Genomic DNA, 57347 nt, shown 5'->3' with positions numbered 1-57347 from the left:
GCATGCGGGGGAGGAAGAGCAGGCGCGGCGCTATCGTCTCGCCCCCATTCCAACCTTCCCCCGCAGGCGGGGGAAGGGGCGGGTCGGTTCCGGGGGTCAAGCCGGCAGCGCCAAGCTGCGGCGGTCTCTCTCCCGCAGGCGGGAGAGGGGACCGCTCGTCAAGCTAGTGCCATTCGCCCTAGTCCTGCCGACCTTCGACGACCGGCGGGAACGGTGTCTGCCCCGCCTCGATCATCTTCTGGTCCAGCAGGACTTGCAGCTTGGCCCAGAGCGCCTTGACCTCTTTGCTGGCCCGGTGAGGCTTGTGCAGTAAGTTGTGCTTCTGCTCGCGGTCGGTATCCAGATCGTACAGCTCGTACTGGTACTGGCCCGGCAGGTTCGGCGAAAAGTACACGGCATAGGTGAAGTGGCGATGCCGGACCGCGCGGATATGGCTGAGGTACTGAAGGTCGCTGATCATCGCCGACTCGTCGTCGTAGCAGAACAGCACCGTGTCCTGCACTTCGCGTTTCGGGTCGAGAATGGCGGGCGCCAGGCTCTTGCCTTTCATCAGTAGAGACTCGCTGCCACCCGCGAGATTCAGCAGCGTCGGCAGAAAGTCGACGTGGGCGTACAGCGCATCGGTCTTCTGCGGGTTCGGGAACAGCCTCGGATTCGAGATGACCAGCGGAATGTGGATGGTCTCCTCGTAGACGTTGTAGACCTTCTCGCGCATGCCATGCGACATCCCCATCTCGCCGTGGTCCGAGGTGCGGATGATCAGTGTGTCCCTGATGAAGCCGTGCAACTCGAGGTGGTTCAGAAATTCAACGACACGCTCGTTCACGTACTGCGTCATGAACGCATAGAACTTGACGTAGTTGAGTACGGTGTCGGCCTTGTCTGGCTGGACGGCCGGGCGAGTGGTACCCGCGGCCAGCTCGTCCTGCCCGAGGAGCGGCGTCCCCTGGTTCATGATGTTGCGGATATCGGACTGGATCGTGGGCTTGGTCAGCAGGCTGTCCACGGCGTTGGGTGGCAGATGGATCGGCAGATCGCAGAAATCACCCTCGGAGTAGCCGAGGCTCTGCCAGCCATCGGGAAAGAAGTTGATGTCGTGCGGGTTCACGAACGACATGAACATCAGGAACGGCTGCATGGCGGCGGCGTCACCTTGCTTGCGGCCACGAGCCCGCGCCTCCAGGAAATCAAGCGCACCCTCGCCGAAGCCGTGGGCGTCCACACCCTCGCCGTACTTGCGCAGGTAGCGCTTGTCGTTGGCTGGATTGGCGTGGCCCGGATTGCCGGAGCCGGCAGTGGCCCAGGACTCGTAGGTCGAAAAGCCGGTGACGGTGCCGGCATCCGGCGGATTCCAGTCGGAGAAGCCGTACTGCTGCTGCATGTTCTTGACGTCGTACGGCGACCATTGCATCACGTCGCAGGGTGTCGACAGATGCCATTTGCCTTTCCAGATCACGTCGTAGCCCTGAGCCTGCATCAAGGCCGCGAGCTGCGGGACGCGCGGATCGGCATACGACAGCTCACCCGGCGTCATCGCCAAGCCCGTCAGATTGGCGTAGTTGCTGGTAATCATCACGCCGCGCGACGGCGTGCACATGCAGGCCGAGGTGTAGGCACGCTCGAAACTCAGGCCGTGGGCCTTGAGCCGATTCCAGCCGGTCAGCGAGTTCACGAAATCGGCAGGCCAGTGAACCGGGTAGCGTTCCTGGTCGGTGAGAATGACGATGATGTCGGGCTTCGCCGGCAAACCCTTCAGTTCGTACAGCGCCTGCAGTTCGGTAACAGCATTCATGTTCCAATCCTCCATGAGCAGCAACGATGCATGCGGTGAAACGACTTACCACGGTGGTGCAGCGTCCGAGGACGCGGCATGAAATCCCGAGCAGTGTGGAAACAGAGAACGGCGGCCGTGGATGCGCGGCGGCTCCTGACCCCGGCGCAATCCATCTGTACCTGCCGTTCCGATGAGCACTGCTTTGCCTGCGGTCGATACTAGGCCTGCACACGGCGCAGGACAGCTGGAAATTAGTGCTAGTACTAACGATGGAATCGCTGGGCAAGCGATACAACCGTTACAGGAGAAGTCATGGCGCAGTATTGGGTTGCTATTCACCACCCCGACGACTACGACCCGTTGGTCGCTGAAGACGAAGCAATGTCGCGCGATATCGACGTGCTTAACGACGAGATGATTGCCGCTGGTGTCAGGATTTTCGTTGGCGGCCTGCACCCGGCAAGCAGCGCGATGTCGCTACGGGCACAGCCCGATGGTGGGGTGCACGTCACCGACGGGCCGTACCTGGAGACCAAGGAGCATGTGGGCGGTTTCTGGGTGCTGGAAGCCGCTGACCTGGACGAGGCGCTGGCCTGGGGGCGCAAGGCCGCCGTCGCCTGTCGGGCGCCGGTCGAGGTGCGGCCGTTTCACTGACTGACGCAGGACGCTTTCAAGCAGCGGGAAAGTTGGAGCGCGCCACGTCCGCTGCAAGGTCTGGTGATCTTGGTTCCTCAGCCGCGGCGCGCTGCCTCGATGGCCGCGACATCGATCTTTGTCATTTGCATCATCGCATCGAACGCGCGCTTGGCTGTGTTTGAACGCCGGTCCGCCGTTGAGCCCGAGGCATGGAATGCCCATCACTGAAAATTCCACGGTCAACACGTCGCCCTCCTTTCCGGATGGAAAGTCTCCCGGTGCGCGATGCACTGCGCCGATCGCCGAATCAGGAAAGGTTTCGGCGTAAAACCGCGCCGCTTCCTCGGCATCGCCGTTGAACCAAAGGCAAATTGTGTTCTTTGCTGGCTGTTCCATGTCACTACTCCGATGTGGCGTTCTTCGGCCGCTATCTACTGCGCGGCCACCTTGGGCGTGATCGTAACGCTTTCAGTGCTGCCGTCGAGATAGGGGCGGTGGTCGTAGGCGCTGGCGGTGGGCTGGGAGCCGGCACGTTGGACTGGATGAAGTTGAGCAACTCCGCCAGCGCCGCGGTGTAGAACGCCACCGAACGCGCGGTGTCCCGGACGGACAGGAAGACCTGATCCAGCATGGTCGTGCTCCGGGTTCGCCTGATCAGATGATGTAGCCGCCGGCTACTTCGATGGACTGTGCGTTGACCCAGGCCTGGTCTTCAGACAGTAGCCCGGCAATCACCCGACCCACGTCGTCGGGTTCGCCCACTCGTCCGAGTGCGGTTTGCGATGACAGCAGCGCCTCGAACTCGTCATTGAGCCCGCCGCCGAGTTCGGTGCGGATCGCGCCCGGCGCAACCGCATTGACCCGGATGCGGCGCGGGCCGAATTCCTTGGCCATGTAACGCGTCAGCACGCCGAGGCCGCCCTTGAACGCCGCATAGGGCGCCACGCCTGGCGTGGCCACACGCGTGGTGGCACTGGTGAGATTGACGATGCTGGCACCGTCGGCCAACAACGGCAGCAATGCCTGGGTCAGAAAAAACGGCCCCTTCAGGTGTACGTTGAACAGGCTGTCGAACTGGTCTTCGGTCACCGTCTCGATCGGATTGAACAGCCCGAAGCCCGCGTTGTTGACCAGGCCATCGAGAGTGGTGCCGTTCCAGGTGGACTGCAGTGCCTGGCGCACCTGTGCGGTGAACGCGGCGAAGCCGGCGCTGTTGCCCACGTCCAGTTGCAGGGCCACCGCGCTGCCGCCCGCAGCCTGGATGCGCTCGACCACAGCCTGCGCCGCGTCGGGCCGGGCGTTGTAGGTGAGGATGACGCCCATCCCGCGCTGGGCGCACTGAAGTGCAGCGCTGGCGCCGATGCCGCGGCTGCCGCCGGTGATCAGAACGTTCTTCATGATGGTGTTGCTCCTGTGCGGTTTTGATGTTGCACAGGCTAAGACGGCACCTGGGATGGCGCCTTCCCGATCCTCCCGGATTCCTGCCTATTCCTGCTTTCTCTCTTGTCAGACTCGCCCTGCGCGTGTCCTATAGCGGCTATGGAAACTGCACTCGAAGAACTACGTCGGCTGGCATCAAAAGCCGAAAATCGCCGCACCGACACCGGCATTCCGCGGGTCGCGATGGTGCAAGGAGAGATCCCGGAGCACGCGCTGGCCGCCGTTTACGAGCCCATGGTCAACATGATCCTTCGCGGCGGAAAGTCGATGACGGTGGGTGCGAAGACGCTGCACTACGACCCTGCCACTTACTTCGTGATGTCCGTGGACCTGCCAGCAGTCGGGTCGGTACACGCCGCCGCCACCGGCGAGCCGTACCTGGCGATCAGCCTGACATTGGACGTGACGGCCATCGCTGCATTGCTGGGCGATCTTTCCCTTGCGGTCCATGAACACGGTGACCCGTCTTCGCAGCCGGAAGCCTTCAATGTCGCGGCGGTGACTCCCGAACTCATGGATGCCTGGGTGCGAATGTTGCGACTGATGGAGCGGCCGAATGATGTTCCGGCGTTGGCGCCGGCCTACGAGCGCGAGATTCTCTACCGCGTGCTGCAAGGCCCGCAGGGCCACATGCTGCGGCAACTCGCAACGCCGGATTCGGCACTGGCGCGCATCAGCAGCGCCATTAAGCGAATCCGCCGCGACTTCCGCAGGCCATTGAGGATCGCCGAACTCGCCGAGCAGGTGGCCATGAGCGAGTCGGCATTCCATCGCCAGTTCAAATCCGCAACGGCGCTAAGCCCGCTTCAGTATCAAAAGCAGCTACGTCTGCTGCAAGCCCGACAGCTACTTACGGCGCAGGGCAAAAGCGTTACCGCCACTGCGCTTGATGTCGGTTATGAGAGCCCGACGCAGTTCAGCCGCGAATACGCGCGCGCATTTGGCTTGCCGCCGACTCAGGACGCGGCACGCATAATTTCCAGCTTTCGCATCGGAATGGCCAACTAGCACCCCCGTGCGCGGGTGGTGTCGGGCTTGCGCTGAGATTGTAAAAATTCCGTCTGAAACAGCGTTATACCCCCTCCACTACATCGCCAAAGCGTCCGCGATTTTGCGGTGACCACCCGTAAGCCGCTGGTAGTCCTCGACGCTCAGCAGGACATGCGCGGGCTTACCGCGATCGGTGATGAAGACCGGCCCTTTCGCAGCGGCCTTCTTGGCTTTGCCGGTGTCCTGGCTGAACTCCCGGCTGGAGAGCTTGGTGATGGACACGGGGACCTCCGATGCCTGGATACGTACAAATGTTGCTGCACGAACTGACGCAACGTCTATTTCCAGGGGCGGCGAAGGCCCCTCGATACGCTGCTTCGCAGCTACTCGGGACGAACGGGCTGCCTGTTTGCGGTAAACGGGCGACTCTCACGCAGAGCAGCGACGACCAGCCGCCGCTGCTCTGCGCTTGCTTGAACTACAGCGCCCGACCGTCGCCCTCCGATGCGTTGTACTGGGCATCCCCGGCGAAGCTGCCGTGGTAACCGCCGCCGAGCAGGATGCCGAGCACGGTCAGCGTGCCGCGGCAGCTCGCGTCGCCGTTGGCATCGGTTACACCGCTGCAGATGAAGCGGCCATTGCTGGTGCTGAAGCTCACTGTCTTGCCGGCCAGCGGCGCGACGGTCGGCGTGGTCTGCTCCAGCGTCGCCGAGGCGCCGAGGTACAGCTGTGGCGGTATCAGCGTGCCGAGCGCAGGATTCACCATCAGTTGCGTGTCGTGCTTCAGGCCGTTGCCGCTCAGGCTCACCGTGTCGGGGCTGGTGGCGACGTTGCTGCTCAGCGTCAGCGCGCCGCTGCGCGCGCCGGCAGCTTGCGGCGTGAAGCTCACATTGATGGTGCAAGCGGCGCCGGGAGCCAGTGTCGTGCCGCAATCGCTGGTCTTGGAGAAATCCCCCGAGATCGTGAGGCTGGCGATCTGCAGCACTCCATTGCCGGTGTTCGACAGCGTCACGCTCTGTGCTGCACTGCTGCTGCCAATGTAGATGCTGCCGAAGCTCAGCGCGCTCGCGCTCAGGTGCACGATCGGCGCCGTGCCGGTGCCGCTCAGGTTGATGATGCTGGGGCTGCTGGCAGCGTCGGACAGCACCGTGATCGTGCCGCTGCGCGCGCCGCTGACGGCGGGCGTGAACGTCACGCTGATGCTGCAGCTGTTGCCGGGCAGCAGCATCACGCCGCAGTCGTTGTGCTGCGCGAAATCGCCGGAGGCCATAACGCTGGCGATGTCGAGCGTGGCGCTGCCCGAATTGTTCAGCGTGAGCGTCTGCGCTGTGCTCGTCGTGCCCACCGGCTGTTCGCCGAAGCTGAGCGAGGCGGCGCTGAACTCCGCTACCGGCTCAATGCCGGTGCCGCTGAGGCCAACCGTCGCCGGGCTGCCCGCCGCATTGGTGGCGACCGTGAGCGTGCCGCTGCGGGCACCGGTGGCGGTGGGCCTGAACACCACGCTGATGCTGCACTGCGCTCCGGGTGCCAGGCTCGCCGGGCAGTCGTTGCTCTGACTGAAATCGCCGCTGGCGGCGATCGTGTCCAGGGCAAACGGAGCATCGCCGCTGTTGCTCAGCTGCACTGTCTTTGCCGCACTGCTGCTGGCGACGCGCTGACTGCCAAAGTCCAGCGAAGCGGGGCTCAGCGAGACGATAGCAACGGCGTAGTGGATCGTGCCGGCCGCTGACGAATTGACTATGCCGGCGTGGAATTTTTGATTGACCCAGACCGAGACACTGCCGCTGCCTGGCACCGCCAGATCGAACAGGCCGTCGCCGTCGAAATCGGCGGCAGCGGCTGCCGACTCATCGTTATTGCTGAGGCTCAGACGTTCCGCGAACACCGGCACTGTTGAACCGGGCGCAGTACGGTTCAGGAACACGCCGAAGATGCGGTTGAAAGTGTCGGCTATCAGCAGATCCGGCCTGCCGTCACGGTCCATGTCGGCGATCGTCAGGCTGAAGCGGTAACCCTCGTCCGAGCCGACCGCAAAGGCCGCCGAGCGCACGAAGCTCGGGCTTGCGGCGCCCGGCGCCGTGTTGTTGATGAACACCGTGGCCATGCCGCGGTTGGGTTCCACGATGACCAGATCCGGCCGGCCGTCTCCGTTGATGTCGGCCGCACGGATGTACTGGCCACCGCAGAGATATTGCTCCGTGCATAGGAGATTCTCCTGCCCAAAGGACAGCGAGCCGGAGCCCGCCACGCTCGTATTCATGAACACGGCGAGGTTTCCGGCGCTCGTTCCGGTGACGGTGGCGATGTCGGGCTTGCCGTCACCATTGAAATCGGCAGCGGCCATGGCCTGCGCCGAAAGCGTTGTCGCAATGCCCTGCCACTGCGAAAAGCTCACAGACGGGCTGCCCGCTGCAGTGAGATTCCGCGCCACCGCAAGCGGTAGCGAGCCGTTAGAGGACACCAGGTCCGGTTTGCCGTCGTTGTCGAAATCTGCAACGGCGACCACGTCTTCGTTGAGGCCCGGGACGGACGAGGCAGCGAACGACACCGCAGCAGCTCCGGTTGCGGTCGCGTTGATCATCACCGCGGAGGCCATGATGAAATCCGGCCGCCCGTCGAAGTTGAGGTCGGCAACGGCAACCTGCTCGGCACCTGCGGTCGTGGCGACGTTCTGAGGCGTCAGGAAGTGCGGCGTCGGGTCACCCGGTGAGCGCGCGTTGAGCAGCACGCTGATCGGCACTCCACAGCAATAGACACTGCCCAGCAGCAGATCGGGCAGTCCATCGCCGTTGAAATCTGCTGCGGTCGCGGTGACCTGGTTGTAGTCGGCCGACGGCAATACCAGCGGTGTACCGAAGCCCTCCACCGCTACGCTCGCCGGCGCGGTGTTGAGCAGCACCGAGACGAAGCCCGGGGCGGAGCCGCCGCCGACCGTGGGATTGGCCATCGCCAGATCCGGCAGGCCGTCGCCATTGAGGTCGCCGATCGCCACGGTGACCGAATTGCCGATCGGGTCGGGGCTGGCGGCGAGCGTAAAGCTGGCGCTGTCGGTGGCACCCGGCGCGGTGCCGTTGAGCAGGATCGACAGGTCGCCGCGGGTATTCACCGTCGCCAGGTCGGGCTTACCGTCGCCGTTGAGGTCGCCCGCCGTCACGTAATAGGGGTTGCTCGCGGCTGCACTGGCAGCGAGCGTGAAGCTGGCGCTGCTGCTCGCTCCTGGCACAGTGGTGTTGAACAGGATCGACACGGTGCTGCTGGCCTGGTTGGCGACTGCCAGGTCGGACTTGCCGTCGCCATTGAAGTCGCCCACCGCAAGCGAGGTCGGGTTGCTGCCGACCGCCAGGCTGGCGGCGAGCGCGAAGCTGGCGCTGCTGCTGGCGCCCGGCGCGGTGCCGTTGAACAGGATGGAAACGGTCCGGTCGTAGGCGTTGGCCACCGCCAGGTCCAGCTTGCCGTCGCCGTTGAAATCGCCCACCGCGACCGCGCTCGGGCTGGCGCCGACACTCAGGGTGGCCGCGAGCGTGAAGCTGGCGACGCTGGGCGCACCCGGCGCGGTGCCGTTGAGCAGGATGGAAACGGAGTTGCCACCGGCATTGGCCACCGCGACATCGACTCGGCTGTCGCCGTTGAAATCGCCGACCGCGACAGAACTCGGGCTGTTGCCGACGGCCACGCTGGCGGCGAGCGTGAAGCTGGCCGTGGTGGCGCCCGGCGCGGTGTTGTTGAACAGGATCGAGACGGTGTTGCTGTTGATGCTGGCGACCACGAGATCGGGCCTGCCGTCGCCGTTGAAATCACCCACGGCGACAGATGTCGCGCTGTCACCGGCGGCCGGGCTGGCGACCAGGGCGAAGCTGGGGCTGAGAGCCCCCGGCGCGGTGTTGTTGAACAGGATCGAGATGGTGCTCTGCCCGTTCGCCACCGCGAGGTCGAGTTTGCCGTCGCCGTTGAAGTCCGCGATCACTGCCTGCCGCGGCCGATAACCCGCGCTGATCTTGGTCGGGTCGCCGAAGCTTGGCGCGGGCCCGACGCCGAACGCACCCAGCACATCGAGCTTGAATGCGCGGTCGGTCTTGGGCGTGCTGCTGCCCAACACTGGCACCGACACTGTGGCGCTGCTGGCACCGGCCGGGATCAGCACCGTGCCGGAACTCGCCGTGTAGTCGCTGCCGGCAACGGCCGTATCGTCGGCAGTCTGATAGGCCAGGTAGGCGTCGTAGCTCAGATCACCGCTACGGGTGATGGCGAAGTCCATCGACTCCGCGCTGCTGCCGGTGACTGTGGCGCTGGTATCACCGGCCGTCAGCATAGTGCTGTCGGCAAGTGCGCTGAGCGTGCAGAACAGGCCGAGTGCGAAGGCACCACAGCGCACCACTCCGACGGATTTCAAGATTGATTTCAGCTGCGCCATGATCGTTTTCCCTTTCATCATCGTTCTAGTTTTTCAAACAGATCGCGCGCGCCCTACGGCGTCAGCGCCAGCAGCGGCGCGCTGCCGCTGGAAGCCTTGTAGTTCGCATCGCCGGCGAAGCTCGCCCGGTAGCTGCCGCCGCCGAGCAGCACGCTCAGCAGCCCCGTGCCGGGGCACGCGGCCTTGCCGCTGGCATCCGTGGTCGCGGTGCAGATGGGCTGTCCCGATGCAGTGGTGAAGACGATCGGCTTGCCGGCCAGCGGCGCGACAGCGGGCTGCAAGGCCTGGAGCAGCGCGGAGACATTCAGATTGAGCTGCAAGGGCAGCAGCGTGCCCAGCACCGGATAGGCGGTGAGCTGCGTGTCGTACTTGAGCACGCCGTTGCCACTCAGGCTCGCGACGGCCGGGCTGTCGGGCGCGTTTGTGGCCACGCTCAGAGTGCCGCTGCGCGCGCCGGTGGCAGTGGGACTGAACACGACACTGATCACGCACTGCGCAGCGGGCGCCAGGCTGGCCGGACAGTCGCTGGTCTGGACGAAGTCGCCGCTTGCGGCGATCGACGAGATCGTCAGCGGAGCGTTGCCGCTGTTGCCGAGCTGCAGATTCCGCGCCGTGCTGCTGGTGCCGACGACCTGGTTGCCGAAGTCCAGCGAAGACGCACTCAGCGTGGCCACCGGAATGCGGTAGTGAATGGTGCCGATCGCGCTGCCGCTGGCCTTGGCCTGGTACTGCGTACTGAGCAGGATCGACACGCCGCCGTAGCCTTCGCCGCGATCCACCGTCGCCAGATCCGGCCTGCCGTCGCCGTTGAAATCGGCGATCGCCACGGCGCTCGGATAGTCGCCGGTACGTGAACTGGTAGCGAGCGTGAAGCTCGCAGTGTTCGCGCCCGGCGCGGTACGGTTGAGCAGGATCGAAACCGTCGTGGAGTTGTTGGCGACCGCGAGGTCGAGCCGGCCGTCACCGTCGAAATCGCCTGCCGCCACCGCGCTGGAGTAGACCCCAACCGGCACACTGGCGCCCAGCGTGAAGCTGGCACTGCCCGCCCCCGGCGCAGTGGTGTTGAGCAGGACCGAAACGGCGCTGCTGCCGCTGTTGGCGACCGCGAGGTCGGGCCGGCCATCGCCGTTGAAATCGCCCAGCGTCATCGAGCGCGGCGTGTTGCCCACGGCCAGGTCGACCGGCGGCGCCAAGCTGGCGGTCGAGCTGCCCGGCGCAATCTGGTTGAGCAGAATCGAGACCGTGTTGGTGTCCATGTTGGCCACCGCGAGGTCGGGTTTGCCGTCGCCATTGAAATCGCCGACGAGCACACAGCACAGTTCGAGGCCGAAGGTGGACGGGCTGACGTCGAGCGTGAAGCTGGCACCGGGGGCGCCCGGCGCGGTGTCGTTGAACAGGATCGCGACCTCGCCGTCACGGTTGGCCACGGCAAGATCGAGCTTGCCGTCACCGTTGAAATCGCCGGTGGCCACGGCGCAGGGGTTGTTGCCGGCGTCCGGACTCGCCACGAGCGTGAAGCTGGCGCTGCTCGCACCGGGCGCGGTGTTGTTGAAGTAGATCGAGACGTTGCGGCTGTAGGTATTCGCCACGGCCAAGTCCAGCCTGCCGTCGCCGTTGAAATCGCCGACCGCCACGCTGGTCGGGTAGCTGCCGGGGTCCGTGGCGGCGGTGGGCGTGAAGCTGGCGCTGCTCGCGCCCGGCCTGGTGCTGTTGAGAAGGACCCAGAGGTCGTCGTTGCTGTAGCCGACCACCGCCAGGTCCGGCTTGCCATCGCCGTTGAAATCGCCGACCGCCGTCGTGATCGGATCGTACAGGCCAGACACGCCCGGGCTGGCGGCGAGCGCCAAGCCGGCTGTGGGCGCCGGCGTGGTGTTGAGCAGCACCGAGACGCGGTTGCCGGTGTCGATCGCCGCGGCCAGATCGGGCTTGCCGTCGCCGTTGAAGTCGCCCACGGCGACAGATGCGGGATTGCTGCCCACGCTGTAGCTGGCCAGCGTGAAACTGGCACTGGCGGACCCGGGCGCGGTGCTGTTGAGCAGGACCGAGACGGCGTTGCCGCCATAGTTCGCCGTCGCCAGGTCAGGCTTGCCGTCGCCGTTTACGTCGCTCACGGCCACGGACACCGGTTGGCTGCCCACGGCCGGGCTGGCGGCCAGGGTGAAGCTGGCGCTGCCCGCGCCCGGCGCGCTGCCGTTGAGCAGGATCGAGACGCTGTTGTCGCCGGCGTTCGCCACCGCGAGGTCGGGCATGCCGTCGCCGTTCAAGTCGGCCACCGCCACGGAGTACGGGTATTGGCCCACGGCCAGGCTCGAGTCCAGCGTGAAGCTGGCGCTGCTCGCGCCCGGTGCGGTGCTGTTGAGCAGGATCGAAACGCTGTTGCTGCTGGCGTTCGCTACTGCCAGGTCGGGCTTGCCGTCGCCGTTGAAGTCGCCCACCGTCACCGAGCGCGGCTGAGCGCCAACGCCGGGGCTGGCAGCGAGCGTGAAGCTGGCGCTGCTCGCGCCCGGCGCGGTGCTGTTGAGCAGGATCGAGACCTTGTTGCTATTGTAGTTCGCCACCGCCAGGTCGGGCTCGCCGTCGCCGTTGAAGTCGCCCACCGCCACCGAGTACGGCTGGGCGCCAACGCCGGGGCTGGCGGCGAGCGTGAAGCTGGCGCTGCTCGCGCCCGGCGCGGTGCTGTTGAGCAGGATCGAGACGTTGTTGCCGTTGTAGTTCGCCGTCACCAGATCGGGCTTGCCATCGCCGTTGAAGTCGCCAACGGCCACGAACACCGGCTGGCTGCCCACGGCCACGCTGGCGGCCAGGGTGAAGCTGGCACTGCTCGCGCCCGGCGCGGTGTTGTCGAACAAGATCGAGACGGTGCTGGCGGCGGTATTCGCCACCGCGAGGTCGGGCTTGCCGTCGCCGTTGAAGTCGCCGACGGCCACGGAGTTCGGTCGGCTGCCCACGGCTGAACTGACCGCCGCGGCGAATGCGGGCGTCGGCCCGACGCCCGCCGCAGCCAGCACGTCGAGCTGGAATGCGCGGTCGGTCTTGGGCGCGCTGCTGCCCAGCACGGGCACCGAAACCAGGGCGCTGCTGGCGCCGGCCGGGATCAGCACGCGGCCGCTACTGGCCGTGTAGTCGGTGCCCGCCACGGCGCTGTCGTCCGCGGTCTGGTAGGCCAGATAGGCGTCGTAGCTCAGATCGCCGCTGCGGGTGATCGGAAAGTCCATCGACACCGCGCCGGCGCCGGTGACCGTGGCGCTGCTGTCGCCAACGGTCAGCGAAGTGCTGTCGGCGAGCGCACTGAGCGTGACCATGCCGCTGAGCGCGACGGCGCGCGCAGCGCGTGCGAATCTTGCGCGTGAACTCCCTTGCATGACTGGCTCCCCCTGCCATATCCAAGTGTTGATTCAGCCTGATTCCCGGGTCAGCCCTCAATTGCTACTTGGGACTAGTACTTTGGTATGAGTGCCCGCGGTTCGTGTAGGTTGGGGTGAGCGCAGCGAACCCCAACGTGTGCCCTGCGCTCACCCCAACCTACCCTCAAGAAGCGCCGAATGCGGGATCGCTGACCGAGTGCCGGCCGGTTTCGATTCGCCCGGCGAAGCGGCGCATGAAAATCGTCGGAGACTCCGCTACGACGCTGAAGTCGTACCAGTAGCCGGAGTCCTTCAGCCCCCAACTCTTTTCGATCTGCTGTCCTGCCGGCACTTCGATAATCCACGGGGCGTGGCCGCGATAAGCGTTCGCGGTAATCGTCATCCGCTGCGTTTCATCGCCGGTGTTCTTCAATGTCAGCGACAAGCGGCCCGCTGTCGTGTCATAAGCCACGATCACGTCGCAGCTGGCGCCTTGAGCCGTCCCGACAAAGTGTCGATGGAAACCGTTGGGGCCCAGGACCCACAGATCGTAGCTTCCATCGGGCAGATTCCCGAACCCGTCATCCGCCAGAATTTTGCCCGCCTCTACCGTGTAACGCCTTGGTATTTGCCACAGTGCGGTGCGATCGTAGACATGAAACACGGCGCCAGCCGTGCCGGCGTTGCCAAAGACCAGTCGCACTCGCCGCGTCGCCGCGTCGACCGAACTGCTGACGTGAAGCTCGTAAGGCAGCGCGCGCGACGGCCGTGTTCCGGGAGCCTGCTGCGGCAGGCTCCCGGCGTCGCCGGTCGGTGCGACGATCTGGGCCAGCGCTTCCTGCGAGGCACGCAGCGCATCGGCTTCTTCCCGAGTCTGAGCCGGCAGTGTCGGCAAGGGCTCGTCGTTCGGATTCCTGAAATTGAATGCCGAGCTCAGGTCGCCGCAGACCGCGCGACGCCAGGCGCTGATGTTGGGCTCGGCAACGCCGAAGCGGCGCTCGAGGAACTGCACGATCGAGGTGTGATCGAAAGTCTGCGAGTTGACCCAGCCACCACGGCTCCAGGGCGAGATCACCAGCATCGGCACGCGCGGCCCCGGCCCGTAGACCAGGCCACCGCTATGCCGCTCAGTGCTGTCGTCGACGGTGCTGGCGCCGGCCTTGAAACCCAGCGCATTGAGTGAGGGCGCGCACGGTGGCGGCAGGTGATCGAAGAAGCCGTCGTTCTCGTCGAACATCACCAGCAGCACGGTTTTCGAGAACACTTCGGGATCGGAGGTCAGCGCCTCGAGTACCTGCTGCGTATACCAGGCGCCCTGCACCGGCGATGAGGGGCCGGTGTGCTCGGAATACGCGGCCGGCGCGACGACGTAGCTGACCTGCGGCAGCACGCCGGCGAGTACGTCGTTGCGCAGGCCCTGCAGATCGTTGTTGCTCAGCGTGCTGCTGAGGCCGCGCGTGACCAGCGGCGAGGTCGGCTCGCTTTCGAACGCAGCGCGGAAGGTCTTGAAGCCCTCCAGCGAGTTGTCGGTGAAGTTGTCGGCCATGTCCTGGTAGACCTTCCAGCTGATGCCCGCGGCCTGCAGGCGTTCGGCATAGGTGGTCCAGGTATAGCCGCTGGCCGAGGGGCCCAGATCGTCGTTGGTGTTGTCGATCGCCGGACCGCCGCCCCAGCCTCCCGGGCCATTGGTGCCGGTGAACATGAAGAGCCGGTTCGGATTGGTGCTGCTGTGAATCGCGCAGTGGTAGGCGTCGCAGATGGTGAAGGCATTGGCGAGCGCAAACTGGAACGGCAGTTCGGCTTCACGGTAATACCCCATCGACTGTCGCTCCTTCCATTGCGGCCAGTGCCCGGTGCGTCCCTGGTTCCAGGCGGCGTGCGCATCGAGCCAGCTATGCGGTGTGCCGGATACGCGCTGTGCATTGCCGATACTGCTGTCGAGGTGATACGGCAGCACCTCGACACCAAAGCTGTCCTGCTGTTGCCAGACCGTGCGCCCACCGGGCAGCGGGATCGTGAAGCGATCACCGAAGCCGCGTACTCCCGGAAACGTGCCGAAGTAATGATCGAACGAGCGGTTCTCCTGCATCAGGATCACCACATGCTCCACGTCCTCGATGGACTTTTTGGATGAACTGGCCGGAATTGCCAGTGCCTCACGGATCGAGGCAGGCAGCATCGCCGCCGCCATGCTGCTCCCCGCCATGCCGAGGAAGCCGCGACGATTGAAATGCAGCGTCATGAGCGTGTGCTCCGGCTGTAGTGCGCTTGCGGCTTGGATTTCATTTCGGCATCCCCTGGTTGATCCGCTCAGCTTAGTCAGGGCATTTGAAGGCCCGATGAAATAACGGGACAGGTCGAGGTCATTGAGTCCCGGACAGCAGTTTTTGCGCGAACACCGCGACCTGGGTGCGGCTGCGCAGGTCGAGCTTGTGCAGGATGGTGCTGATGTGGGACTTGACCGTGGATTCGCTGATACCGAGATCGCCGGCGATCTGCTTGTTGAGACGCCCGTCCTTGATCTGCAGCAGCACGCGCAGCTCCTGGCGCGACAGACGCTCCAGCTTCGCCGCCGCCGCGTCCTGCATCGGTGCCTCGGTCGCGGCCGGCTCGGGCCACCAGCTGCCGGCGTTGCCGAGCAGCTGGTGCAGCGCGCGCTGCATGATTTCCGGCGTCGCCGACTTGTGCACGAAGCCGACCGCGCCGAGCGCCCGGGCAGTTCGCATCAGGCCGCCCTGCTCCACGCCGGACACGATCGCGACGCGCAGCGCCGGAAAATGTGAACGCAGGAACTCCAGCGAGGACAGCGCCTCGGCCCCCGGCATCAGCAGGTCCAGCAGCACCAGCGCCGCGTCGGGATGCGCAGCCGCCGCGGTCTTGAGCGAATCGAAGGTGTCGACTTCAACCGTGCGCGCCAGAGGCGCCACTGAGCGCACGCCAAGGCGCAGCGCCACCCGGAACAAGGGGTGGTCGTCGGCGATGATCACCGCGAGTTCCGTCTCGGTTGCAACTGGATCCATGTTCCCGAGCCGGCCGGACGCATTGGCAGCGCGTCGTTGGTTCCGGCTTCCCCCTGAACTAAGTGTCAGCAGTTTGCAGATCGCCGCGGTGGCGGGTCAATTCCTCGGCCAGCTCGGAGTAGCGGATCGCGATCGACTCGACCGGCGCTTCGAAGCCTTCGCCGACGGCATCCTCGCGGATCGCGCGTTCAAGCTGCCCGCAACGGGCCGACAACTCCGCTGCACCGACCATCGCGCAGTTGGCCTTCATGCTGTGCAGCTCGCGCCGCAAGCGCCGCAGGTCCCTGCGCGCGACCGCCTCGCGCAACGCGGCGCAGGCCTGGGCGGCATTGCCGATCATGGTGTCGAGCACTTCGGCGGCACCTTCGGCACCGACTTCGTCGATCAGGCTCGCGAGCGCCTGCTGACGCGCGTCGGCGGATACGCTCGGCTCGGCCGCGCTCGGGGTCTCGGTTTGCGGCCCGGCCTTGCGCAGGCCCTCCGCCACTTCGCGCAACACCGTCTCCAGCTGCAGCTTGCGGATCGGTTTGGCGATGTGCTGCTCCATGCCCGCGGCGATGCATTCCTGGCGCTCGCTGTCGAGCACGCTGGCGGTCATCGCAAAAATGCGCGGCTGCCGCTCGGGTGGCATGCGGCGGATGCGGCGCGTGGCCTCGAAGCCGTCCATGACCGGCATCTGCACGTCCATCAGCACCAGGTCGTAGCGCTGGCGCTCGACCGCCTGCACCGCCGCCAGGCCGTTGTCGGCCAGATCGGCGGAGTAGCCGATCGCCTGCAGCATGCGCAGCGCCACGGTCTGGTTGATGGGGTTGTCTTCGACCAGCAGGATGCGCAGCGGCCTGGCGGCAACGGCGCCGGCGGCCGCCTTCGGGATCTCAGCTGCGCGGCGGCCGCCGCCGAGCAATTCCACGCAGGCATCGAGCAGCGCGCTGCGGCGCAGCGGCTTGAGCATCACCAGCTGAAAGTCCGGGAGGCTGCGAGCGGTGCGCCGTTCGCTGCTGAGCAGCAGCAGCGGCAGCTGAGCGGCGCTGCGATGCGCGCGAATGCGCTGAGCCAGCGCGATGCCGTCGAGGCCGGGCATCAGGTAGTCGAGCGCCGCGAGATCGAAAGCCTGGCCCTGCTCGATCCAGACCAGCGCCTCCTCGGGTGATCCGGTATCGCTCACCTGCATGCCCCAGGCCTGCGCGGTAGCGCGCAGGATGCGGCGGTTGGTTGTGTTGTCGTCGACCACCAGCAGACGCTTGTTCCGCAACAGCGACGCATCCGCACGCATGGGCGCAGGCCACTGCGGATCACTTTCGGCGATGAAGCTGAAGTGGAACACCGAGCCCAGGCCCGGATGGCTGTCGACCGCCACATCGCCGCCCATGCGCTCGGCCAGACGCTTGCTGATAGCCAGGCCCAGGCCGGTGCCGCCGTAGCGGCGCGTGGTCGAGGCGTCGACCTGGCTGAAAGTCTTGAACAGGCGGTCGAGGCGATCCGCCGGAATGCCGATACCGGAGTCGCGCACCGCGATCCGGATGCGGTAACGGCAGTCTTCGATGACGGCGGCCGAGACCGTCACCAGCACGTCGCCACGCTCGGTGAATTTCACCGCGTTGGAAAGATAGTTCACGACGATCTGGCGCACGCGGGCACGGTCGGCCTTGATCACTTCGGGCGTGTCGGGCGCGAACTCGCAAGCCAGATCGAGATGCTTTTCAGCGGCCTTTCCAGCGACCAGCTCCAGCGCCTCTTCGATGGTGCGGCGCAGCTCGAACACCTGCTCGTCCAGCTCCACCATGCCGGCCTCGACCTTGGTGAAGTCGAGGATGTCGTTGATCACCGACAGCAGATGTTCGCCGCTGCCGTGAATGATCTCGACGCTGTCGCGCTGCTCCGCATCGAGCGCGGTATCGCGCAGCAGCTCCGACATGCCGATCACCGCATTCAGCGGTGTGCGGATCTCGTGGCTCATGTTGGCCAGGAAGGCGCTCTTGGCCTGGTTGGCGCGTTCGGCCTCGGCCCGCGCCTCCAGCGCCAGCTGCTCGGCCTTTTCGCGATGGGCGATGTCGGCCTGGATCGCGCCGGCCATCTCGTTGAAGCTCGCGCCGAGTTGCCGCAGCTCCGAGGCCGAGCGCAGCGAGACGCGCCGCCCGTAGTCGCCCGCGGCGATGCGCCGCGTGATCGCGATCAGGCCGTGCAGCGGCCGCACCAGGCCACGGCTTGCGGCGATGAAGCTGGCGATGCTCACCAGGATCAGGCCTGCGACCAGCGCGATCTGCAGGCGCAGCAGGCCGCTGCTCTGCGCACGCAGCTGCTCGATGTCGGCAAGAGCGCGACGGTCGACCAGGGCGATGAAGCCCTCGATGGCCGCCATGATCTGGTCCTTGTAGCCGTAGTAGTCGGCGCCGACCAGGCGCCGGTACAGGGGCTGCACGCGCTCGGCGTAGTGCGGATCGTCCGGCTTGATGGCTAAGGCCGCCAGGCCGCTCATCACCTCGGTCTCGATCTGCGCCAGGCGGTCGGAGATGCTCCGCGATGCGTTCAGCGCATCGAACTCCTGGGCGGTGAATTGCGCCTCGCGCATCAGATCGGTCAAGGATTTGGGCGGGCCGAGCTGCAGGTGCTCAGTGCCATGCGCCAAGGCCCGGTCCCAGAACGAGCCGTCGTATCCCAGCGGCCGCGGCGCGGTGCCGTTGCGGATCGCGAGAATCTGCTCGAAGTCGTCGCGGTAGCGCGGTTCGCCGGTGGAGACATACAGCCGCACCATCATCGTCAGCTCGTTGGAGCTTTGGCGCATCTGCTCGGCCAGCCGGTAGGACTCGGTGCGCCGGGTCTCCGCTGCCGTTTGAAACTGCGCATTGCGCGATTGCAGATGCGTGACGTAAGCCAGTGCGGCAAGCAAGGCCAGCACGACGAAGGCAATGACGCCGATGAAGCTGCGAACGGAGATCATGATCTCATGCCCGCTGCAGCAGCCCGGACTGTCGCTGCATGCGCGCGACCAGCGCCGTGTGCCGCGTCATCATCTGCTTGCCAAGGCTCAGCGCTTGCGGGCCGTCGCCGGCGAGCGCGGCGCTCTCCGCGCGATTGCACAGATCGGCCAAGGCCTCGGCGCCGAACTGCAGGCTGGCGCCGCGGAGCGCATGGGCGATCTGGCGGAGCGCGTACAGGTCGCCTGCCTGAGCCGCGGCCGCATGGCGGCGCTGCTGCTCGCCGAGATCCGCCGTCATGACGGCCACCACTTCGGTGAGCCCCCGCTCGCCGAACACCCGCAACCATTCCGACCATGTCAGGGGATTGAAATCGGCGTCGGCACGGCAAGGCGATACCGCGGCAGCGGCCAGCGCCGCCGCCAGCGCGTCGCGCGTCAGCGGCCGCCTCAACTGGACGACGCCCTGGGTTGCCAGGCACGAGTCGCGAAGATCGGCGGAATCCGCGCCGGTGACCGCGATGATGTGCGGTGCAGGCGCCGCCTGCGTCTGGAACCAGGTGCACAGGGCGTCAAGCGCATGCGGCTCATCGGCGGCGAGGTCGAGCAGTACCACGTCGTACGCTCCGCTCTCCGGCAGCGCGGCCGCGTGCTCGAGGCTTTCAGCGGTTTGCGACAAGGGGCATCCGAGTCGCCTGAGCATCAAAACGCTGAGATGGCGGCGCACCGGATCGGCATCGATGACGAGGACGGCAGGCGCCGCAACGGTGCTATCGAAGCCTGTCCCCGCAGCGTCAGTTGAAGGTGTCATGACGCCTCTCCCCCGGGGCGGATTTTGGCGAGCCGTCCTGGCCACGCGCCAAAGTTTGCCGCCAACCCGTCAGGCTTTCAAACGCAAGCTGAAAACCCGGACGACATCGTAGGTCGGCAAACCCTTGCCGACGTGAGGCCTCGGTGGCGCATCCAAGGGTACATGTCGGCAAGGGATTGCCGACCTACTGAAGGAGCCGCAACGCAGCTCGATTGACCTGCTGCCTGCTGATCAGGCCGGCTTCTTCGGCAGCCGGACTTCCGCCGTCGCAGTACACATGATGGCGCCCTTCTGATTGGCCATCTTGTGCTTGATTTGAACCAGGTGGCGGCCCTTGTCATCGACCAGCTTGTCGACGATTTCAGCGGTCTGGATGGTGATGTCGCCGGACAGCGCGGGGCCGCGGTAGTTGGCGACCGAGTGGACGACGGCGCCATGTTCACCAGCCCAGCCGGCCAGATAGTCCGTTACCCAGGCGCCCATCGATGCACCGTAACCGTAGGCGCGCGGCATGCCGATCTTGCGCGCAAAGCGCGGGAACAGATGGCCGCGCGAGGGGCCGTAATAGGCGCCGTCGGTGAGCGAGGGGTTGATCAGCTGCATGTCGGGGTCGTTCTCGAAACCCGCCATCTCCGGCGTGAAGCCCATTGCGAGCAAGTCCTGCTTGCGCAGATTCATCGTGCCCCAGGTATTGACCAGATAGGCGCGCCATTCGGTCGCGAAGCTGGCGATGGAGTGCACTCCGAAAACGCGTTCGGGTAGCTGCTCGCCGACTTTCACATCGTCCCACCAGCGCTGCTTGTGGCCCAGCGCGTGCAGCATCTGCACCCAGGCCAGCTTGCGCTCCTCGAGGGCTGCGATCTGCTCCTCGCTCCACTCCGGGTCTTCGGCGTCGTCCAGATTGACCGACTCGCCACCGGCATGTGCCGAGTAACGAATCGCGGTGGAGCGGTGCTTGGCCAGCAGTTCGCCGTCCTGGTTGCGGTAGAAATTGTCGCCGCGCTGAAAGCAGGTGGGGCCTGCGAACTTGGTTTCCTTGACGACGTAGTCGAAAGGAATGCGCTCGTTGAAGATCATGTCGCCGCCGAACACGCGGCGGTCCTCGAACCACCATTCGTCGCCACCGAAGAGCAGGTGCGAGTTCTCGATCCTGCCAACGCAAGCCGGCGCGGCGCCGTGACCGTCGTCGGCGGCGATCGGGAAGCTCTGCGGTGCCACCAGCCTGCCCCAGCGACTGGCCGCCGAGTAGGCAGGATCGAAGTGCAGCAGGTTCGGATAATGCATCGCGTGGACCCAGCGACGGATGTCGTTGTTGGCGATGGGTTCGCGGATCGGAGAGAAATCCAGCGGTTTACCGAGATACTGGTCAATGTCGGAGCAGTCTAGCGTGCGTGCGTTCATGGCTTGGGATCAGGTTGCGTGGTATCGCCAAACAGGATGCACGATCTTCGTATGGCTTCGATAGATTGACTGTTTGGCGCGATGTCGCTACTCGGTCCGGGACGACGGACTGTCAGTTCTGCCTGATACCGGTCGCATCGGACTCCTTGAACACCGGTGTTGACTCGATGGCCTTGAACATCACCAGCGGCAAAACGCGTTCAGTCGCCGCCTGATAAGCGGCGTAGAACGGATGGCAGTCGATGAAGAAAGACCAGACCTTGTCGCGCTCGGCGCCCTCGGGTTCGCGCCATGTCCCGCGGAAAGCCTGGGTCGCGATCTGAAACTCGATCAGCGAGCTGGCGACCAGGTTCAGATACCAGGCGGGATGGTGGTCAGCGCCGCCTTTCGATCCGCAAATCACCACCTCGCCACCGATATCGGCATAACACAGCGGCGTGATGAAGATTTTCCCGCTCACGCGGCCCCGGTACTTGATCAGGCAATGCGTGGCGAAGCTGCGGCCGCCGACGGCACTGATGTCCATGATGTGGCCTTCGGCGCCGCCCGAGCGCAGGTACGCCAGCCGATGTTCTGCCGCCCAATCGCGCCTGACGGCGCTGATGGCGGCGGAGGATTCGTCACTCATAAAAGAAAGTCTCCTTGCTGGACCGTTATCTTTCGCCGTAGCTCAACTCTACCTGCGTCATTTCGCCGTTCGGCCCCATCGGCGACTCATATTCGATCACCGAGCAAACCGGGTTGGCATGACTGGAGAAGAGCTTCGTCTCGTCCTCCTTGACGAAGGCGATGCGGTCGGGCGAGCTGATGATCTTCTGCGAGTTCTCGAAGTCCTGGCGGCTGTTCCACCAGATCTCCATGATGCAGTCGTAGCCCGCGTCGTAGACTTCACCGGTGACGGGATTCTTTTCCGGCTGCAGGTAGCGCCGGACATAGCGCACCGCGTTCGGGATCGAGGGCGCACGGCCGGCCCGCTTGGACAGCTGCGAATGCTGATTCTCGTAGTAGTCCATGAATTCCTCCATGGTCATGTCCGGGCGCTTCCGAAAAAAGCAAATCTGCTTGAACACCTTGCCGTCTCTCCGCTCGCTTTTCGTTTGATGCAGACCGATTACTGACTGCGGACACCGTTCAGAGGCCTTCAGTCGGTTTGGGTCTGGCTCCTACCCTCCGGCTGACAGATTGCTATTCAACAGCGATGTTGTCCAATGCTGATTCTGCTTAGAGACATGCAAAGCGCTTGTCGAAGGCTTGCCGCTGCTGTGAACCGAATGCAAAAACATCTCGGCCAAGAGGGGATGGCACTACCGCAACGAGAAGTCCCCCTCTCCCGCTTGCGTTCGATGCTGCCCCGAAGGGGCGGATGAGGGGCTGTTCGGCGTGAAGAAGCCCCTCACCCGGCGCTCCGCGCCACCCTCTCCCGCAAGCGGGAGAGGGGATGAGGGGGTGAGGTTCGCGCGGATTCCAAGTCTCTTATCCGAGCCCGGCCGCTCGCCCGATGAGGACCAGCCCCGCGCCGACGACGACGGCTCCGATGGCTCGCGCGATGCGCTCACCGGCCGGCGCGAGGCGTTCGAGGGTGATGGCCGCCGTCACGGCTGCCATCGCGCGCAGGTCCATGACGCCGACGACGAGCAGCGTCACCGTCAGGCCGGCACAGCAGTAGCTGCAGTGCAGCCCGAGGCGCAGGCCGTGTCGCCAGGCCGTGCCGGCGTCCGCCGGCAAGCTTAGGTCGCACTTCGCCAAATCCCGGCAACCGGCGAGCTGATGGGCCTTCCATGCGCCGAACTGCAGTGCGCCGGCGATCACGATCACCACACCGACCGCGATCGGAGCGGCGCTCGCCAGTGTCGGGTACCGCATCGTGATCGCGGCCAATGCGGCGCCGAGCGGAAAGGCGGCCATTCCGACCGCGGTCCACACGGCGAAATAGCCGAGCCCCACCCGCACCGTCAGCCGGCCCAGGCGCGGCTCCCCGGCATGGCCAACGGCGCGACGGTAGCGCCCCAGCATCGGCACCAGGGATGGCAGCATCATCGCTGCCATCATCACGACCCACATGCCGAGGAACGAGGCGCCGGCGCCGAGCCAGGTCTGCCCGGGCATCCGCATCCACGCCATCGACATGGTCCAGCCGCCCGGCATCGGCATGGCGCCCATCGCCGACATCGATGCGGACCAGACCAGCGTCACCACCGCGCTGGCGGTGAACAGCAGGGCCGAGAAGCCGAAGAATGCTCGATCGCGTGCGGCAACCCGGTTCACGCTGCCGCCCGAGGCTGCCCGTACTCGTCATTGCGCCGCCACCAGACCCCGCTCTCGTTACGCCCCCTTGGCGCGCGATCCAGCCACTGATACATGCCCCACAGGCCGTCCAGTCCGCGCGAATAGGTGGAATACGTGTGGTAAACGACGCCGTCCTCGAGCACGAAGGCGCTCATGCCCGGCCGGTCGCGGGCGAATGTTGGCGCGTCGGTTCCGCATGAGGCCGCGATCCGGGCGACGGGCTCCGGCACCTGCGTCGTGTCCATTGCGTGGCCGCCACGCTCGTAGTTGTATTCGATACCCCCTTCGCGCTGCTGCTCCTCGGTGAACGAGATGTTGAAGTCGAAATTGAAGTCGCTGCCGAACGAGGACGCCCAGGGGAAACTCCAGCCCATCCTTTGCTTGTACCCCTGGAGCTTCGCAAGCGGCGCCCGCGACACGGCCGAGAGCATGACGTCGTGATTCGCCAGGTGGACCGCAAAGCCGTCGAAGCCGTCCGCGATCGCCGAGCAGGACGGGCACCCCGCCTTGTAGTCGGGGCCCAACATGAAGTGGTAGACGAGCAGTTGCGATCGGCCCTGGAACAGATCTGCCAGCGAGGCGCTACCCGCGTCCGTCTCGAATCGATACGCCTTGTCGATCCGAACCCAGGGCAGCGCCTGCCGTCGCTGCGCCAGTTCGTCGCTGCGCCGGGTGTGCTCCTTTTCCGCCTCGAGCAGGTCGAGGCGTGCGGCGAGCCACTGCTTCCGCGTTCCGGTCATCTGTGTCGTCATCGGTCTATCTCCATGGTTTCGTCGTACCGATCTCGATACGGCGCGTTGCTTGGTGGTGCCGGGATAGATTAGGAATGGGCAAGGAAACAGTGGGAGTGACAAGTGTGTCGGGATTCAAATGGACTCGTTGATTACGGCGGCGGCACGTGCCCTGGCGGCAGGTGATCCTCTCGGCGCGCTGAAGCGAGTCGCCTTGCGCGACGACGCACCTGCGCTCGCGCTTCGAGGCATTGCGATGGCGCAACTCGGCGATCTGGTTCGCGCGAAGGCGCTGCTGCGAAGCGCGGCGCGCGCCTTCGGCCCGAAAGCGCCCGTGGCCCGGGCGCGGTGCGTCGTCGCCGAGGCCGAGATCGCACTGGCCTCGCGCGACTTGGGCTGGCCCGCGAAAGCCTTAGACGCAGCGCGGGCAACACTCGAAGATCACGGGGACCGGGTGAACGTCGCGCATGCGCGATATCTGGAAGTCCGGCGCCTTCTACTGATCGGCAATCTCGACCAGGCCGAGCGTGCGCTCGCCAAGCTCGACGCCGCACTCGTACCGCCGGCGTCGAGGGCCGTCCATAAACTGATCGCTGCGGGAATCGCGATACGACGGCTGCAGGCGAAGACGGCACGCGCTGCGCTTGCTCGTGCAACGCTGGCCGCGCGCTACGCCAGCATCCCGGCGCTGACGGCGGAGATTGACAGTGCGTCCCTGGTCTTGGACATGCCCGCGGCGCGCCTGATCGCGTGTAACGAGGAGCGGACTCTTCTGCTCGATGAGGTTGAAGCCTTGCTGGCGTCGGAGGCTTTCGTCGTGGACGCGTTCCGTCATGTCGTGCGTGACGCGCAGACGTCGGTGTCGCTCGCCAGACGTCCGGTTTTGTTCTCGCTCGCACGCGCGCTGAGCGAAGCCTGGCCCGGGGACGTGGCCAGGGGCGCGCTCATCGCAGGGGCATTCCGAGCGAAACACGCCGATGAATCGCATCGCGCGCGGCTGCGAGTCGAAATCGGGCGGCTTCGCACGATGCTTCGACCGCTGGCCAACGTGATCGCGACGAAACGAGGGTTTGCATTGGTCCCGCGTCGCGCAAGCGAAGCCGTCGTGCTGGCACGGCCTGTCGAGGAACAGCATGCAGCGGTGCTCGCTTTTCTTACCGACGGTGAATCCTGGTCGAGTTCGGCCCTGGCGCTTGCGCTTGGAGCCGGCCAGCGCACCGTACAGCGCGCACTCGACTCTCTTGCGGCTGCGGGCAAGGTGCAGTCCTTGGGTCGCGGACGGGCGCGTCGCTGGATGACTCCGCCTGTGTCGGGATTCACGACGACTTTGTTACTCCCTACCCCACTGCCGAGCGACTAGTCCGCTGAATCGGAGGAAGCGGATGGGTCCGGGCGTGTCGGGCCGTGTGCGATGCAAGGAAGAAAGCACAGCAATAGTGGTGACTATTGCGAGCATTTCTGACGCAGCAGCGTGCGCGGAACGGGCGGTCGGGCACATCTGATTTCTCCGATTCAGCGGACTAGGATGGAACCATGAAAAGATCAGCAGCCGAAATCATCCGTGAATATGGCCCTTTCCCAGGCGTCGACAGCGTGGGTGGCGTCACGCATGACGGTCAGCAAGTCTGGTTTGCGTCAGGAGACAAGCTCAACGCCCTCGATCCGGCGAGCGGAAAGACGCTGCGCTCGATCGAGGTCGCCGCACATGCAGGAACGGCCTTCGACGGCCAGCACCTGTTTCAGATCGCCGAGGATCGCATCCAGAAGATCGATCCGAAGACCGGCCGCGTGCTCGCCACGATTCCTGCACCCGGCGGCGGCGGTGACTCGGGGCTGGCGTGGGCCGAAGGTACGCTCTGGGTCGGGCACTATCGGGAGCGGAAGATTCATCAAGTCGATCCCCAAACTGGGGCGGTTCTTCGCACCATCGAATCCAACCGCTTCGTCACCGGTGTCACCTGGATCGACGGAGACCTCTGGCACGGTACCTGGGAAAGTGAAGCGAGCGAGTTGAGGCGAATCGATTCTCGAACAGGTGAGGTGCTGGAGAGTCTCGACATGCCGCCCGGAGTGGGCGTGTCGGGGCTTGAGTCCGATGGCGGCGATCAGTTCTTCTGCGGAGGAGGAAACAGCGGAAAGCTGAGAGCCGTCCGCCGACCCAGGCGAAACACCGCGGCGACCGGCAGCCTGTAATCGGTGAACGGTGTTCCGGCTGCATACCGGCAATCTATCGTTTTGCGCTTTAGGAAACTCAGACGAAGTCCCACCCGATCGGTCTACAGGCGCACGAACCCCAGCCGGCGGAGTACCCAGTAAACGGCCGCCGCGGCACCGAACGCCGACAGGGTGGCGGCCAAAGTGCCGAATGAAGAGGTCGCCCACGGCAGACCGCCGGTGTTCATGCCGAACAGGCCCGTGACCAGCGTCGCGGGCAGCATCAATGCGGAGAGGATCGACAAGACGTAAAGGCTGCGGTTGGTGCGCTGCGCCGCCTGGAGATCGAGCTCGTCGCGCAGCAGCCGCAGCTGGCTTTGCAGTGCAGTGACTCTTTGATCGAGGGCAATAATACGTTGTGCAAAATTCTCGATGGCCGGCAGCAGCGGCTGGGGTAACTCGGTATCGGACTCGAGCCGCCGACAGGCAGCACCCAGCCCGGCCAGCATTCGATGCATTCTAACCGTGCGTCGCCGCATGCCGACGAGCTCGCTGGTATTCGGCGAAAGATCGTCAGTCAGCAATTCGTCCTCGACCCGTTCGGCGGCAGCTTCGATATTGCCCAGAACGCTGCCCATTACCTCGGAGATTGCACCAGCGAGCAACTCCAAAGCCATCGGGGCATCGACGGGGCGCGCGCCTTCTTCGATGCGTCGCCGAACGACATCGGCACAGCGCAATGGATGCTTGCGGACCGTCAGCATGAAGCCATCACCGACCGCGAAGCGTAGTGTGCCGACGCTCGGCGTATCCTGCCCGTCGAACTTGCGCTCGAAATCGTGCAGCACACAGGCCACATAACCCTCATCGACGAGCGCGCAATGATGGTCGTCGTGCGACAGCATCAGCTCTCGCACCAACTTCGGCAGATTGGCGGATTCGATCCACCGCTGGCTGCCACGATCGGCCGAGCTGAAGTGAAGCCAGCGCAAACCGCCTGCCGCCGGCCTTTCATCAGAATGAGGATCGTTGACAGGCACGGCTTCCGAGCCGATAAAGTGGAAGCCCCAGACGAGGCCGTTCGTCAATCGACTGCGTGCCAGCAGAACGCTGCCGGCCGATTCGGGTGCGATGTTGGTATTCAAGGCAAGCTCGACAGCGAAAGCCAACCCAGAAGGCTAGTTGCCGTCGATGACAGATTCGTGTCGGGATACAATCGTCCACGGAGGAGGAGCAACGCAGCCAGGCCTAGCGCGCCTTCAGGCCGAGATTGCCTGTATGCAGGCGCAGGCGCAGCGAATTCTGGTAGTAGGCACCTGACTGATATTGGCCCACGATAATCGGCAATTCGATCAACTGCCGTTCGTCGAGCCGTTTGGCAAGCGTTTCCCAGGTTGCATCCGAAATCATCGCATCGCCGTGCAGTTCATCGACCGCTCGCAAGATGGCGCAGTCATGCTCATCCAGGCCTGCGGCATCAGGGCCATCGATCACCTGCGCGATATCGTCGCTGGTGAGGCCGACCCGCTTGCCAACCCTGACGTGCTCCCCCCATTCATAAGGGGCCTGGCAGAGCCAGGCGATCCGCAGTATGGCGAGTTCGCGATCCCGTAAGGACAAGGCCCCGCGCGCAAGAAGCTGCAGACCGACGTCGGTATGAACCGCAAACAACTCGGCGTGCCGCAACATCGTTCGGATGATCTCGGGCAATTGCGACAGGCTTGCCAATACCTCCGGCGACAAGGCGGCGGCCTCAGGGTCCGCCAGCAACTGCGTCCGCAATGACTGGGTGCCTCCGCGATCGCCGTCGGCATCGGATTTCAGTGCACCGTTGACTCCCTCCATCCGAGCCAGAATGGCGAGCAAACCGCCGGAAATCTCGTTCAGCTCGATCGGTTGCAGCCGTGGCCCATCGCCCAACACCTGCGCTTCACGTGCCTCGGCCTTGCGTCGTGCCTCCAGTGTCAGCGTGGCGGGGTCCTTGTCTGGCTTGGTCTCTTCTATCACAGTGTTTTAGCTTCTCGTTCAGTATTGCGGCGCAAGCCCATCCTCGTGCGCCATCCAGTGCACGAAACGATGCAGAGGATACATCGCGTCGTGTGGATTGCCGATCGTGGATGGCCCCGCCTCGCCCAGGTGGACGACGCGCTGCGCACCGCCGCTGGCGAGCCGGTCGCGATAGTCGGCCATGCGGTTGAACGGATAGAAGCCCACGGTCTGCGTCGCCACGTTGATGTACTTGGTGGCGTCGTCGAGCGAATCCACGCGCACGACGTTGGCAGTCTTGTTGATCGGGTGGAAGTCCACCGGCTCGTTCGAGCGGATCACCAGGCCCTTGCCGTCGCTCTTGCCCCAGACGCGGTATTCGTCGTCGAGCATCATCAGCGCGTCGACCTGTTCCTTCAGGTCCATGTCGAGAGGGCGGATATCACCCGACGCCGCAGCGCGCTCGGCGATGCGCTGGTGCAGCTTCCCGCAGAAGCGATCAACCTGCTGCTGGCTGCCTTCGACGAACTGGAAGCGGCTCGCGACGCAGGCTTCCTGGTTCAGCGTCATCACGTCGGCCGAGGCGAGGTCCGCGGCGAGGTCCAGCGTCGCATCGGATGCGAAGGCCTCGACGCCGACCAGCGAGATCGAGGTCTTGGGGTCGAAGGACACAAGCTGAAAGCCGGGGCCGAGATACTGGATGACGTTGCTGATCGCATCGCCGCCGCCCCAGGCCACGATCTTGTCGAAAAACTGCGGGCGGTACAGGATCGCCTCGATGGTATTGTCGCCGCCGCGCCAGTAGACCGCCGACATCGACTTCACGATGGCGTGGTTCGGATCGATGTCCGCCATCGTGCGCAGCAAGGCCACCATGGTGAACGGATCGCTGGACGACATCTTGAATAGGTTGATCGCCTTGACCATCGCGCCCTGCGCAATCGACTTCACCGCCACGCCCGGCGAATTTCCCGGCAGCACGTGGACCAGGCGCGGCGCGAACGCGCGCACGAAGCTCTTGCGGCCGGTGTAGTCCTGCTTGGGCACCCAGGTATCCAGGGCCCTCGGATCGGGGAAGTTCTGCTCCAGCTCGGCCATCAGCTTGCGCTTGTCGAGATACGCGGCGGCAGAGCGCGCCTGGTTCTCGACGACGGCGCGCGGCAGGATGTGCGTGGAGCACATGCGATCGATGCATTCCTGCATGACGACGTTGTTCGGCGACACGATGCGCTGCCCCGTCTCGACCAGGAAGTCGATGATCTCCGCTGTCGGCACGTTGAGCAGCGGCGGCACTTCGGTGCGTGGCGGCACCACACCGTCGAGATCGATGCGCGGGGTCGCGAAGCTCACACCCAGGTCGCGCGACCGGTGCGTGACGTCACGCCCTTCGACCAGCTTGCCACGCACAAAAAAAGGCGCGGAAACGACGGGCTCCGCCTTGCCGGAGACGTCGGGTATGGTCAGCGAGTTCATGACACACCTCTTACATAAGCATCCACCGTTCCGGCACAGCCGATCTTGTCGTCGCCTTCGAGATCCGCGTAGCGGGCCACGTTGTCGCGAATCGACGGTCCCTTGGCGCCGCAGGCGCAGGGGCTGAAGTCGATCGAAACCTTGTCACCGGAAATCACTCCTCCCCAGCGGCCATCGATCGACACATCGAAGAAAGCGGCGCGGCCTTCGTACTCGCCCTTGGTCTGAGGCAGCAGGCCATCGCCCTGCTTGTCCAGAATCAGCGGCACCAGCCACGGCGGCAAGTGATAGCGGCCGCCCTTGCGGCAGCGCGGCATGCCGGAGTGAAGCTCCTGCATGCTGTAGTTCTGGTAGTTGCGCTCCGGCTGAATGTTGAAGGTCTCGTAGACGAACTCGCGGTAGTCAGACGGCAGCACGGCGCGCTTGAGTCCGCCGCCGACGTAGATAGAGTTCTCCGGATTGAAATCCCTGGCGCTGTAGCCCATGTCGCGCACGGCCTTGGCGACGTTGTAAATGCCCGCCCACAAGCCGGATAGATGGAGCTTGTCATGCCGCGCCTCAACCATCGCGCGTGCCGTGATGCCGACCGACGCATCCATGGCTTTCTGCCGCTCCGAGGAGACTTTCTCCATGTTCGCGATATCGCTGGGGCTCGCCGTGCCGTCGGCAATCCTCTTGCGCAGCACCACCATGCTGGTGAGGCCTCCCACGGTCATCGGCGCAATCGGCGAAGCGAATCGCTCGAAGGCCGGATTCTGCAGCGCCTCGTAAGCTTTGCCGGTGTGGACCGCGCGCGCCGTATGCGCCACCGCGGCCAGGCCGAACATTCGGCGATCCCGCCTCGCCTCGACGCCCGATCCCCAGGTATAGGCGGTGATGGCTTCGACCTGGCACCAGTCCATGTCCGTTTTGGAGGCGACCAGCATCGCGGACTTGCCGGTGGTGCCGCTTGAACAGGACACGTAATGACCGCCCTGCTCCAGCTTTTCGATCCAGTCGTCGATGCCCTTGAACTGCGACCGGTCCTGCGTAGGCACGCGGTAGGTGCAGACCGTATCGAGCCATTTTCCCAGACGATCCCAGCGTTCTTCCATGAGCCAGTTTTCCGGGTAGCTCTTGTAGGCGGTGTGCGGGAACAGCAGCTTGACCATGTCCTCATGGCTACTCACCACGTCGAGACCGGCGTCGCTGGCACGGTGGGCGAGCAGCTTGATCTGGCCCCTGCGTTCCTGGAAACGCTCGTTCATCGCCTCGGCCTGGGCAGCGCGAAGCTCGGCAGCAGGAATGTCATAACGCCCGCTGTCTTTGACGAGCCCGGTTAGGCGGTCAGCAGTCGTACCCATATAATTTTCTCCATCCATCTTCGCCAAGGCAGCTAACGGTACCGCACCGTTCCATTATTAATGTCCACGAAACTTTTGGCAAATACGGACGCCGAACGCCCTGGTTCCGGGCGGCCCACGCGCGCCCAGCAGACACAGCGTCAGGAAGAGCTGCTGAACGTTGCACTCGACGTCTTCCTGGAAATGGGGTTCGAGCGAACCACGATGGAGGAGATTGCCGCCCAGGTCGGCATGTCGAAGCGCACCATCTATGCGCGTTACGAGGACAAGGCCGCACTCTTCAAAGCCTCGGTGCGCCGGGCCGTCGAGCGATTCACCATGCCGCGGGAAACCCTTGAGGCCGTGGTCACCGACAACCTGGAGCAGACGCTGGCCGCGATCGCGCGACTCCGGATCGTCAATTCGGCCACGCCGATCGCAATCAAGCTGCAACGCATCCTGAGCGCACAGTCCTACCGATTTCCGGAACTCTTCACCATCGCCATCGACGAAGGTACCGGACCGACACTCGACCTCTTATGCAGCCTTTTCGAGCGTCACAGTGCCTCGGGCGAGATCCACGTCACCGAACCGCGACGCGCCGCTACCGCATTTCTGAGCCTTGCGGTGAGTGGTTCGGCGCGCCTGGTCGTTGCGGGCAAGACGCTGGATAAAGCGGAGGTAGAGAAGCGAATCAGTTTCGGAGTGGGCCTGTTTCTCAACGGTGTTCGTCGATGATCGGCGCCCCGCCTCTTGTCTCGCGCCAGCATTCGTTCGCGCCCCGGTCCCAACACCTCTGTGCCGTGGTACTAGCAACTTCATTAAGTAGTAAATACTATTTAATGAGCCTGCGTCGCGGAGCCCCGGTCGGTTCCCCGCTCGGTGCGCGAACTCAACACAGCAAGGCTGCAACCCGACTTTTTTCGACCAGCGGAGACATCAATGAATCCTGGTATTGCCGTGGTTAGATGAGGTTCGACATGGAGCGCAGATTATGAAATTGGGCTTTGCAATGCCGAACCTCACGAGACTCAAGGCGACCGGCCAAACCTGGGAAGCCGCAGTAACAGGGTCGGACCAGACACGGCTGGCGAAATGGGCTGAAAAGCAAGGCTATTCGATGATCTCCGTACCGGAACATCACGTCGTGCCGCGTTCTCATATCGAGCTTTCTGGCCCACACTATCTCAGTGCCTATTCCGGCATGGCTTACTTTGCCGGGGCGACCGAGAATATCCGCGTCAACTCCTGCATCGCGATCCTGCCACTGCAGCATCCGATCGTGACCGCGAAGGCGCTGGCGACGATGGACTGGTTGAGCAGCGGACGCGTCACCGTCACCTTCGCCGTCGGCTGGTTGAAGGAGGAATTCGATCTGCTCAGTGTGCCGTTCCACGAGCGGGGTCGCATGACCGACGAGTATCTTCAGGCGATCATCGCGCTGTGGACTCAGGAAAACCCGGTCTTCGAAGGCCAGTATGTTTCTTTCCGCGACGTCGCCTTCGAACCCAAGCCTTTTCAGAAGCCCCATCTGCCGGTCTGGATGGGCGGAGAAGCCGACGCGGTGCTGAAACGGATCGCGCGTTTCGCAAGCGGCTGGTGGCCGTTCCTGACCAAGCCGGAAGATATTCCCGCGCGCATCGAGTTCATCAAGTCGCAAGCGGACTATCACGGGCAGCTCGAAGATGTGATGTATGGTTTTGCGACCAGCCGTGTCGGTGAAGGCCACACAGTGCAGGACGATCCGCGCGCGCGGCCCGGCATGAGCAAGACGGAAATCATCGACCGTCTCAGCTGGTTCAAGGAGCTGGGCGTTACCGTCAGCTCGGTGCCGATTCCGGCGGTGAAATCCATAGCCGAGTATTGCGACTACACGCAGTGGGTGGCGGAGGAGATCATGCCGGCCATTCGCTAGCGCGCCCAGGCGCTTTGGGTAAAAAGCGCGGAGATGGTCGGCGAGCACTTCTAAATCTGGAATCAGCCAGCCCGGGATCAGCGTTTCTTGGCCGATCCAGCGGCGCTCGGCGAACGACGTGGCCGCGCCGCACCCGGTGCTTTGGGCTGTGGATCGGCATTCGCGCCAAGGCCTTCCATGACGAAGTCGCTTATCGCTGCGCTGATCTCGTCCTGGGTCGCCAGCCCCTTCGGGAAAAGCCAATCCTTGAAAAGGATGCAGGCCAATATTGTGGCGAACGAGACGCGCGCCATCAGCCTGGGGTCAATCTTCGGCTTGCCGGAAAGCCGCTTCATCGCTCTGGCAGTGGCCCGGGAAAAATAGTCGTTCAGACCTTCGATCTGACTGACCCCCTGCACATTTTCGGACTCGTACATTTGCGCGGCGACGACCGATGTCAGCATCCGCGAATGGCGCCGAATAAATTGCTGCAGTTCCAGAATGTACTGACGAGTCCCTTCCTTGAGTCCCTCTTCATCATCCGGGCCCACCAAATGGGCGGCAGTGAACTGGAGAAAGTGCTGATTGAGCGGCTTGAAGATCGAATCCTGGAACAGCTTTGCCTTCGATCCGAAGTTGCTGAAGATCAAAGCCTCCGTCACTCCGGCCTTTTTGGCGATAGCCGCGGTTTTGGTCCCCTCGTAACCGTTGAGCTCGAATTCGTCACATGCCGCCTCGATGAGGAGATCGGTGATCTCTTCCGTTGAGCGGCGCCGACGTTTTTTTTGCGTGACTTTAGTCCGTTTGACTACAGTGACCTTCGGCAAAATGACCACTCCAGAACCGGTTCGAATTTGATAGCCGGAATTGTCGCACAGCGCATTCCAGGTGCGTGCATTCGCGCCGGCAACCCTCAGTCGCGGCCCGCTTTCAAAGCCTCGGCCCGCTTCGTCAGCTCGCGCGCGGCCTCGACCAGATCAGCGGCGAGTTCGACATACTGGACCGGCGGCAAACCCAGAGCGCTGATGAACTCGATAGCGATTTCTTCGCGAGGCTGATCCATGAGGCGATCCTTTGCTTACATCGCGAAGCTATAGCCGCCGTTGACCGGATAGGTCTGGCCGGTGATCCACGAAGATGCGTCGGAGCACAGAAACAGCGTCATCGCCGCGACATCGTCGGGCTTGCCATAGCGGCGGATGGTGTATTGCGAGAGCTGCGCCTTTGAGCGATCACTGGCGATGAACTGCGCAAGCTGCTCTTCGCTCATCGGCGGCTCCAGCGTCGACAGCGAGATCGCATTGCAGGTGACGCCGAAACGCCCGGCTTCCTTGGCGATGGAGCGCACGAAACCGGCAGCGCCCGCCTTGGCCGCGGCATAGGCGGCGAGCCGCGCCTCGCCAACACGGCCGGAGTCCGAGACGATGGTGACGATGCGGCCGCGCTTCTGCGCGACCATTTCGGGCAGCGCGACATGACAGCAGTTCATGACACCCTGCAGATTGGTGCGGAAAAAGCGGTCCCACTCGGACGGCGCGGTCTCCCAGAACAGCGGCGAAAGGCCGATCGTCGCCTGCGGGCCGGCGTTGCCCGCATTGTTGACGAGCAGCGTGATCGGGCCGAGCGCGGCACGCGCTTTGTCGAACGCGGCTGCGACCGACGCATGGTCGCCGACATCGGCCTGCACCGCCACAGCGTGTATACCCATGGCGTCGATCTCGGCGGCGACCGCCTGCGCACGCTCCAACACATAGTCGTTGACGGCAACGCCGCCCGCATTGTGCCGCGCCAGCATCAGCGCGATTCCGCGCCCCGCGCCCTGCCCCGCACCCGTCACCAGCGCGACCTGCCCGTTCAGGTCCAGCAGATCGCTTCCGATCATTTTTTTCTCCGGTATCGCAATGAGGAAGAAAGCTGATAAATAGTGCCAGCTATTTATCGCCTGTTGACATTTACTCGAGCGCTGCGCCGCACAAAAGACCTAGCAGAAAGGAGACCCGGACGAGGAGGTCGCCAAGGCGATTGTGTTTCTGGCGAGCGATGCCGCGTCCTACATCACCGGCGAAACCTTGGCAGTTGGCGGCGGCCCGATCCTGGGCGGTCCGCGCACTCTCTGACGCGCGACTCCCGATATCAGGCAACGCGATCACCGTCAGGCACGCTGGCCCCGGGCAAATAGCCGACTTTTCAGCACGGTGAAAGTCGGGTCTTCGAGCCCGGCCGGCTTGTCGGGTGAGGAGATCGGCCGCCGGTTGCGCATGTCATAGGTGACCACGCGCTGCGAGAACTGCCAGCGACCGCCCTGCTTGCGGTAGCGATCGATGTAGCGCACGCACATGAAGTCCTCGAGCCAGCCGCCCTTGCCGTCAGGGATCACGTGGTAGGCCAGTGCGTACAGCTCGCCCTCGCCCTCATCGCCGTCAACGGAGATCAGGTGATTACAGATGTGATGACCGCTGTAGGGCATGTAAGGGAACGAGCGCTCGAGGAACTGCACGTAGTCCTCGGCATTGCCATCGAAAGTGTCGCCGTGGGTGTCGGTGGCGTCCTGAGTATAGAGCGTGCGCAGCAGCGCGCTGTCCTTGCGATCGACGCCGCGCGAGTACAGCATCGCAAGCTCGCGGATTTCTTCTTTGGCGATGATCGTGGCCAGTTTGTCTTGGTCGTGATTCATTAGATTTCTCCAGAACGCCAGGGATACCGGTCGTTGTCAGGCGGCTGGCATGATCGAATAGTCCCGGCTGATGAATGACTGGTGCGGCCAGTGTTACCAAGCTGCCAATGTTACTAAATAGTGTTTACTGTTTACCAGCTATAAGACCAAGATGCCGCTGGTGCTCACTCGCGGCTGGCTTTTTTTCACGGCCGGCAAATCGACGGCTCAGAAGATCAGCACAAAGCTGGCGCCGCCCTCCAGCGGCCGAATGTGGCGCACTCGGCCGCCCATGCCGTACATCAATTGCCGCACGACGGTCAGGCCTATGCCCTGGCCGCCTTCGCGCGCGCTGAAGAAGGGAAGGAAGATTTGTCGTTCCAGCCCGGACGGGACACCCGGACCGTTGTCGCGCACGCTGATTTGCAGCCGCCCGCCACGGCTCTGGCGTGCCTGCACCCAGAGCCGCGGCGCGCTCTCGTCCAGCGTGGCCTGCTCGGCGTTGTGAAGCATAGCGAGCATGGCCTGCTCCAGCTGTCCCTCGTCCGCCAGCAGACGCAGGCTCGGCGAGGCCAGCTCGAACGAGGCCTCGCCGCCTCGGGCCGCCCAGCCCGGCGTGATCGCCTGATCCAGTCGTTTGAACAGCGCCTGCAGGTCGACCGGCACCAGCGTCGGTGCCGGCCATTGGCTGACCTGTCGATACTTGCCGACGAAGCCGGACAAGCTCGCGGCCCGGCGCCCGATCGCGTCCAGCGCCGCGCGCAGTTCGGCCGCGCTGTCCGGCTCGCTCAACAGGCCCAGCGCCGTCTGGCTCAGGCTCCTGATCGGCGTCAGCGAGTTCATGATCTCGTGAGTGAGCACCTGCACCAGTTGCTTCCAGGCCTGCAGCGATTCCGATTCGAGCTCGTTTTCCAGCGGAATCAATACGAGCAGGGTCTGCGCCTGGCCACCCAGGGCCAGTGTTTGCCGCTGCAACTGCCAGCGCTCGCTGCCGCGTTCGGTCTCCAGTACCACCGGGCCGCTGCGCTCGCTTCCCTGGAGCACCTGGTTTAAGGCACGGGGATCGCGCACGGTGCCGGGCGCTGCCAACCGCCGGGCGCGGCTGCTCAAGGGTCGCAAGGTCCGCCCGTCCGTTAGAACCCAGGCCGCGATCGGCAGATGCTCGAGTTGGGCCTGAAGAATCATCAGATGACTGGGGTCCGGCAGCGGTGAAGGCTCCGGTATCTGCGCGGCAGCAGGACGTCGCCGTGTTAAGGGCCAGCCGATGATGAGACCGACGAGCAGCAGCAAGGCCGCGCCGACCCTGGCACGCGCCGAGGAATCCGCGACGGCAGCAAGTGCACCGGCTGCCAGCCAAAAAAACCCGCTGCCCAGCAGGCGAAGCTTTTCAAAGCCCATGCTTTTCCAGCCGCCGATGCAGAGCGGCTCGCGACACGCCGAGCGTCCGCGCGGCCGCGCCGAGATTGCCCTGCGCCCCGGCCATGGCACTCAGCACGGCGGCGCGCTCCTGACGGGATCGTCGTCGAGCAGCAGGATAGAGACAGGGTTTGCGCAGGGTTCCGACACGGCCAGGATTTTCGCAGCCCCGCGCGCCGGCACGCCAGACAGCTGTTCGAAAACGGACAGGGGGCTGGTCCGCGACGATGTTACGGACGAGGCTGCGACGCCTGACGACGATGCTGTCCGCCGGCGCTGCCAACCCACCGAGGTGCTCAACTGACCCAAACCACCTGCCCTCACCTGGCGGTACAGTAGCGTGCCGCGACCCGTTCGGCCTCTGGGTCCTGAGTTCGCCGGATACTCTCAATGAGCGCGCGCAGCGCAAAGTCGCGGCGCCCCACCTTCAGACAAGTTTAAGAAAGCGCACATAGAGTGTCGCCCGCCGCATCCTGCACGAGGATCAGAGTTGATGGAAGATTTTCACGACGCCGCCACGGCCGCGACCCGGGCCCTGGCCACCGACAACGCACTGGCCGCATTCCAGGCGACCCGCGCCTATCTCAACACCCAGATCCTCGGCCAGGAAAACCTGGTCGAACGACTGCTGCTGGCGCTGCTCGCCGACGGTCACCTGCTGGTGGAAGGCCCGCCCGGCCTCGCCAAGACCCGCGCGATCAAGGCGCTGGCGCAGGGCCTGGAGGCGAACTTCCAGCGCGTGCAGTTCACGCCCGACATGCTGCCCTCGGACCTCACCGGATCGGACATCTTCCGGCCCGAGGAAGGGCGCTTTCAATTTCAGAAGGGCCCGCTGTTCCACAACCTGATCCTGGCCGACGAGATCAACCGCGCGCCGGCCAAGGTGCAGTCGGCGCTGCTGGAGGCGATGGGCGAGCACCAGATCAGCGTCGGCAGCGCGACCTATCGGCTGCCGACGCTGTTCCTGGTGATGGCGACACAGAACCCGATCGAACATGAAGGCACCTTCCCGCTGCCGGAGGCGCAACTCGACCGTTTCATGCTGCACACGCTGGTGGACTATCCGGATCGCGCGACCACGCTACGCATCATGGAACTGGCGCGGCGCGAGGCGATCACCGCCGAGGTGCTGCCGCCGCCGCGCAAGCTGCTGTCGCAGGAGGCGGTGTTCGCAGCGCGGCGTGAGGTCCTGAGCCTGACGCTGGCCGACAGCGTCGCCGACTACATCGCAGCACTGGTCGATGCCACGCGTGCGCCGGCGCCCTATAGCGCCAAGCTCGCCGAATGGCTGCGCTGGGGCGCGAGCCCGCGCGCCGCCATCGCGATCGAGCGCGGCGCGCGCGCCTACGCCTGGCTGCAGGGGCGCGACTACGTCAGCCCCGAAGACGTGCAGGCGGTTGCGCCCGACGCATTGCGCCATCGCCTGCTGCTGGATTATTCGGCGCAGGCGCGGCGCATCACCGCGCAGATGTGTGTCGACGAACTGCTGAACACGGTTCCGGCTCCCTAAGCCTGAACTACCCGTGATCCTGCCGGACCTCGACGAACTGATCGCGCTGCAGTCGGCCGCGCAGGGTCTGGATCTGCGTGCGCGCCAATCGGCGCTGGCGCAGCTGCCGGGCGGGCATCGCAGCGCCCAGCGCGGCCGCGGCCTGGAGTTCGAGGAAGTGCGCCCGTACGCCGAAGGCGACGACCGCCGCAGCATCGACTGGCGCGTCACCGCGCGGCGCGGACGGCCCTACACCAAGGTGTTTCGCGAGGACCGCGAGCGCCCAGCCTGGCTGCTCGCCGATCTTCACCAGGCGCTGTACTTCGGCAGCCGGCGACAGCTGAAATCCGCGCTGCTGCTGCGCGCCGCGGCGCTGCTGGGCTGGGTCACGGTAAGCGGCGGCGACCGGCTCGGCGCGGTGGTGGCGCAGGACGATAGACCGCCACAGATCTTCCCGCCGCGCGGCCGTAACGCCGGCGTGCTGCCGGTGCTGCAGGCGCTGGTTGAGGCGCAGCCGCGCTCGCCGGGTGAGCCCTCGGCGCAGGGCCTGAACGCCGCGCTTACGCTACTCGCTACGCTGGTCAAGCCGGGCAACATCGCCTTCGTACTCAGCGATTTCAGCGGGCTGGCCGCCGACAGCGAAGCCCTGCTCGCCGGCATCGCCTCGCGCTGCGACTGCCGGCTGCTGTGGATCACCGATCCGCTCGAAAGCAGCGGCCTGCCCAAGGGCGACTACCGCGTCGGCGTGCCGGGACGCCTGCGCTGGCTGGACGGCGCGGCTAGCCAGAGCGCCTGGCAGCGCAACTGGGCAGAGCGCGAAAAGCGCATCACCGACCTGGCTTCGAGGCTCGGCCTGCCGCTGACGCGCTTGCAGACCGCCGACGACATCACGCAAACGCTGCCGACGCTGCTGCGGGAGCCCTCATGGGCGCGCTGACGCCGTCGTCTGCTGTGCCGCCGGCCTGGCTGGACCAGCTGGCGCCGGCGCACGCCGTGGCGCCGCCGGGCATCTGGCCGCTGGCACCGGGCTGGTGGCTGCTGATCGGCTTGCCGTTTCTGGCTGCCGCGCTGATCTATGCGTGGCGGCGTTATCGCCGCAGCCTGCGCCATCTGGCATTGAACGAACTGCGGCGGATCGACAGCGGCGCTGCCCACGACACCGCACTCGCACGCGATCTGGAAAACCTGCTGCGCCGTTTCGCCGTCGCGCGCTACGGCCGCGGACCCGTCGCGCGCCTCAACGGCGACGAGTGGATCGCCTTCGTCGCCGCGCGTGGCGGATCGGCGCTGGCCGGCGACAGCGGCCGCGAACTGCTGCGCGCCGCCTACGGCACGCGCGCGCGCGCCGATCGCGCGCAGTGGCTGCGCGGCGCGCGCGGCTTCATCCGCAACCGCGCCTTCGGTAAGCACACATGATCCATTTCGCCTGGCCGTGGATGGCGCTCGCACTGCCGCTGCCCTGGCTGGCGATGCGCATGCTGCAGCCGGTCCGTCCCGATGGCGGCGCGCTGTTCCTGCCGTTCGCGGTGGACGTGGCCGATGGCGCCGCGAGCAGCGCGATGGCGCAACCGCACTGGCGCAGCCTGCTGTTCATCGCGATGTGGTCGCTGCTGGTCGTCGCCGCGACACGGCCGCAATGGCTCGGCGAGCCGATGCCGCAGCCGACCACCGGGCGGCGCGTGCTGCTGGCGGTCGACGTGTCGGGATCGATGGAAACCGATGACATGGACGACAACAAGACCCGGCTGCAGGTCGTACAGAAAGTCGCTGGCGACTTCATCCGCGAGCGCAGCGGCGACCAGGTCGGGCTGATCCTATTCGGATCGCGGCCCTACCTGCAGGCGCCGCTGACCTCGGATCTGGAAACGGTGCAGCACTTTCTGGCTGAAGCGGTGGTCGGTATCGCCGGCACACAGACCGCGATCGGTGACGCCATCGGCCTGGCGCTGAAGCGGCTGCGCGACGATCCGCCCGACGCCGATGCGAAGAACGGAGCGCAATCTCAGACCGTGCTGATCCTGCTCACCGACGGCCAGAACGACGCCGGCATGATGCCGCCGCTGCAGGCCGCGAAGCTGGCGCAGGAGGCTGGCCTGCGCATCTACACCATCGGCGTCGGTGGACCGCCGCGCGCGGACTTCTTCGGCAACAGCATCGGCGGCGGGCTCGACGAGGACACCCTGCAGAAAATCGCGCAGGCCACCGGCGGCGGCTACTTCCGCGCCAAAAGTGCACTGAAGCTGGAGCAGGTCTATCGGCGCATCAACCAGCTCGAACCCGCTGCCGGACGTGATCAGTGGTATCGCCCGCGCAGTGAATGGTTCTGCTGGCCGCTGGGCCTGGCGCTGCTGCTGAGCGTGCCGGCGAGTCTGCTGCGCGGCCGGCAATGGAGCGGCCCGTGAACGCAGGCGCGTTCTTCGGCGGCATCAGCGAGGCGCTGCATGCCTTCCATTTTTTGCGGCCGCTGTGGCTGCTGGCCGCGCTGCCGCTGTGGTGGCTGGCTATGCTGCTGGCGCGCCGCCGCGCCGCGCAGGGCAACTGGTCGCAAGTGATCGACGCGCCGCTGCTGTCGGCGCTGCGGCTCGAAGGCGCCGGGGAAGGCGTTGAGGCGCGCAATCCCTGGTCGCCCTGGCCCTGGCTGGCGCTGGCCTGGACGCTGGCGGTGCTGGCGCTGGCTGGCCCGAGTTGGCGGCAGGACGCCGCGCCCGCGCATCGCGCCGGCGCGGCCTGGATGATCGTGCTCGACCTGTCGCCGTCGATGGCGGCCGCCGACGTGACGCCGACGCGCGTGACCCGTGCGCGCTACGCGATCGACGATCTGCTGGTCGCCGCGCACGACGCCAAAGTCGGCCTGATCGCGTTCAGCGACGAGCCCTACGTGGTGTCGCCGCTGACCGATGACGCCAACACCTTGCGCTCGCTGCTGCAACCGCTGACGCCGGAACTGATGCCGACGCCGGGCGATCAACTCGCACCCGCACTGGCCAAGGCGTCCGAATTGCTGGAACGCAGCGGTGCAAAGGACAGTCGCGTGATCCTGGTATCCGACGGGATCAAGGACCCGGCCTCTGCGCTCGGCGCCACGCAGCGGCTGCGTGCGCAGGGCGCGAAGCTCGAAGTGATCGGCGTCGGCACTCACGGCGGCGCGGCGCTGGTCGAGGCGGGCGGCCGCCTCGCGCACGACGCGCAGGGCGCGGCGGTGCTGTCACGCGTCGACACCGAGCATCTGAGCCGTCTTGCCGACACCGGCGGCGGACACTACGTCGATCTGGAAACGCTGCCGCAATTGATCAAAATACTGCAGGCCGGGCCGGAGTACCCGGGTGCCGCGGTCGAGGCTCAGGGCGTCAAGGTCGAATACTGGCAGGACGCGGGCGTCTGGCTGCTGCCGCTGCTGCTGTTGCTGGCCGCGTCGTTCGCGCGGCGGGGATGGATCTGATGCGCGGCACATCGACACATCAGCGCGTAGGTTGGGGTGAGCGCAGCGAACCCCAACGGTACGCCGCGCCGATGTTAGGGTTCGCTGCGCTCACCACCAACCTACTCAGGGCAAGCTATCGCATCATTGCGCTGATGAGCGTGCTGTTCTGCGGCGCCGTGCAGGCCGGCGAAGTCTGGGATTCGCTGTGGCGCAACGCCGATCAGCGTGGCGAGCAACTCTTGCAACAAGGCGATGCCGCAGCAGCGGCGCGGACCTACTCCGAGCCCCGAAGAAAGGCCTATGCCGAACTGCAGGCCGGAGACAATGCCGCCGCGGCGCGCGGCTTCACCGCCTTCGACGACAGCGACGGGCAATACAATCTCGGCAACGCGCTGGCGCGCGGCGGCGATCTGCAACAGGCACTGAAAGCCTACGACGCGGCGCTGGCGCATGATCCGAACAACCAGGATGCACAGCACAATCGCGAGCTAGTCGCCAAGGCCCTGCGCGATCAGCAGCAACAGCAGTCGCCGCAGCCGAATCAGGATCACGACGACACGAAATCGTCAGAGAACAATCAGCCGGCGCAGGACTCGAACCCGACCAGCTCGTCCAACAAGCAAGGACAGCAGCCGCCCGATTCGCAGCCGCATCCGTCCGAGCTGCGACCACCCGGGGACTCGCATGTCTCGCAGGAAAAGCCGCCGTCCGACGCTACTCCCGCCGAGCAGCAGGGCGGAGCCGATCAGTCGAAGGCGGCGATGCAAGACAAGGACGACGCAAGCAACGACGCCGAGCAGGCGCAGCGCGATGCGCAGGATGCCTTGCAGCGCCGCAGCAAAACTGGCGATAACAGCAGCGATGCGCGCGAACAACAGCCGATGACCGAGCAGCAGCTCGCCGAGGAACAATGGCTGCGCCAGATTCCCGACGACCCGGGCGGACTGCTGCGGCGCAAATTCATGATCGAGCACATGCTGCGGCACCAGCAGCAGCCCGAACCTTTCAGTACCCGGTAGCAAGAGATGAATCGCCTTCGCAAGCCGCGCCTCGCACCCAATACGACAAAACTTCTTGCCGTCGCTTTGCTCTGCAGTGCCTGCTTCGCCGCGAACGCCGAGGTCAGGGCCACGCTGGACCGCGATCGGGTTGGTGTCGGCGAATCGGTGCAGTTACGGTTGCAGCGCGACAGCCGTGGTGGCGATGCGCCCGATCTGAGCGCACTGAATGCCGACTTCGATGTCGCTGGCAGCAGCAGCGAATCGAACGTGCAGTTCATCAACGGTCACCTGTCGCAGCAGAGCGTGGCGAACGTCGCGCTGATTCCCAAGCGCGCCGGCAAGCTGCAGATTCCGGCCATCAGCTGGGCCGGCGAGACGAGCTCGCCACTGTCATTGACGGTGACCGAGGCGCCCGCCGGCGGCCCCGGTGATTCCGATTCGCAACACGTGTTTCTCGCCACCACGCTCGACCAGAAGCAGCCTTACGTGCAGGGCAACGTGGTGCTGACGGTGACCGTCCACACCGACGTGCCGGTGCGCCGGGCCAGCCTTGATTTCGATGGCAGCGACGATGTCGCGGTCCAGCAACTGGGCCAGGATGAACAGGACGTCGACGTGATCAAAAATCGCCGCTACCAGGTGATCCGTCGCCGCTATCTGCTGCAGATGCAGCGCAGCGGCGCGGTCAGCTTGCGCGGTCCTACGCTGGACGCGCAGATCGAGGAAGAAGGACGCCGCGACCTGTTCGGCGGGATGCTCAGTGGCGGCTCGCTGCGCCAGCTGCGGCTGCATGGCGACGACATCCAGCTGGAAGTCCGCCCGCGTCCCTCCGGTGCCTCATCGCAGAACTGGCTGCCGGCGGAGAAGCTCAATCTCGAAAAAAGCTGGAAACCCGAAGGCGCATCCCTGCAGGCCGGCGAACCGCTGACGCTGCACCTGCGGATGGACGCCCTGGGCCTGACCGCAGCGCAGCTTCCGGACCTCGGCGCGCAGCTGCAATTGCCTGAAGGAATCCGCGCCTATCCCGATCAGCCCAAACTAGAGACGTCCTCGAAAGGCTCGCGCGTCTCCGGCAGCCGCGAGCAGGACATCGCGCTGATCGCCACCCGTGCCGGCCGCTACCGGATTCCGGAACTGCGGCTGGCCTGGTGGGATACCACCACCGACACGCCGCAGGAAATCGTGTTGCCCGAGCGCGTTCTCGACGTGCTGCCGTCGGCCACCACGTCGACGCAGACCAGCCCCGCGCCGCCAGCGACCGCTGACGCGCCTTCGCCACCGCCCTTGGTGCTCGCGCCGGCGTCCGCCGCAACAGCGCCCGCAGCGCAGGACTCAGCCTGGAAATGGATCAGCCTGGTACTGGCGCTGCTGTGGATCGCAACGCTGTCGATGTGGCTGATAAGGGCGCGCGTACAACGAATGAATACGGCCGCGTCAGAAAAAACGTCAGTGAGCAATCCGTCCGCCAGCACCGTTACAGCCCATGCCGCGCACAGGGACTTTCAGCAGGCCTGCCGGGACGGCAATCCCGCCGCGGCGCGACGCGCCCTGCTCCACTGGGCGCGCCATGCCTGCGCCGATCCCCGTCCTACCGGTTTAAACGCTCTCGCGGCACGACTCGACGATCCCCAGCTGACGCCGCTGCTGCGGGAACTCGATCGTGCCTGCTATTCCGGCGGCCAGTGGAATGGCGATGCGCTGGGGAAATCGCTGACGCAGCTGCCGGGCACACCCAGCGCGAGCAGTCCCAGACCCGGGCTGGCCGAGCTGTATTGAAATGCGGCGCCGCCGGCTGTCGGCTGACCTGTCGACACTTGTTTTCCGGCAGATGTTCGCGCCGATGTTGGGGTTCGCTGCGCTCACCCCAACCTACAACTTGCCTCCGAACAGACGAAGTTTCTCAAAGCCCATGTTTCTGCAGCCGCCGGTACAGTGCCGCTCGCGATACGCCGAGAGTGCGCGCGGCTGCGCTGAGATTGCCCTGCGCGCCGGCCATCGCGGCAAGCACGGCGGCACGTTCCTGATCGGCGAGCGATCGTCCCTGCTCGATCACCGCTGGCGTGGTGCTCGTCTCACTCGCACTGGGCCGTGCGTGCTGCAGCGCTTCGCGGCAAGTGCCGACCAGGCGCGCGTTGTCCCAGGGCTTGGTGATGAAATCGAAAGCGCCGCGTTTCACCGCCTGCACTGCCAGATCGATATCGGCATAGGCCGTCAGCACCACCACGAGCGGCGGCTGCGGTCGAGCCCGCACTTCACCAAGCAACCGCAACCCCTGAGCACCGTCGGAGCGACCCGGGCCGAAGTTGAGGTCCAGCAGCAGCACGGCCGGGCGCAGACGATCGAGCGCCGCGACGAGTTCGGCCGGGCGGCGCAGACAGACCATGGGCGCCACCCTTCGCTGCAGCAGCAGTTGCGCCGCCAGACCGACGTCGGGGTCGTCGTCGAGCAGCAGAATCGAGGCAGTCTGCGTGGCGATGCTCGGCGCCTATGCGCTGGTCGCCGACGCGCTACGCCGTCGTCGCACCGAGCTGGTACTGCGCCGCCTGCATGGCGCCGGCCACGCCGCCATTGCGCGCGAGGTCGCAGCCGAATTCGCGGCGCCGCTGCTGATCGCCGCGATGGTGGGCGCGCCACTCGCCGCCTGGCTTGGCCACACTTACCTGGCAGGCTTCGTCGATCGTGTCGGCGTGGTTCCGGGCCTGGTACTGCCTTTGCTGGCGGCGGCGATAGCGACCGTGCTCATTACCGCCCTTGCAGCGCAACGCCATGTGCGGCTGGCGCTGGCCCTGCATCCGATCGAAGCGCTGAACTAGCGGTCTGTAACCGGCGCAACGTATTGCCCCACCGGTAGGTCGGCAATCCCTTGCCGACGTGAGGCCTATGTTGCGCATCCGAGGGTGCACGTCGGCAAGGGATTGCCGACCTACGATGTCATAAGGCCCCAATCCGCCCGGTCAAACAACGCACCAGACGACCACGGCGGCGAGCACCACGCCGACGATGAGACGCACGGCGCCGGCGTGTTCGACCGCGCTGCCCTGCGCAAGCGGCGCTCGGCCGTGGATCATCGCCGCGATCAGATTCCGGCCGCGCCAGATCCAGTGGTAGAGCACGGCGGCGAGGTGCAGGCCGATCAAGGCCAGCAGTGCATTAAAGACTCGATGATGCCAATGGGCGCAGGCCCGGCCGGTTTCGAAAGAGACGTGGGCGCTCAAGGGGCCCGACTCGATGCCGTCGACATCCACGGCGAACAATCCCAGCCCTATCATCACCGACAGCAGCGTCAGCAGGGCGACGATGCTCCAGGCGCCGAGCGGGTTATGGCCGGCCGGCTCGCCCGCGGCCGGCGAGCGGATGTAGTCCCAGGTGGTTCGCGGCCCACGGACAAAGGCCGCGAACCGCGCGGTGCTGCTGCCGGCTACGCCCCAATAAAGGCGGAACACGAGCAGACCCAGCAGCAGGTAGCCGCTGTATCGGTGGAATTCCATCTGGTGATTTTCGGCCGTCCACCACGATGCGGCGACCAGCAAGGCCATCAGCCAGTGCCCGAGGCGGGTCGGCAGGTCCCAGACGCGTTGTGCGGAATGCACGCGGGTGCTCATGTGGCTTCTTGGTCCGTCAGATGAAACTGCGAAGGCAGGCGCATGCGAATACCTTGCCGACGCGCCGCTCGCGCCTGCTGCTGCGGATCGAGGCACATCGGACCCGTAAAATTGCATACGATCAGTGTTTATATTGAGTGCAATTACGTCATATTTGGTGCACACGTTATTGGCGTGCGCCGTGATCATCCACCGGCAAAACCGCGGCATCCGGTCTCCGGCCACTCCGCGCGACAGCGAGAAAAGGCCGGAAAATTCAGGGCTTGCGCTCCGCCAACAAGCGCAGCTGCCGGCGCCGCGAGCGCCATCGCCGTACCGGCATGCTTTCTGCTCTGACGCCTGGCATGACCATCGATCAAGGCGCAGCGCGTGGACACGGACGCCTGAGTTTTCGCAGGCCCGTGCTCACCCGCTGCGCTGTCGGCCTCGCGCTGATCGCGCTGGCGCACTCCGCCGTCGGCGCGGAGCCGCCACCGGCGCACGCGAGCGAGGCGGCCGGTCACGAGCAGCTGCTCGATCAGTACTGCTCGCGCTGCCACAACGACGAGCGCATGGCGGGCGACTGGTCGCTGACCTCGGTGCAGACCGGCGATCTCGCCAGCGGCGCCCATCTGGCGCAGTGGGAAAAGATTCTGCGCATGACCACGCGCGGCGAGATGCCGCCGCGCAGCAAGCCGCAGCCTTCGCCGGAGGCGATGAAGGACTTCACTCAGTGGCTGGAGACCTCGCTGGATGCGCACGCCAAGGCGCACCCCAATCCGGGGCGCGCGACGCTGCGCCGCCTGAACCGAGCCGAGTACGCCAACGCGGTGCGCAGCCTGCTCGCGCTCGACGTGGACGTCGGCAAGGAGCTGCCGGCCGACGACTCCGGCTACGGCTTCGACAACATCGCCGACGTACTGAGCGTGTCGCCGACGCTGATGGACCGCTACCTCGCCGTCGCCGGCAAGCTCAGCCGGCTGGCGATCGGCCAAGGGCCTGCAAGCCCGTTCGTCACAAGCTATCTGCTGCCCAAGGACGGTTCGATCAAGAACCAGGGCATTCCGTCCTATGACGAGCGCAGCAGCGACGAGCTGCCGTTGAATTCGCGCGGCGGCGGCGCGTTCCGCTACTACGCGCCGCACGACGGCTGGTACGAAATCAGCGGCTATCTGAACGCCAACACCAACAACGAAGTCGATCGCATGAAGGAGGACCGGGTCGCGCTGCGCGTACCGCTGAAGGCCGGCCCGCATAGGCTTGGCATGAGCTTCCGCCAGCAGCTGGCGCTGGACGAATCGGTGCAGACGCTGCGCAACACCACCGAGATCGTGGTGCTGCCGCAGGCGCCGCCGGTGCCGCTGCAACTGGACTTCATCGTCGACGGCGCACGCGTCGGCAAAACCGATGTGCCCTCGTATCGGATGACGCCGCGCTTCTCGCAGGCGAACTTCCCGCGCGACCTGCTGCAGATCGACGTCGAAGGTCCGTTCGACGCGAGCGGCCCTGGCGACACGCCCAGCCGCCACAAGCTGCTGGTGTGCCGGCCGGCGAAGTCGGCCGCATCGGAGCAGGCCTGTGCCCGCAAAATTCTGACGACGCTGACGCGTCAGGCCTACCGCCGGCCGGTCACCACGGCGGACATCGATCCGCTGATGAAGATCTACGCCAGTGCGCGCACCGGCAGCGATTTCGAGCACGGCGTCGAGGCCGCCGTCGAGGCAGTACTGGTCGCGCCCAGCTTCCTGTTTCTGGTCGAGCGCGATCCTGCGGGTAGCGCGCCGGGTACCGTGCATCCGCTCAGCGATCTGGAGCTGGCCTCGCGGCTGGCGCTGTTCCTGTGGAGCGGACTGCCCGACGACGAGCTGATCACGCTCGCCGCCCGCAACAAGCTGCACGAGCCCGCGATGCTCCAGCAACAGGTCGCGCGGATGCTCGCCGATCCGCGTGCCGAGGCGCTGACACGCAACTTCGCCGGGCAATGGCTGTATCTGCGCAATCTCGAATATCAGCGGCCGGACGTGTTCCTGTTCCCGAACTTCGATACGCGGCTGCGCAGCGCGATGAAGCGCGAGACCGAGCTGTTCTTCACCTCGGTGGTGCACGACAACCGCAGCGTGCTCGACTTCATCAAGTCCGACTACACGTTCCTGAATCAGCGTCTCGCCGAGCACTACGGCATCAGCGGCGTCAAAGGCACCGAGTTCCGCAAGGTGATGCTCGATCCGGCGACTCAGCGCGGCGGCCTGCTCGGCCAGGCCAGCATTCTTACCGTGACCTCGTACGGCAATCACACTTCCGTGGTGAAGCGCGGCAAGTGGGTGCTCGACAACCTGCTCGCCGCGCCGCCGCCGCCACCTCCGCCCGACGTACCGGCGCTGAAGCTGACGCAGGCCGGCCACGCGCTCAACGCGCGCGAACAGCTCGAGCTGCATCGCGCCGATCCGGCCTGCGCGTCCTGCCATGTGCGGATGGACCCGCTGGGCTTCGCACTGGAGCAGTACGACCCGGTCGGCGCGTTCCGCACGCAGGACGCCGGACGCCTGGTGGACGTCTCCGCGAAGCTGCCGGACGGCACCGAATTCAGCGGCCTCGCCGGCTTGCAGAACATTCTGCTAACCCGCAAGGACGAGTTCGCGCGCGCCTTCACCGAACGCCTGCTGATCTACGCGCTCGGCCGCGGCCTCGAGGCCTACGACCAGCCGAGCGTGCGCGCAATCGCGCGCCGCGCGGCCGGCGACGATTACCGCATCCACACTCTCATCATGGGCATCGTCGAAAGCGAGCCCTTCCAGCAGCGCAGGACACCCGAAACATGATCACGATGATCACCCAGCAGAAGCTGCTCAATCGCCGCACGGTGCTGCGCGGACTCGGCGCCAGCCTGGCGCTGCCGCTGATGGACGCGATGCTGCCCAACGCACGTGCGGCCGAGCCGGCGGCGCGGCCCAAACGCCTGGGCGTGTTCTACACACCCAACGGTATGATCATGAAAAGCTTCACGCCGGAGCAGGCCGGGCGCGACTACGCGATGTCACCGACGCTGGCGCCGCTTGCGCCGTATCGCGACCGCTTCACCATCGTCACCGGCCTGGCGCATTACAACGCCAGCGCACTCGGCGACGGGCCCGGCAGCCATGGCCGCAGCTGCGGCGCGTTCCTGACCGGCGCGCATCCCAAGCGCACCGAGGGCTCGGATCTGCAATGTGGCATTTCGATGGACCAGATCGTCGCCAAGCAATACGGCGCGGCCACGCAGCTGGCGTCGCTGGAACTCGGCATCGAGCCGCCGAGCCTGCTCGGCAGTTGCGACGTCGGCTACAGCTGCACCTACACCAATACGCTGTCGTGGCGCAGCGCGACCGTCGCGCTGCCGGCCACGGTCAATCCGCGCGACGTGTTCGAGCGCCTGTTCGGCGACGGCGATGCGCTCGACGAAAAGAGCCGCCAGGCGCAGATGCTGCGCAAGGCCAGCATCCTGGATTTCGTGCGCGACGACGCGACGCGCCTGTCCACGCGGCTCGGAGCCAACGACCGCCGCAAGATGGATGAATATCTCGAGTCGATCCGCGATCTCGAAAGGCGCATCCAGAAAGCCAGCGAGCAGAGCATCAGCGTCGACGCCAGCGACATGGCCCGCCCCGCCGGCATTCCGGCGGTGTTCGAGGATCACGTGCGGATGATGATCGACCTGCAGGTGCTCGCGATGCAGACCGATCTGACGCGCGTCACCAGCTTCATGCTCGGCCGCGAAATCAGCAACCGCAGCTATCCCGAGATCGGCATTGCGGACTCTCATCACATGCTCAGCCATCACGGCGGCGACCCGGAGAAGATCGTCAAATTGGCGCGCATCAACCAGCTGCACATGCAGCAGTTCGCCTACTACCTCGATCGCATCGCCAAGACCCGCGACGGCGAAGGCAGCCTGCTCGACAGCACCCTGGTGCTGGCCGGCGCCAGCCTCGGCGAACCCAATGAACACGACAACATGAATCTGCCGATCATCGTCGCCGGCGGCGGCCTGAGCGGCAACCGCCACATCGTCGTGCCCAAGCACACGCCGATGTGCAACCTGATGCTGACGATGCTGCACAGGCTCGACATCCCGCTGGACAAGTTCGGCGACAGCACCAGCACGCTGGACGCGCTGACGGCCTGAGGCGATGCACATGAAGTGGAGCCCACGCATAACAGCCGCGCTGCTGGCGCTGATGCCCGGCCTGTCGCAGGCAGCAGCGGCGGACGACGCGCTGCTGCAGGCGGTGCGCAACAACGATCTGGCGCAGGCGCGCAGCCTGCTCGCCGGCCGCGCCGATCCGAACCGCGCGCTGGCCGACGGATCGACACTGCTGGCCTGGGCTGTCGAGAGCCAGAGCCGCGACATGGTGCAGCTGCTGCTGGCTCGCGGCGCCAAACCTCGCGCTGCCAGCGACGCCAGTGTGGCGCCGTTGATGATCGCCTGCGAATACGGCGATGCCGCGATGGTCGATCTGCTGCTCACCGCGCATGCCGACGTGAAGGCCGCGGACGCCGACGGCATCACGCCGCTCTCGCTGTGCGCGGGCACTGCCCCGCCCTCTGTGCTGGCACGGCTGATCACCGCGGGCGCGATGGCCGACCAGGCTGATGAGCAGGGACAGACGCCGCTGATGCGGGCCGCCGCGAAAGGCCGTGTCGACAACATCGAACTGCTGCTCAAGCACGGCGCGCAGATCAACCGGACCACGCTCAAGGGATTCACGCCGCAGTTCTTCGCGCTGAAGAGCGGCGTACCGGCCGCGCCTGTCGCCGTGTTGGATGCCGGCGGCAATGCCGACTACATCGCGCCCGACGGCACCTCGGTCGCGCAACTGGCGATGTACCAGAAGGACTACGCGTTCGCGGCCCGCATGATCGAGCGCGGCGCGGACCTGAAGGCGCTTGATCGCAACGGCAACCGACTGCTGCACGCGGCGATTCTCGCCGAGCAGCCCTCACTGGTGCAGCTGCTGCTGGCCAAGGGCGCCGACCCGAACGCGCCCACCGGCACGGCGCAGGTCAAATGGCGCTTCGAGAGCAACTTCAGGACCGGCGACTACGAGCTACCGCCGAAGACGCCGCTGCAGCTCGCGGCGGAACGCGGGTCCACTGATCTGATGCAGATGCTGATCACGGCCGGCGCAGACGCGCGCTTTCGCGCCGCCGACGGCACCAACATCGTGCTGGCCGCCGCGAGCAGCGGCAAGCTGCCGGCACTGGCGCTGGCGCTACAGCTGGACCCCGAGCCGAATGCCGCTGCCGCCGATGGCCAGACGCCGCTGCACGTGCTGCTATCCAACGGTTCCGGTGCCGAAGGCGCAGGCGGCGAAACCGTGGCAATGATCCAGCTGCTCCACGACAAGGGCGCGCGCACCGACATCAAGAACAAGGCGGGCCAGACATCCGCCGATATCGCCGGCGATCCGCAGTTCAAATTGAAGCCGGCCTTCGACGCCATCTTTGCCAAACAATCGGCGAATCAAACAGTGAATCAAGCAGTGAATCAAACGGTGAAAAATCTATGAGCCGCTCGCATCCACGCCTGATGACCGGTGGCGCGCTGCTCGTGCTGGCGGGCCTTTCGGCACTGTCGTCCGGCATGGCCGCTGCCGCGGACGCCGGATCACCTCAGGCCGTGATTGAAGTGCGGCAGGCCAGCTTCAAGAAGATGGGCGCTGCGATGAAGACCATCGTCGATCAGTTGAAGACCGACGCCCCGGACAAGGCCAGGATGGCGGCGGCGGCACTAGTGATCGGCTCATACACAGCGGAAGTGCGCGGCTGGTTTCCGGCCGGCAGCGGCGCTGAAGCCGGCGTCGACACCGATGCCTTGCCCTACATCTGGGAGGCTCGCGCCAAGTTCGATGCGATCGCCGACCGACTCGCACCGGAAGCCAAGACCATGACCACGGTCCTGGCCGGCGATGACATGGCAGCAGTCCGGGCACAGGCGAAGACGCTGGGCGGCGTCTGCTCGGATTGCCATCACAGCTTCAGGGCCGACTGAGATCGACTCCTCCGTCTGGTCAAGTCTGGGTAGCCCATAGAGATGGGTCTCAATCCAGAATGGAACGCGCGATCAGTTCTTTCATGATTTCTGAACTGCCGGCGAGGATGCGATGCACGCGCTCGTCCTGGTACAGCCGGCAGATCGTGTACTCATCCATGTAGCCGGCGCCGCCGTGGAAGACGTTCTCCTCGATCAGGATTTGTTCGTAGCGGAAATCCTGGACGCCCTGCCCGCCATACTCCTCGTCCGCCCACATGCACAGCAAGCCCATGTCGCCGGCTTTTCGGTAGGCCTCCCGATCGATCGGGTTGGCTTCGCGCCAGCGCTCGCTGTGCGGGCGGATCTCCTGCTGAAAAAATTTGCGCGCCGAATCGCGGAACAGCTCCATCTCGGCTTCCAGGGGTTTGCGTTGCATCGCGGCCTTCCGTCAGTGTTTCAAATTTGAATGATTCGACGCGGAGTACAGCCTCGCCCATTTTGGCGAGGTATCACTCGGCCAGGGGTGAGACTCGCGGACGTTCGACTGAGAATTCCGGCCAAAAGAGCGCACCAAAAGCCCATCGACGAGCGGCGTACAGATCGACTGGATATCCAGGCAAATATTTTCGAGTATGTGAACGTTTAGGGCCTGTCGCCCTCAGACCTGGATTCGCAAGGCATCGTCTCCGCGGTCAGGCGCATCGTCGCGCCAGCGCACCGAGCCTGAGGGGCGGTCCAGCCAGCGCAGGACCTTGATCGGCTCGATGCCAACGTGCATCTCGTGCGCACGCTCATGCAGCGCGCTGTCGTCGAGCGTGCGCCGGCTGCGCTGGCGAAGGTAGTCGTCCCAGGTGGCGCAGCGGAATCGCTCCGACCATTGCTCGGGATCGCCGATGTTGCGCGACAGCGACCAGTCGTAAGCGCCATTGCGCGAGCGGATACGCTGCAGCTCGCGCATGAGGTTGTAGAAGTCGCGCGCTTTTGCAGATGGGATGCGGTATTGAAGCTCGATGCTGATCGGCCCGCTGCGGCCACCGATGCCGAGTTTGACATCGGGATCGGCCAGTGCACGCTCGTCCGACTCGGTGGAAGAGGTGCGGTCGGCGACGCGCAGGAACAGTCCCAGCAGTGGAGACACCAGCAGCGCAGCGGCCGCTATCTGGAACACCAGCGACACCCCATGCTCCTTCGCCACCAGGCCCCAGACCCAGGCGCCGGTGGCGATGCCCAGCGAGGTGGCGGCGCTCGACATCGCGATCGCCCGGCCCGCTACCCAGCGGGGCACCGACAGCTGCACCGCGACGCTGATCGTCGTCGTGAGCACCATCCAGACCATGCCCGCGCCCAGCAGCACCACGATGTCCAGTAGAAAACTGTTGCTGAAGGCCAGCACCGCAAGGCTGGCGCCCAGGATCAGGCTACAGGCGCGCACGGTGTTTTCATTGCCCAAGGCCGTGCGCATCGGCTGCAGCACGAAGATGCCGGACACCGCACCGACGCCGAAGCAGCCGAGCAGCAAGCCGAAGGTCCTGGCGCCGCCGCCGAGCAGATCGCGGGCGATCAGCGGCATCAGTGAATGCAGAGCGCCGCCCAGGAAGCAGATGATGAACGCCCGCAGCACGGTCCGGCGCACCGGCTGCATGTGGACGATGTAGCGCAGGCCCGAGTTGACCGAGCGCAACAGCCCTTCCGGCGGCAGGCGCGAGACTTCGGCCACGCGCTTCCATCGGTGCAGCGAGTAGAGCATCGGCAGATAGGTCAGCGCATTGGCGGCGAAGGCCACGGTTGCGCCGAGCGCTGCAACGATCACGCCTCCCAGCGCGGGGCCGATGCTGCGCGCCAGGTTGTAGCTGATGTTGTTGAGCCCGACCGCCTGCGGCAGCAAGTCCTTGGGCACCTGTTCGCCGACCGAAGCGCCTCGGGCCGGGGCGGACAAGGCACCGCCGCTCCCGACCAGGAAACAGAAGCCCAGCAACACCCAGGGTGTTATCAAGCCCAGGATCGAGGCCAGGGTCATCAGCGTGCCGCCTACGCAGGCGAGCGACAGCGCCGCGATCTGCACCCTGCGGCGATCGTAGATGTCGGCAATGGCGCCTGCCGGCAGTGCCAACAGGGCCATCGGCAGGAAGCTGGCGGTCTGCACCAGCGCTACATAGTCCGCCGTTGCGATACCGGCCATGGTCCAGGCAGCGGCCACACTCTGGATCAGGCTGCCGGTATTGGACACCGTACTGCTGAGCCACATGTTGCGGAATGTCGCGTGCCGCAGCGGCGAAAAAATACCCTTGCCGCTCATGGACGCGATCCATCGTCACGCGGCGCGGCATCGCGTGATCCGCTTGCCGCTCTGGCTTCCGGTGATCTCGGCATCCGCAGCGTGGTCATCAGCGTGAGGTCGACATCGGCCTGCCCGCTCGGGGGTTCGGAATCGACGAAGAAGCCGGCGCCGACATGACCACCGACATTGTTCACGAGGACGAGGGCCGGGCCGAGCTGCGCGGCGGCCTGCAAAATGCGCGCGGGGGATAGCGGGTCGAGCATGTCGGCGCGCACGAAGACGGCGGCCTGCGCTCCCCGCGACAAGGCCTCGCCGACAACGCGGCTGCCCGCTTCCTCGTCACATCCGACGACGACGAGCTTTGCGCCTTCGCTCGCGAACTCCAGCGCGGTGGCACAACCGATATTGGACGTCGCGCCGGTGACGACCACGACTTTGCCGGCAAAATTCAAATTCACAGTGCTCTCACAAAAACAGTCAGCATGGTGGCAGGCCGCATAGAAAGCGAATCTACTGGCGTTGCCGTCCGCAATTTCAGCACACGAGCCATGAACGTCAACTCGATGTCCCGACTCATTCATTGCGGCCACAAATCGATACTGTTCTGTCTGGTCGCTCGCAACGGCCATTTGCGGGATCGCCGAAGGATTCGGGGTCTGAATCAAAGTGATGAAGATGAAGCCGGCGAAGATCCGCAGCTTCACTTCGAATAGCGCGACATCGGCCGCGATCACTCAAGCGACCGCTTAACGGTTGCAGATTTCGGATGACGTGAGGAAAGCGCGAACCGCCGACTGGGAACTGTCCTGCTCAGGGCTCCAATCAGAACCCATCAGCTTCGACGCCGTCGTGCCCTATTCTCAGGCAGGGACCCGCTCGCAAACCAGCGCGTCGTGGCGCAGGAATTTCGTCGTCGACCAACCGCCGTCGAGCGCGATGGTCTGGCCGTTGATGTAGCTGCCCTCGGGCGAGGCCAGAAAGTAGACGGCATTGGCCACGTCATCGACCGTGCCGTCGCGATTGAACGGCGTCATCTCCTGGTTGGTGCGCTGGAAGCCTGCCGTGTCCCAGAAGTCCCGGGTCATGTCGGTCTTGATGACACCGGGCGCAACCACGTTGGCGCGGATGCCGTTGGCGCCGTACTGCACTGCAAGTGCCTGCGTCATGCCGATCATGCCGGCCTTGACCGCGCAGTAGATGCCGCCGTTGAGTCCGCCGATCAGCCCATAGACCGAACCCACGTTGATGATCGAGGAGCCGGACTTCATCACGCCGAGCGCTTCACGGGAGAAACGAAACGGCGCCTTGAAACTGATATCGATGACCTCGTTCATCATCGCGTCGTCGGTCTCGTGCACCGGCGCCCACCTGCCGGAACCGGCATTGTTGACCAGGCAGTCGAGCCTGCCGAACGCCTTGATCGCCAGCTGCACCGCACGCTGCGGCGCGTCGGTGGCGGTCACGTCCGCGGCCAGCGTTTCCACTTCCGCCATCGCCGACAATTCACTGGCCAGCTGCGTCAGCCGTTCCTGCCTTCTGGCCAGCGCGACGATCCTGAAACCGCCCGCTGCGAACCGGCGTACCACCGCGTCGCCGATGCCGGCGCTTGCCCCCGTGATCAGAACAACGGGCTTCTCAGAAGCGCGTAGCGCCATGCCATCCCCCCTCGCTTTTGTGTGCGCGAACGGCCATTGCGCCGGTTTTTCGATTGAGCCGGTCGAAATCTTATGCGCAAGCCGGGGGCTGAAGCGCGGGTGTCGCCGCCGCGCGGCGGCGCACTGCAGCTGCAGACATCTCGCCGCTCCTGGGTAGACCACTTGGGAGGAAATCACCAGGCGTTTGCCGCAACTTTAGCCCGCCGGGTTTTTATGGGCCGAGACCAGGCCGCCGGCCCTGGCGAATCGCCTCTTCCACCAGGCCGATGACCCAGGTGACGCAGCGGATCGCCTGTTCGGGTTGCATGTGCCAGGCGGCGATCAGACGCTCGTAGGGCGGCACGTTCGAGACCATGTCGAGCACCGCGGCTGCCATCTGACGCTCGGTAACGGACCAGCCCGGTGTTGCGCCGACCACGGCGCCAAGCAGCGAATCACGCCGGTGCTGATCGACGGCGGCGAACGAGGGATCGGCCACGGTCGCCGGTGCCACGGCAAAGGACGACAGGTAGGAAAACATCCGCGTAACGACCGCGACGAAATCGTCGAGCTTCAGGCCTTCCAGCGTCACGCCGGATTCCTCGGTCAAGCGCTGCACCAGAGCGTCACGCAGCTTGCGCTCGGTAGAGAAGTGCCGGTGCACGGTGCGTTCGCTGACACCGGCGCGCTCACCCACGGCGCGGAACGTCAGGCCCTGCCAATCCCAGCTCGGAAAGCCGCGAACCAGATCAGCGCCCGCAGCCAGGATCCGATCCCGTGTTTCGGTAGTCTGCTGCTGCCGCAGCGGGCTGTCGTAACGACGGCGCTCTGCAGCCGGCACGCTCTTGCCCTTCGCTCCTCGTGGCGGACTCATTGCGGTTCGATCGATCCGTTGGTGGTGATACGGGTTCGCCGCATTGTAGAGGAGCGAACTATCGACATCGACTCGATAGTCCCCGGTTCCATCGTCCCCACAAAAAAACCGCGTCGGAACGCGGCTTTTTCTGGCCCGGGCGATGTGCTGCGGGCCTCAGTGCACCCCGGCGGCGACCAACCCACGCCGGTACTGCTGCGGCGTATCCCCGGTCCAGCGCTTGAACGCACGGCCGAAGCTGGACTGCTCCGAATAGCCCAGCGAAGCTGCGACATCGTCCAGGGACAACTGCCCCCGTTCGAGATAGATCTTGGCCATCTCGATACGCTGTTTTTCCAGCAGGTCCGAGAATTTCAAGCCGCAGTCGCTCAGATTCGCCTGCAGCGTGCGCACCGAAGTCCCA

The 57347-nt window shown here is 65.3% G+C and carries 49 protein-coding genes and 3 pseudogenes (1 of these 52 only partly in view); 19 read left to right on the top strand and 33 right to left on the bottom strand.

From position 1 onward, the window contains the following. Positions 1–178 precede the first annotated feature (178 nt). On the bottom strand, positions 179–1792 hold the full coding sequence (locus tag JWQ90_RS24040; RefSeq protein WP_299697546.1) for a sulfatase-like hydrolase/transferase: 1614 nt from the start codon (positions 1790–1792) through the stop codon (positions 179–181). A gap of 294 nt (positions 1793–2086) precedes the next feature. Between JWQ90_RS24040 and JWQ90_RS24035 the strand changes: the two genes are divergently transcribed. Continuing rightward, positions 2087–2428: a YciI family protein gene (locus JWQ90_RS24035; RefSeq protein ID WP_299697545.1), complete on the top strand. Its 342-nt coding sequence runs from the start codon at positions 2087–2089 to the stop codon at positions 2426–2428. A 77-nt stretch (positions 2429–2505) separates the two neighbouring features. On the opposite strand, the pseudogene JWQ90_RS24030 reads toward JWQ90_RS24035, so the two are convergent. Both JWQ90_RS24030 and JWQ90_RS24025 read right to left on the bottom strand, forming a co-directional pair. Continuing rightward, a pseudogene (locus JWQ90_RS24030) lies at positions 2506–2806 on the bottom strand (VOC family protein). A 258-nt stretch (positions 2807–3064) separates the two neighbouring features. Next, positions 3065–3808: an SDR family oxidoreductase gene (locus JWQ90_RS24025; RefSeq protein ID WP_299697544.1), complete on the bottom strand. Its 744-nt coding sequence runs from the start codon at positions 3806–3808 to the stop codon at positions 3065–3067. Positions 3809–3949: 141 nt separating this feature from the next. Between JWQ90_RS24025 and JWQ90_RS24020 the strand changes: the two genes are divergently transcribed. Further along, positions 3950–4858: an AraC family transcriptional regulator gene (locus JWQ90_RS24020; protein ID WP_299697542.1), complete on the top strand. Its 909-nt coding sequence runs from the start codon at positions 3950–3952 to the stop codon at positions 4856–4858. An 81-nt stretch (positions 4859–4939) separates the two neighbouring features. Here the strand turns inward: JWQ90_RS24020 and JWQ90_RS24015 are convergent. The 12 genes and pseudogenes from JWQ90_RS24015 to JWQ90_RS23960 form a co-directional block, all read right to left on the bottom strand. After that, positions 4940–5122 (bottom strand): annotated as a pseudogene (locus JWQ90_RS24015) (type II toxin-antitoxin system Phd/YefM family antitoxin); the annotation flags it as partial. A gap of 196 nt (positions 5123–5318) precedes the next feature. Then, complete coding sequence (locus JWQ90_RS24010; protein ID WP_299697540.1) at positions 5319–9230, bottom strand: FG-GAP-like repeat-containing protein; 3912 nt, start codon at positions 9228–9230, stop codon at positions 5319–5321. Between the two features lie 74 nt (positions 9231–9304). Continuing rightward, positions 9305–12613, bottom strand: coding sequence for an FG-GAP-like repeat-containing protein (locus JWQ90_RS24005; protein WP_299697539.1), 3309 nt, complete (start codon positions 12611–12613; stop codon positions 9305–9307). Positions 12614–12779: 166 nt separating this feature from the next. Beyond that, complete coding sequence (locus tag JWQ90_RS24000) at positions 12780–14837, bottom strand: phosphocholine-specific phospholipase C (protein WP_299697538.1); 2058 nt, start codon at positions 14835–14837, stop codon at positions 12780–12782. Between the two features lie 121 nt (positions 14838–14958). Beyond that, positions 14959–15615 (bottom strand): response regulator transcription factor, encoded by a 657-nt coding sequence (locus JWQ90_RS23995; protein ID WP_299697537.1) that lies wholly within the window; start codon positions 15613–15615, stop codon positions 14959–14961. A 58-nt stretch (positions 15616–15673) separates the two neighbouring features. Beyond that, positions 15674–18553 carry a response regulator gene (locus tag JWQ90_RS23990; protein WP_299697536.1) on the bottom strand — a complete coding sequence of 960 codons (2880 nt, stop codon included), beginning with the start codon at positions 18551–18553 and terminating at the stop codon, positions 15674–15676. Between the two features lie 4 nt (positions 18554–18557). Beyond that, positions 18558–19208 carry an Hpt domain-containing protein gene (locus JWQ90_RS23985; RefSeq protein WP_299697535.1) on the bottom strand — a complete coding sequence of 217 codons (651 nt, stop codon included), beginning with the start codon at positions 19206–19208 and terminating at the stop codon, positions 18558–18560. Between the two features lie 363 nt (positions 19209–19571). Next, positions 19572–20741 (bottom strand): MaoC family dehydratase N-terminal domain-containing protein, encoded by a 1170-nt coding sequence (locus JWQ90_RS23980; RefSeq protein WP_299697534.1) that lies wholly within the window; start codon positions 20739–20741, stop codon positions 19572–19574. Between the two features lie 112 nt (positions 20742–20853). After that, a complete protein-coding gene (locus JWQ90_RS23975; protein ID WP_299697533.1) occupies positions 20854–21369 on the bottom strand; it encodes a nitroreductase/quinone reductase family protein in 516 nt (171 codons plus the stop codon). Positions 21370–21394: 25 nt separating this feature from the next. Beyond that, positions 21395–21811, bottom strand: a complete 417-nt coding sequence (locus tag JWQ90_RS23970) for an EthD domain-containing protein (RefSeq protein ID WP_366919582.1) — start codon at positions 21809–21811, stop codon at positions 21395–21397. A 403-nt stretch (positions 21812–22214) separates the two neighbouring features. Next, the gene (locus JWQ90_RS23965; RefSeq protein ID WP_299697531.1) at positions 22215–23006 is read right to left on the bottom strand and encodes a DUF2182 domain-containing protein; all 792 of its coding nucleotides are present in this window, start codon (positions 23004–23006) and stop codon (positions 22215–22217) included. Further along, positions 23003–23779, bottom strand: coding sequence for a DUF899 domain-containing protein (locus JWQ90_RS23960; protein ID WP_299697530.1), 777 nt, complete (start codon positions 23777–23779; stop codon positions 23003–23005). Before JWQ90_RS23960 ends, JWQ90_RS23965 begins: the two co-directional genes overlap by 4 nt. A 118-nt stretch (positions 23780–23897) precedes the next feature. On the opposite strand from JWQ90_RS23960, the gene JWQ90_RS23955 reads away from it, so the two are divergent. Then, complete coding sequence (locus JWQ90_RS23955; RefSeq protein ID WP_299697529.1) at positions 23898–25118, top strand: helix-turn-helix domain-containing protein; 1221 nt, start codon at positions 23898–23900, stop codon at positions 25116–25118. 173 nt (positions 25119–25291) lie between these two features. Next, positions 25292–25951 carry a PQQ-binding-like beta-propeller repeat protein gene (locus tag JWQ90_RS23950; RefSeq protein WP_299697528.1) on the top strand — a complete coding sequence of 220 codons (660 nt, stop codon included), beginning with the start codon at positions 25292–25294 and terminating at the stop codon, positions 25949–25951. Positions 25952–26034: 83 nt separating this feature from the next. On the opposite strand, the gene JWQ90_RS23945 is transcribed toward JWQ90_RS23950, so the two are convergent. The 4 genes from JWQ90_RS23945 to JWQ90_RS23930 form a co-directional block, all read right to left on the bottom strand. Beyond that, complete coding sequence (locus JWQ90_RS23945; protein ID WP_299697527.1) at positions 26035–27057, bottom strand: CorA family divalent cation transporter; 1023 nt, start codon at positions 27055–27057, stop codon at positions 26035–26037. Positions 27058–27160: 103 nt separating this feature from the next. Next, positions 27161–27919, bottom strand: a complete 759-nt coding sequence (locus JWQ90_RS23940; protein WP_299697526.1) for a carboxymuconolactone decarboxylase family protein — start codon at positions 27917–27919, stop codon at positions 27161–27163. A gap of 18 nt (positions 27920–27937) precedes the next feature. Further along, on the bottom strand, positions 27938–29371 hold the full coding sequence (locus JWQ90_RS23935; protein ID WP_299697525.1) for an acyl-CoA reductase: 1434 nt from the start codon (positions 29369–29371) through the stop codon (positions 27938–27940). Then, complete coding sequence (locus JWQ90_RS23930) at positions 29368–30714, bottom strand: hypothetical protein (protein ID WP_299697524.1); 1347 nt, start codon at positions 30712–30714, stop codon at positions 29368–29370. Before JWQ90_RS23930 ends, JWQ90_RS23935 begins: the two co-directional genes overlap by 4 nt. Positions 30715–30774: 60 nt before the next feature. On the opposite strand from JWQ90_RS23930, the gene JWQ90_RS23925 reads away from it, so the two are divergent. Together JWQ90_RS23925 and JWQ90_RS23920 are read left to right on the top strand one after the other, a co-directional pair. Further along, on the top strand, positions 30775–31431 hold the full coding sequence (locus JWQ90_RS23925) for a TetR/AcrR family transcriptional regulator (RefSeq protein ID WP_299697522.1): 657 nt from the start codon (positions 30775–30777) through the stop codon (positions 31429–31431). Between the two features lie 256 nt (positions 31432–31687). Next, positions 31688–32608, top strand: a complete 921-nt coding sequence (locus JWQ90_RS23920; RefSeq protein ID WP_299697521.1) for a TIGR03619 family F420-dependent LLM class oxidoreductase — start codon at positions 31688–31690, stop codon at positions 32606–32608. Positions 32609–32685: 77 nt separating this feature from the next. On the opposite strand, the gene JWQ90_RS23915 is transcribed toward JWQ90_RS23920, so the two are convergent. From JWQ90_RS23915 to JWQ90_RS23905, 3 genes are all read right to left on the bottom strand, one after another. Beyond that, positions 32686–33414, bottom strand: a complete 729-nt coding sequence (locus JWQ90_RS23915; protein ID WP_299697520.1) for a TetR/AcrR family transcriptional regulator — start codon at positions 33412–33414, stop codon at positions 32686–32688. An 86-nt stretch (positions 33415–33500) separates the two neighbouring features. Then, the gene (locus JWQ90_RS23910; RefSeq protein WP_299697519.1) at positions 33501–33650 is read right to left on the bottom strand and encodes a hypothetical protein; all 150 of its coding nucleotides are present in this window, start codon (positions 33648–33650) and stop codon (positions 33501–33503) included. 15 nt (positions 33651–33665) lie between these two features. Next, on the bottom strand, positions 33666–34469 hold the full coding sequence (locus JWQ90_RS23905) for an SDR family NAD(P)-dependent oxidoreductase (RefSeq protein WP_299697518.1): 804 nt from the start codon (positions 34467–34469) through the stop codon (positions 33666–33668). A 103-nt stretch (positions 34470–34572) separates the two neighbouring features. Here JWQ90_RS23905 and JWQ90_RS23900 point away from each other — a divergent pair. Then, positions 34573–34704, top strand: a pseudogene (locus JWQ90_RS23900) (SDR family oxidoreductase); the annotation flags it as partial. 35 nt (positions 34705–34739) lie between these two features. On the opposite strand, the gene JWQ90_RS23895 reads toward JWQ90_RS23900, so the two are convergent. The 3 genes from JWQ90_RS23895 to JWQ90_RS23885 all read right to left on the bottom strand — a co-directional run bounded on the left by JWQ90_RS23895 (position 34740) and on the right by JWQ90_RS23885 (position 36939). Then, positions 34740–35261 (bottom strand): nuclear transport factor 2 family protein, encoded by a 522-nt coding sequence (locus JWQ90_RS23895; RefSeq protein WP_299697517.1) that lies wholly within the window; start codon positions 35259–35261, stop codon positions 34740–34742. A gap of 207 nt (positions 35262–35468) precedes the next feature. Next, a complete protein-coding gene (locus tag JWQ90_RS23890; protein ID WP_299697516.1) occupies positions 35469–36638 on the bottom strand; it encodes an ATP-binding protein in 1170 nt (389 codons plus the stop codon). Then, a complete protein-coding gene (locus JWQ90_RS23885) occupies positions 36628–36939 on the bottom strand; it encodes a helix-turn-helix domain-containing protein (protein WP_299697515.1) in 312 nt (103 codons plus the stop codon). The genes JWQ90_RS23890 and JWQ90_RS23885 overlap by 11 nt, the downstream gene beginning before the upstream one ends. Positions 36940–37149: 210 nt before the next feature. Here JWQ90_RS23885 and JWQ90_RS23880 point away from each other — a divergent pair, with 210 nt between their 5' ends. The 7 genes from JWQ90_RS23880 (at position 37150) to JWQ90_RS23850 (ending at position 44343) form a co-directional block, all read left to right on the top strand. Further along, positions 37150–38166, top strand: a complete 1017-nt coding sequence (locus JWQ90_RS23880) for a MoxR family ATPase (RefSeq protein WP_299697514.1) — start codon at positions 37150–37152, stop codon at positions 38164–38166. Positions 38167–38179: 13 nt separating this feature from the next. Next, positions 38180–39082, top strand: a complete 903-nt coding sequence (locus JWQ90_RS23875) for a DUF58 domain-containing protein (RefSeq protein WP_299697513.1) — start codon at positions 38180–38182, stop codon at positions 39080–39082. Further along, positions 39070–39561 (top strand): DUF4381 domain-containing protein, encoded by a 492-nt coding sequence (locus JWQ90_RS23870; RefSeq protein WP_299697512.1) that lies wholly within the window; start codon positions 39070–39072, stop codon positions 39559–39561. The genes JWQ90_RS23875 and JWQ90_RS23870 overlap by 13 nt, the downstream gene beginning before the upstream one ends. Next, the gene (locus JWQ90_RS23865; RefSeq protein ID WP_299697511.1) at positions 39558–40547 is read left to right on the top strand and encodes a VWA domain-containing protein; all 990 of its coding nucleotides are present in this window, start codon (positions 39558–39560) and stop codon (positions 40545–40547) included. Before JWQ90_RS23870 ends, JWQ90_RS23865 begins: the two co-directional genes overlap by 4 nt. Continuing rightward, positions 40544–41584, top strand: coding sequence for a VWA domain-containing protein (locus JWQ90_RS23860; protein ID WP_299697510.1), 1041 nt, complete (start codon positions 40544–40546; stop codon positions 41582–41584). Before JWQ90_RS23865 ends, JWQ90_RS23860 begins: the two co-directional genes overlap by 4 nt. Before the next feature lie 71 nt (positions 41585–41655). Further along, a complete protein-coding gene (locus tag JWQ90_RS23855) occupies positions 41656–42585 on the top strand; it encodes a tetratricopeptide repeat protein (RefSeq protein WP_299697508.1) in 930 nt (309 codons plus the stop codon). Positions 42586–42591: 6 nt separating this feature from the next. Then, a complete protein-coding gene (locus tag JWQ90_RS23850; RefSeq protein ID WP_299697507.1) occupies positions 42592–44343 on the top strand; it encodes a BatD family protein in 1752 nt (583 codons plus the stop codon). A gap of 124 nt (positions 44344–44467) precedes the next feature. Here the strand turns inward: JWQ90_RS23850 and JWQ90_RS23845 are convergent, their stop codons facing one another. After that, positions 44468–44971: a response regulator gene (locus JWQ90_RS23845; protein WP_299697583.1), complete on the bottom strand. Its 504-nt coding sequence runs from the start codon at positions 44969–44971 to the stop codon at positions 44468–44470. Between JWQ90_RS23845 and JWQ90_RS23840 the strand changes: the two genes are divergently transcribed. Beyond that, positions 44949–45380, top strand: a complete 432-nt coding sequence (locus JWQ90_RS23840) for a hypothetical protein (protein ID WP_299697506.1) — start codon at positions 44949–44951, stop codon at positions 45378–45380. The two genes, JWQ90_RS23845 and JWQ90_RS23840, sit on opposite strands and share 23 nt — an antisense overlap. Positions 45381–45521: 141 nt before the next feature. Here JWQ90_RS23840 and JWQ90_RS23835 read toward each other — a convergent pair whose 3' ends face one another. Next, positions 45522–46169, bottom strand: a complete 648-nt coding sequence (locus tag JWQ90_RS23835) for a cytochrome b/b6 domain-containing protein (protein ID WP_299697505.1) — start codon at positions 46167–46169, stop codon at positions 45522–45524. 344 nt (positions 46170–46513) lie between these two features. Between JWQ90_RS23835 and JWQ90_RS23830 the strand changes: the two genes are divergently transcribed. Genes JWQ90_RS23830 through JWQ90_RS23815 form a run of 4 tightly spaced genes read left to right on the top strand, consistent with a single transcriptional unit; the run spans position 46514 to position 52176 of the window. After that, a complete protein-coding gene (locus JWQ90_RS23830) occupies positions 46514–48967 on the top strand; it encodes a DUF1592 domain-containing protein (protein ID WP_299697504.1) in 2454 nt (817 codons plus the stop codon). A 5-nt stretch (positions 48968–48972) separates the two neighbouring features. Continuing rightward, positions 48973–50310, top strand: coding sequence for a DUF1552 domain-containing protein (locus JWQ90_RS23825; protein ID WP_366919585.1), 1338 nt, complete (start codon positions 48973–48975; stop codon positions 50308–50310). Positions 50311–50320: 10 nt separating this feature from the next. Continuing rightward, positions 50321–51694 carry an ankyrin repeat domain-containing protein gene (locus JWQ90_RS23820; RefSeq protein WP_299697502.1) on the top strand — a complete coding sequence of 458 codons (1374 nt, stop codon included), beginning with the start codon at positions 50321–50323 and terminating at the stop codon, positions 51692–51694. Then, positions 51691–52176 (top strand): cytochrome c, encoded by a 486-nt coding sequence (locus JWQ90_RS23815; RefSeq protein WP_299697500.1) that lies wholly within the window; start codon positions 51691–51693, stop codon positions 52174–52176. Before JWQ90_RS23820 ends, JWQ90_RS23815 begins: the two co-directional genes overlap by 4 nt. A 49-nt stretch (positions 52177–52225) precedes the next feature. Here the strand turns inward: JWQ90_RS23815 and JWQ90_RS23810 are convergent, their stop codons facing one another. The 6 genes from JWQ90_RS23810 to JWQ90_RS23785 all read right to left on the bottom strand — a co-directional run. Next, entirely contained in the window at positions 52226–52567 is a 342-nt protein-coding gene (locus tag JWQ90_RS23810) for an acyl-CoA dehydrogenase family protein (RefSeq protein ID WP_299697499.1), read from the bottom strand. 249 nt (positions 52568–52816) lie between these two features. Further along, positions 52817–54454, bottom strand: a complete 1638-nt coding sequence (locus JWQ90_RS23805) for an MFS transporter (RefSeq protein WP_299697498.1) — start codon at positions 54452–54454, stop codon at positions 52817–52819. Further along, positions 54451–55170: an SDR family NAD(P)-dependent oxidoreductase gene (locus JWQ90_RS23800; RefSeq protein ID WP_299697497.1), complete on the bottom strand. Its 720-nt coding sequence runs from the start codon at positions 55168–55170 to the stop codon at positions 54451–54453. The genes JWQ90_RS23805 and JWQ90_RS23800 overlap by 4 nt, the downstream gene beginning before the upstream one ends. A 126-nt stretch (positions 55171–55296) precedes the next feature. Beyond that, positions 55297–56091: an SDR family oxidoreductase gene (locus tag JWQ90_RS23795; RefSeq protein WP_299697496.1), complete on the bottom strand. Its 795-nt coding sequence runs from the start codon at positions 56089–56091 to the stop codon at positions 55297–55299. Between the two features lie 211 nt (positions 56092–56302). Further along, the gene (locus JWQ90_RS23790) at positions 56303–56944 is read right to left on the bottom strand and encodes a TetR/AcrR family transcriptional regulator (RefSeq protein ID WP_299697495.1); all 642 of its coding nucleotides are present in this window, start codon (positions 56942–56944) and stop codon (positions 56303–56305) included. 156 nt (positions 56945–57100) lie between these two features. Then, positions 57101–57347 carry the end of an AraC family transcriptional regulator gene (locus tag JWQ90_RS23785; RefSeq protein WP_299697494.1) on the bottom strand. The gene runs 821 nt beyond the window's last position, so 247 of the gene's 1068 nt are visible here — the last part of the coding sequence; its start codon lies off the right edge, out of view; the stop codon is at positions 57101–57103.

The sequence above is a fragment of the Hydrocarboniphaga sp. genome, from assembly GCF_028291725.1.
Classification (GTDB): Bacteria; Pseudomonadota; Gammaproteobacteria; order Nevskiales; family Nevskiaceae; genus Hydrocarboniphaga.
This window is presented reverse-complemented; position numbering and strand designations above follow the sequence as displayed.

Bases quoted from the DNA above. Each gene is read 5' to 3' on its own strand.
- JWQ90_RS24040 (WP_299697546.1), bottom strand. From the start codon at position 1,792: ATGAATGCTGTTACCGAACTGCAGGCGCTGTACGAACTGAAGGGTTTG.
- JWQ90_RS24035 (WP_299697545.1), top strand. From the start codon at position 2,087: ATGGCGCAGTATTGGGTTGCTATTCACCACCCCGACGACTACGACCCG.
- JWQ90_RS24025 (WP_299697544.1), bottom strand. From the start codon at position 3,808: ATGAAGAACGTTCTGATCACCGGCGGCAGCCGCGGCATCGGCGCCAGC.
- JWQ90_RS24020 (WP_299697542.1), top strand. From the start codon at position 3,950: ATGGAAACTGCACTCGAAGAACTACGTCGGCTGGCATCAAAAGCCGAA.
- JWQ90_RS24005 (WP_299697539.1), bottom strand. From the start codon at position 12,613: ATGCAAGGGAGTTCACGCGCAAGATTCGCACGCGCTGCGCGCGCCGTC.
- JWQ90_RS24000 (WP_299697538.1), bottom strand. From the start codon at position 14,837: ATGACGCTGCATTTCAATCGTCGCGGCTTCCTCGGCATGGCGGGGAGC.
- JWQ90_RS23995 (WP_299697537.1), bottom strand. From the start codon at position 15,615: ATGGATCCAGTTGCAACCGAGACGGAACTCGCGGTGATCATCGCCGAC.
- JWQ90_RS23990 (WP_299697536.1), bottom strand. From the start codon at position 18,553: ATGATCTCCGTTCGCAGCTTCATCGGCGTCATTGCCTTCGTCGTGCTG.
- JWQ90_RS23980 (WP_299697534.1), bottom strand. From the start codon at position 20,741: ATGAACGCACGCACGCTAGACTGCTCCGACATTGACCAGTATCTCGGT.
- JWQ90_RS23975 (WP_299697533.1), bottom strand. From the start codon at position 21,369: ATGAGTGACGAATCCTCCGCCGCCATCAGCGCCGTCAGGCGCGATTGG.
- JWQ90_RS23960 (WP_299697530.1), bottom strand. From the start codon at position 23,779: ATGACGACACAGATGACCGGAACGCGGAAGCAGTGGCTCGCCGCACGC.
- JWQ90_RS23955 (WP_299697529.1), top strand. From the start codon at position 23,898: ATGGACTCGTTGATTACGGCGGCGGCACGTGCCCTGGCGGCAGGTGAT.
- JWQ90_RS23950 (WP_299697528.1), top strand. From the start codon at position 25,292: ATGAAAAGATCAGCAGCCGAAATCATCCGTGAATATGGCCCTTTCCCA.
- JWQ90_RS23935 (WP_299697525.1), bottom strand. From the start codon at position 29,371: ATGAACTCGCTGACCATACCCGACGTCTCCGGCAAGGCGGAGCCCGTC.
- JWQ90_RS23930 (WP_299697524.1), bottom strand. From the start codon at position 30,714: ATGGGTACGACTGCTGACCGCCTAACCGGGCTCGTCAAAGACAGCGGG.
- JWQ90_RS23925 (WP_299697522.1), top strand. From the start codon at position 30,775: ATGTCCACGAAACTTTTGGCAAATACGGACGCCGAACGCCCTGGTTCC.
- JWQ90_RS23920 (WP_299697521.1), top strand. From the start codon at position 31,688: ATGAAATTGGGCTTTGCAATGCCGAACCTCACGAGACTCAAGGCGACC.
- JWQ90_RS23910 (WP_299697519.1), bottom strand. From the start codon at position 33,650: ATGGATCAGCCTCGCGAAGAAATCGCTATCGAGTTCATCAGCGCTCTG.
- JWQ90_RS23905 (WP_299697518.1), bottom strand. From the start codon at position 34,469: ATGATCGGAAGCGATCTGCTGGACCTGAACGGGCAGGTCGCGCTGGTG.
- JWQ90_RS23895 (WP_299697517.1), bottom strand. From the start codon at position 35,261: ATGAATCACGACCAAGACAAACTGGCCACGATCATCGCCAAAGAAGAA.
- JWQ90_RS23890 (WP_299697516.1), bottom strand. From the start codon at position 36,638: ATGGGCTTTGAAAAGCTTCGCCTGCTGGGCAGCGGGTTTTTTTGGCTG.
- JWQ90_RS23880 (WP_299697514.1), top strand. From the start codon at position 37,150: ATGGAAGATTTTCACGACGCCGCCACGGCCGCGACCCGGGCCCTGGCC.
- JWQ90_RS23870 (WP_299697512.1), top strand. From the start codon at position 39,070: ATGGGCGCGCTGACGCCGTCGTCTGCTGTGCCGCCGGCCTGGCTGGAC.
- JWQ90_RS23865 (WP_299697511.1), top strand. From the start codon at position 39,558: ATGATCCATTTCGCCTGGCCGTGGATGGCGCTCGCACTGCCGCTGCCC.
- JWQ90_RS23855 (WP_299697508.1), top strand. From the start codon at position 41,656: ATGTTAGGGTTCGCTGCGCTCACCACCAACCTACTCAGGGCAAGCTAT.
- JWQ90_RS23850 (WP_299697507.1), top strand. From the start codon at position 42,592: ATGAATCGCCTTCGCAAGCCGCGCCTCGCACCCAATACGACAAAACTT.
- JWQ90_RS23840 (WP_299697506.1), top strand. From the start codon at position 44,949: ATGGGCGCCACCCTTCGCTGCAGCAGCAGTTGCGCCGCCAGACCGACG.
- JWQ90_RS23835 (WP_299697505.1), bottom strand. From the start codon at position 46,169: ATGAGCACCCGCGTGCATTCCGCACAACGCGTCTGGGACCTGCCGACC.
- JWQ90_RS23830 (WP_299697504.1), top strand. From the start codon at position 46,514: ATGACCATCGATCAAGGCGCAGCGCGTGGACACGGACGCCTGAGTTTT.
- JWQ90_RS23825 (WP_366919585.1), top strand. From the start codon at position 48,973: ATGATCACCCAGCAGAAGCTGCTCAATCGCCGCACGGTGCTGCGCGGA.
- JWQ90_RS23820 (WP_299697502.1), top strand. From the start codon at position 50,321: ATGAAGTGGAGCCCACGCATAACAGCCGCGCTGCTGGCGCTGATGCCC.
- JWQ90_RS23815 (WP_299697500.1), top strand. From the start codon at position 51,691: ATGAGCCGCTCGCATCCACGCCTGATGACCGGTGGCGCGCTGCTCGTG.
- JWQ90_RS23810 (WP_299697499.1), bottom strand. From the start codon at position 52,567: ATGGAGCTGTTCCGCGATTCGGCGCGCAAATTTTTTCAGCAGGAGATC.
- JWQ90_RS23805 (WP_299697498.1), bottom strand. From the start codon at position 54,454: ATGAGCGGCAAGGGTATTTTTTCGCCGCTGCGGCACGCGACATTCCGC.
- JWQ90_RS23795 (WP_299697496.1), bottom strand. From the start codon at position 56,091: ATGGCGCTACGCGCTTCTGAGAAGCCCGTTGTTCTGATCACGGGGGCA.
- JWQ90_RS23790 (WP_299697495.1), bottom strand. From the start codon at position 56,944: ATGAGTCCGCCACGAGGAGCGAAGGGCAAGAGCGTGCCGGCTGCAGAG.